Below are 55,203 nucleotides of genomic sequence, written 5' to 3'. Positions count from 1 at the left end.
GGTGATCGCCTCCATCACCTCGTGTACGAGCACGTCCAACCCCAAGTCGATGCTGGCGGCCGGACTGCTGGCACGCCGTGCGGTGGAGCGCGGTCTCACCGTGCCGGCGCACGTCAAGACGAGCCTGTCGCCCGGCTCCCGCGCGGTCACCCGCTACCTCCGGGACTCCGGACTCCTGGCGGACCTGGAAGCCCTGGGCTTCCACGTCACCGGGTACGGTTGCATGACGTGCAACGGTGGCAGCGGCCCCCTCAACCCCGGTGTCGGGGAAGCCGTCGACCGGGCCGGGCTGACGGTGGCCGCCGTCCTCAGCGGCAACCGCAACTTCGAGGCCCGCGTGCACCCCCAGGTGCGCGCCGGCTACCTGGCCTCGCCGGCCCTCGTCGTCGCCCTGGCGCTCGCCGGCAGCGTCCACGCCGACCTGGAGAACGAACCGCTCGGCACCGACCCCGACGGCAACCCGTTCCACCTGCGCGACCTGTGGCCCCACAGCAGCGAACTGCAACAGTTGGAGGACGCCTTCGTCACCCCGGAGGTGTTCGCGCGGGACGAGGAGTCCGGATCCGCCTGGGACGCGGTCCCCGTACCGGAGGGCACCGTGTTCCCCTGGGACGCGAACTCCACCTACATCAAAGCCCCCGCCTACGTGGACCCGGCCCCGGCCCTCGGTTCGCTGACCGGAGCCCGCGCCCTGCTCGCCCTCGGCGACGACGTCAGCACCGACCACATCTCCCCGGTCGGCGCCATTCCCACCGATTCGCCCGCCGGACGCCACCTCACGGAGCACGGAGTCCGCGACTTCAACTCCTACGGATCCCGCCGCGGCAACCACGAGGTGATGGCCCGGGGTGCGTTCAGCAATCCGAGGCTGCGCAACCGACTCGTCGGCGAGGGCGAAGGGGGCGGCACGACGCTGCACCTGCCGGACGGCGAGCGGTTGCCCGTGTTCGAGGCCGCGGAGCGCTACGCCGGGACCGGGACCCCGCTGATCGTCCTGGCCGGCCGCAGCTACGGAATGGGATCCTCACGCGACTGGGCCGCCAAGGGCCCCTGGCTGTTGGGCGTCCGGGCCGTGCTCGCCGAAAGCTTCGAACGCATCCACCGGGCCAACCTGTGCGCGATGGGGATCCTTCCGCTGCTACTGCCCGAGGGCCGGAGCTGGGGCGGCCTCGGTCTCACCGGACGCGAGGAGTTCGCGCTGGACCTGGACCGGATGCGGGAGACCGGCGAGGTGCGGGTCACCGCGGACACGACGACCTTCACGGTGCGCGCCGACGTGCAGTCGGCGGGGGAGTGGGAGGTCCTCCTGGCCGGCGGGACCCTGCCGTACCTGCTGCGACGGATGCGGGCCGAGGAAGGCGAGCGGTGAGCGTCCACATCCTCGACCGGATCGGCCTGCGCGACGCGTTCGACACCGACGCCCTCGCCGCGCGGACGAAGACCTTCCAACCGGTCCACGTCGGGACCCAGGACGTGCCCATCGGCACCCTGCTGGACGCCCTGGACGAGGATCCGAACCTGCTGCCCCCGCGTACCGGACACCTCGGCAACTGGCAGGACATCGTGGCGGGGCGCTCCGGCCCGATGGACTTCAACACGGCCGTCTGTGGTGCTGGGTACGGTTATCCGATGGTCTACGGATTCACCCGGACCGAGGCCGACACCCCGGGGGGCGACGACGCCTACCAGCCCGGCTCGCTCATCGACCGGGGGCGGCGGCACCTGCTGCCACTGTTCACCTGGGACGGCGCCGGCTTCGCCCGCCGGGACCGCTCCGTGCCACTTTTCTGCCCCTTGGTGCAGACGGAGGTGGACGGGCAGCTCGTGCCCCTGGCCGAAGTGCAATGGCGGCGGATGCTCGCCGCACCGGGCTACCGATTCGTCCAGTGGGCCGGCGTCATCACCAACAACGGCCCCCTCGTGACGGACATGCTCACCCTGCTCGTCGAGCAGGCCGGTTCGCAGGGACGCAACCAGGCACTCGCCGAACTGATCGGCCACGCCGTACGCCTCGACGGTCGGGTCGACCGCAGCGACTTGCGGGCCGACGGCCACGGCTTCGTACTCGGCGGGTTCCGGTACCCCTCGGCCCGCGCCCTCGCCGAAGCGACGATGCTGACGGTACGTGCCCTGGTGGAGCCGCGGGAGTTCTTCGCGCGGATGCCCGACCTGCCTCCCGTGCTGCCGGTGATGTCGCTCCAACTGACCAACGTGCTCTTCGGACTTCTGAACACACACCGCCCGGACGCCGAGGTGGGTACTTCGGAGCGCCCCTTCATCACCCATCTGCACTGGGGGGCGCGGGCCATGGCGGGCTGCCCGCCGCGCAGGAGTGGCTACCTGACCAGGCGCAGCATGGTGCGCTCGTTGCGGGCCATCACCGATCCGCTGGTACGCCACTTCGACGCGGTGAACCCGACCGCCTTCGTCCTGCTTCCCGCACAGGTCTTCATGCTGTGCCCGCCGAGTACGTCCGAGGCCGACGCCGAACGTCTCGCCGGGCTGTTCCGAGCCGTGTCGGCGGCGGGCCCCGACGACGCCCACGCGACCACGTTGGCCTGGCTCGACGAGAACCGCGACGGCCTGTCGGCATACCTGAGCAGCCGGTTCCGCAGTTGGGGAGGGGTTCCCGCCGACGGCGACGCCCGCGAACCGTCCGTGCCCGTCCAGCCCGAGGGCTTCCGTGCCCTGACCTTCCGCCAGGCATGCGGCGCGGTGGCGGCGTTCGAGGAGGTGCTGGGATGAGGCTCGCCCACCACGAGGTCGTCATCGCGCTCAAGGAGCCCTTCGTCAGCAACACCGGGTCCACCACGCGGGTGCGTCAGAGCGTCGTGACCCTGACCTGGGAGGGGCTGGTCGGCCTCGGAACCGCCCGCGGCGCGGCTCCGGCGGACCTGGACGCCTGCGCGCCCGCATTGGCCGGAGCCTCACCCTTCGCCCTTCGCGAGGTCCTGGCCCGCCTGGAGCACGTGGGCCCGGCCGCCCTGTCCGCCGTCGACATGGCGCTCCACGACCTGTTGGGCAAGGCCTGCGGGCAGCCGCTGCACCGCCTCCTCGGTCTCGACGGGCTTCCGGCGGAGCCCACCGCCCTGTCCATCGGAGCGTGCACGGACGAAGAACTCGTCCGCAGGGCCGAGCGGCTGGCGCACTGGCCGATCCTCAAACTCAAGCTCACCCCCGAGGACACGGGGCGTCGGGTGGGAGTGCTCCGTTCGGTGTACGGCGGGCGCATCCGCGTGGACGGCAACGGTTCGTGGAGTCCCGACCGGGCCCTGAGGGTCGCCGAGGAGATCCACCGGTACGACGTCGAGCTCCTGGAGCAGCCGGTCGCTCCCGGCGCGCCGGACGACCTGCGTCACGTTCACGAGCGGTCCCCGGTACCGGTGTTCGCGGACGAGGACTGCCAGGGCCCCGACGACGTCCTGAGGCTGAGCGGTCGGGTCACGGGCATCAACATCAAGCTCCTCCAGTGCGGCGGACTGGCCCGGGCCCGGGACATGATCACATTGGCCCGCGGCTGTGGGCTGAAGGTCATGCTCGGCTGCAAGGTGGAGAGCGTACTGGGTACGACCGCCATGGCGCAGTTGGCCGGTCTCGTCGATCACCTCGACCTGGACGGACCCCTCCTGCTGAGCGACGACCCGTTCACCGGGGTACGCATCGACCACGGCCGGCTCGCCCTGCCGACGGCGCCCGGCATCGGCGTCGCACCCCTTGAAGCCCCCAACCGAGAGGACCGACATGCGGCTGCGCTGCGCAGTGCTCGATGACTTCCAGGACGTCGCCACCACGATGGCCGACTGGAGCCCCGTGTTGGACCGGGTGGAAGTCACCGGTTTCCCCCGGCATTTCGACACCGAGGACGAACTGGTCGCGGCCGTCGCCGACTTCGACATCATCGTGACCCTGCGCGAACGGGTGGCGTTCCCGGCCTCCCTGCTGGCACGGCTACCGAAGCTGCAACTGCTGATCGCCTCGGGAATGCGCAACTCCGTGATCGACTACGTTGCCGCGGAGCGTCACGGCGTCACCGTGTGCGGCACGGGGAGTGCCTCCACCCCGCCGGTGGAGCTGACCTGGGCGCTGCTGCTGGGCCTCGCCCGGGGCATCGTCACCGAGAACAACGCCCTGCGCGACGGCGGTCCCTGGCAGTCCACCGTCGGCGCCGACCTGCACGGCCGCCGCCTGGGCCTGCTCGGGCTCGGAAAGATCGGCAGCAAGGTCGCACAGGTCGGCCTGGCCTTCGGCATGGAGGTCACGGCCTGGAGCCAGAACCTCACGAAGGAACGCGCCGACGAGGTCGGCGTCCGGGCGGCCGCCTCCAAGGAGGAACTCCTCTCCACCAGCGACTTCGTCTCCCTGCACCTGGTGCTCGGCGACCGCACCCGCGGCCTGCTCGGAGCCCCCGAACTGGCCCTCCTGAAGCCGACGGCCCACCTCGTGAACACCTCGCGCGCCGGCCTCGTCGACCAGGACGCCTTGCTCGACGCGCTGCACGCCGGGCGCATCGCCGGCGCCGGCATCGACGTCTTCGACATCGAACCGCTGCCCGCCGACCACCCGATGCGCACCGCCCCGCGGCTGCTGGCCACACCGCACCTGGGCTACGTGTCCCGGTCCAACTACCGCACCTACTACGGCCACGCGGTCGAGGACATCCAAGCCCACCTGGCCGGCACGCCGGTCCGTCGCCTCGGCTGACGCCATCCCCTTCCGACCAGCCCCGCCCGTTCCCTTGGAGAACCTCCGGTGAGCAGCACACCCCGCCGCATGATGAAGCTCGGTGCCTTCCTGCCCGCGCCCGGCCACCACGTCGCGGCCTGGCGCCATCCCGACGCCCGCCCCGACGGCGGTCTCGACTTCGACTACTACCGCTCGCTCGTGCGGACCGCCGAGCGCGGAAAGTTCGACATGGTGTTCCTGTCCGACGGCGCGGGTGTCCGCACCAAGTACAAGGACGCGGACGAACTCAGCCGTCAGGGCCGCATGGTCCACTTCGAACCGATGACGCTGCTCTCCGCGCTCGCCGTCCACACCACCCACATAGGTCTGACGGCGACCTCGTCGACCACGTACAACGAGCCGTTCACCGTCGCCCGACAGTTCGCCTCCCTCGACCACCTCAGCGCCGGCCGCGCGGGCTGGAACGTCGTCACCTCCGCCACCGACGCCGAAGCCAGGAACTACAACCTGGACCGGCAGCCCGAGCACGCGGCGCGCTACCACCGCGCGCGCGAGTTCATGGAGGTCGTCACGGGTCTGTGGGACAGCTGGGATGACGACGCCTTCCTCTACGACAAGGAATCCGGGCGCTTCTTCGACCCGGAGAAGCTGCACATCCTCGGCCACGAGGGCGAGCACTTCTCGGTCAAGGGCCCGCTCAACCTGGCCCGCCCGCCGCAGGGCTATCCCGTCATCGTCCAGGCGGGCTCCTCCCCGGACGGCCAGGACTTCGCCGCCCGTTGGGCCGAGGTCGTCTTCACGGTGCAGCAGACCCGCGAATCCGCGCAGTCGTACTACCGCGGTCTGAAGGACCGGGTCGCGGGCTACGGCCGGAACCCGGACGACGTGAAGGTGCTGCCCGGCGTGTTCATCGTCGTGGGCCGCACCCTCGCCGAAGCGGAAGAGAAGTACGAGACCCTGCAGTCGCTGGTCGACCCGGTGGTGGGTCTGGGCATGCTCTCGTACCAGCTCGGCATGGTCGACCTCTCGGGCTACCCGCTGGACGGGCCGCTGCCGGAACTCCCCGCGATCGAGGGAAGCACGAGCAAGCAGCAGACGATCTACGAGCAGGCCAGGCGCCAAGGCCTCAGCATCCGCGAGCTGTACCTGGCCGTGGCGGCGGGACGCGGCCACCGGTTCCTGCTGGGTACCCCCGAAACCGTCGCCGACCAGTTGGAGGACTGGTTCGTGAACGGAGCGGCCGACGGCTTCAACATCATGCCGGACTACCACCCCGGAGGGCTCGACGCGATCGTCGATCTCCTCGTGCCGGAGCTCCGCCGTCGCGGGCTGGTGCGCACCGAGTACGAGGGGACCACGCTCCGGGAGAACCTCGGACTGCCCCGGCCGTCCCTCGGCGCGGCCGCGAGGACCGGCCGGTGACCGGGACCGAGGGACCCCTCGGTGTTCCCGCGTCCCGTCACCCACTCATCCCAACGAGGACCTGAACCATGCCGAAAGTGCTACTGCTCTCCCGCCAGCCGCTCGCCACGCGTCCGTTGCAGGACTGGTTGGACCACACCAGGGACGACATCGTGCTGGTGACGATGCCCAAGGCGGTGACCGGCGCCGAGGACGTCCTGGCCGAGCACTTCCCCCAGCACCTGATCGTCGACGACTACCACTCCTGGTCCGCCGAGCAGGCGGCCGAGGAAGCCGCGCGCAAGTACGGGGTGGACCTCGTCGCGAGCAGCGCCGAGAACGACGTCCTGCGGGCCGCGCGGCTACGGGAACGCCTCGGACTGCCGGGCCAGGGCGTGGCATCGGCGACCGCCTACCGGGACAAGGTAGTGATGAAGCAGCTGGTGCGGGCGGCGGGCATCGCGGTGCCCGCGTTCGCCCCGCTCGACAGCCCCGCGGACCTGCTGGACTTCGTGGAGGCCGAGGGCTACCCGGTGGTGGTGAAGCCCCGCTTCGGGGCCGGTGCCGCCGGTGTGGCGGTCCTTCGCGGCCACCAGGACGTCACGGCGTTCCTGGCCGGGGAGAGGAACTCGGACGTCCCCTACCTGCCCGGGCAGTGGATGGCCGAGTCCTTCGTCAGCGGGGAGTTCTTCCACGTCGACGGCATCATGCGGGACGGGCGGGTCGTGCACGCCTGGCCCTCGCAGTACACCAGCGGCTGCGCCGAGCGCATCCATGACGAACTGCACCTCGGCAGCGTGATGCTGGCGGCCGACGACGACCGCACCGGTCCGCTGGTCCGCATGGCGGCCGATGTCGTGGCCGCGCTGCCGGCGGCTCCCCACGCCCTCGCCTTCCACCTGGAGGCATGGATCGACGGCGACGGCACGCTGGTGATGTGCGAGATCGCGAGCCGGGCGGGCGGCGCGTTGATCGCGCAGGCGTACGAGCGGGCCTTCGGCGTGCAGCCCGCCCGCGAGGGCCTGCGGGGGCAGTGCGGCGCGGAACTGATCCTGACGGACCAGCCCGCGACGCCGGCCGTCCTCGTCGGCTGGGCCATGCTCCCCCCGGGACACGGAGAGTTCGTTCCCCCCGCCGGGACGTGCCCGGTTCCGGGCAGCCGGTTCGAGCTCCTGATGGAGGCGGGCGCCGAGGGCAAGGGCGTGACCCATCTCCTGGACTCGGCCGCCTCCTTGTTCGTCGAAGGCCCCACCGCCGACTCCGCCCGCCGGCGCCTGATGGCGGCGATCGACTGGTGGAACGAGAACACGGCCTGGAAGTAGCCGACCCGACCCGCCCTCCCGAGAGGAACAAGGACCACCCTCATGTCTTCGTCCGAACACGTACTGATCGTCGGCGCGGGCCGCGACTTCCCCGCCCGCATCCGCGAGGCCCGGCCGGGTGCCAGGACCACGGTCATCTGTCAGCTGGACTCGATCGCCAAGATCCGCCGACCGGGGGACAACGCCCGGGTCCTGTGCCTGCGCGGTGACGCCCCCGACCAGGAATGGATCGACCTCGCCGCCGCCGCGCACGCCCGCGACCCGTTCACCCGCATCGGTACCTTCGGGGAACGAGACCAGGACCGCTACGCCGCGATCTCCGATGCCCTGGGCCTGGGCGGACACACCGTCGAAACGGTGACCCTCGTCCACGACAAACACGCGATGCGGGCGCGGCTGCGCGAGGCGGGCATCGACACCACCGCGTGCGCCCGGGCAGCCGATCCGGACGAACTGCGCGCCTTCGTGGAGGCGTACGGCACACCCTGCGTCGTCAAGCCGATCTCCAGCGCGGGCAGCGCGGGCGTCACGAAGGTGACGCACGAGGACGGGCTGGACGAGGCCTTCGAGCGGGCCCTCGGCGACCACCTCGGTCTGACCAACACGGGCGTCATGATCGAGGAGTTCCTGGAGGGACCGCAGTTCAGCGTCGAGGCGTTCTCCGAGGCGGGCGAGCACGTCCTGGTGGCCGTCACGCGGAAGTACTCGGATCCGCGGACGTTCGTCGAACTCGGCCATGTCTGCCCGGCGTCGCTGCCGCAGGACGACGTCTCGATGATCGAGGCGTACGTCTTCTCGGTGCTGGACGCACTCGCCGTGGGGTTCGGTCCGACGCACACGGAGATCGTCCTCACCCCCAAGGGGCCACGACTCATAGAGACGCACGTCCGCATGGGCGGCGACATGATCCCGACGCTGACCCTGGAAGCGACCGGGGTGGACACGGACGACTGCACGGCGCGCCAGACGCTCGGCGAGCCGGTCCTGCCCGGCATTCGCGCACGACTCGCCGAACCGGTCGCGGAGGGCCGAAGCTCCGCGATCTGGTTCGCCTCCGTGGAGGCCTGCGGGACGCTGGAGGAGATCCTCGGCCTGGAACGGGCCCGAGCGCTCCCCGGCGTGACGCAGGTGGACGGCATGGTCGCCCCCGGCGCACGGGTGGGTGCACTGGAGAGCTCCCTGTCGAGGGTGGCCTACGCGCGCGCCCTCGGGCCCAACGAGGAGGAGGCGGTGAAGGCGGCACGGGACGCGGTGAAGGGCCTGGAGTTCCGCATCCGGGCCGCGGCGCGGGACACCGACACGGTGTAGCGAGCAACGGCGGTCCGCGCGGACGCCTGTCGGGTCGACGAGTCGGGTGCACCGGCGCAGGAACCCACCGAGGTCTCCTGCGTCCGGACGCTGCCCGGCACCCGCGCGCGTCCCGCTGCCGAACGGCGTCCCGTCGGTGGGCAAGTCGATGAGGATGTGACCAATACCGAAGTCGGGACGGGGTGGGGGTCATGCCGAGAAGAGTCGGGCGCACCGGGAACGGAGCGCCGCCGCGCCATGCCTACGTATCGCGGAGCGGGCCGGCGATCCTCGTGCCGATGGCGTCGACGCTGCACCGCTGTCTTCTCGAAGCGCGGATCAGGATGGCGACCGCCCACATCCCCGGGCAGGGCGAGGCGTCGGGGTTGCGGCGGGCCACGGCCAGGGCCGTGGCCCTCGACGGCTACTTGAGCAGGAGGTCACAGTGGGTGGGAACGGCTGCCGAGCCCGGCCTCTACGTGCGGGACACCGCCCGGCTGCGCCACGCGGTGCTGCGGGACTACGTCGCTGAACTGGCCGTGTTCGCGGGTATCGCGGGAGGCGTGAAGTTGGCATTGATCGGGTCTCCCGAAGGCCTCCTCGATCCCCCGGAGGAAGCCGCGACCGGCCATGGCCTCGACTACTACCTCCTCCAGTGCCTGAGGCAGGACGCGGAGCGTGCGGTGGCAGGCCCGGCCGGGGTCCCCGGGCCGTCCTACGCGGCCGCGGTCGACAGCATCCTGAAGCCCGGAGTGCTGCCGCCGACCGGAGCCCGCATGGAATTCCTCGCCAAGCCTCTGTTCCACGGCCACGGGGTGCTTGTGGCCACCCCGATTTTCATCGCCCACACCGCCTGCCGGCCGGCACCGGGTGTCGGCGGCTGAGTTGAGAGGGGTGCCCGTCCCCTTCCCCTCCGCCGACCGGATGCGTCACGCAGACCGGACCGCTGCCGGGGTCGCGGCGCCGGTCACGCCCCGTCGCCGAGCAATTGGCGTGCAAGGGAGCTCCAGCTCGTGTGGATCGGGTGACCGCGTCGAGCAGGGCCCGGCTCGCGTCCTCATCCGGGCATGGAACGGGGGTCTTCCCCAGGTCGCCCTCGACCGCCGCCGCGCTACGGACGAAGTGCTTCCGGTACTGACTGAACAGGAGGAGAGCCCCGCCCGGTGGACATCGCCGGGCGGGGTGGGTGGTTCGTCGATGAGGGTCAGCCGAGTTTGGTGAGCTGTATGTCCAGGACGTCCAGCGCCAGCTCGGGCTTCAGGCCCACCGTGTAGGAGGTGGCCAGGGTGTTGCCCTTGCGGACGACGACCAGCCGGGTGTCGAGGTCGTCGCTGGAAAGGGTGAGGGTCACGGCGTCGTCGGCGCCCGTGACCGCGGGCCCGGGGGCAACCTTGGTGATCTTCTCCTCGGCCTGGGGCACGGCATAACCGCCGGCGCAGGCGGTGCCCGCGGCCTTCACGGAGGCGAGGGCCTCCTCGGCACCCTTGCCGTCGTAGGAGGTGAGGGTGAGGGCGGTGAGGCCCAGGCCGGCCACACCGGCGCTCTCCGGGGTGCTGACCTTGGTGCGGGCGGCACCGGTCGCGGTGCCGATGGCGCCCAGGGTCTGCGCCTGGGCGAGGACCTTGCACTCGGGCTTGTCGCTGGTGACCGTGGCGGCGGCGGCGACCTCCGCCGGGGTGACCTCCGTGAGCATGCGGTCGCGCACGTCGGCCTGGGTGACGATCAGCTTGGCGAGCTCGGCGTCGGTCTTGCCCTTGGCCGGGGTCGCGGCGACGGGGGCCGACGCCGATCCGGCGGCCTTCGGCTCGTCCTTCTTGTCGGCCGGCTTGTCCGAGCTGCACGCGACGACCAGCAGTGCCAGCGAAACGGCGGACCCCGTCATGACGGAGCGACGGACGATGGTGTTACGCACGGTGGAAACCCCCCACGGACGGCAGTGTCGCGGCAGAATCTACCGGCTGGTAGCGGCAAACGATCAAGAGCGGCGCATCAGCCCCACATCGTGATCCAGGCGAGACCCGTATGACACCCGTCCGTACCGTCTGCCGAGCCGGCTGCTTCACGCCAACCCCGGCACGCACGGGGACGTCCCGGTATCCGAGCTCGACAGCACGGGTCGGGTGCCGGTGATGGCCCGCCCGGACGGCGACGAAGCCCTGCACATCGTGTTCACCGACGGAGTGATCCGCCGGCTGCGGGGCGGCAACGCACACACCACGTCCGCCTTCTTCTCCGCTCCGACCACTGCCTTGCCCGATCGGCGGGACCCGGCCGGGAGCGCACTCGTCACGACCGAGGGCCGGCCTTCGAGGGGGCAGGGCCCCCGAAGGAGAACTTCACCGGCTGAACCAGCCACAGAGCAGCTGCTGCTCCGGTCGAGCGGAGTCCGCCCGGCCGGAATTCCTCCGGCGCGGACGGACGGACGGGGTCACGAGGGTGGGAGGTCCCGGGTGGCGGGGGCGGCGACCACGTTGATGTTGAACGTGTGGGACCGCAGCCCGCCCGCGATGCCCATGAAGAGCAGGGCGAAGTGTTCCTGCCCGCGCGCGGTCGTGATGCCGCCGATGTCCAACTGCGACGACACGGGCCAGCCGAGGTCCGTGAGCAGCCGGCCGGCAGTCCGTTTGGCCTCGGCGTCGTCGCCGGAGAGGAACACGGTGCTCGGGCCGTCGAGACCGCCCGGGGCGGTCATCACGGTGGAGTCCATGGTGCACAGCGTCTTTACGACGGGAGTCAGCGGGAACGCCTCCTGGATCTGCTCGCCCAGGCTGCTGTTCGGGTGCGACAGCTCGACGAAGTCGTCGGAGAGGCCGACCCCGACATCGATCAGCAGGGTTCCCGCCAGGGCCGGCGCCCCGATGGAGTGGAGCAGCTCCACGGAGACGCCGCCCGGTGTGGCGTTCACGAGCACCTCCGCGTGGGCGGCCGTCTCGCTCAGGCCCGCCACGCGCAGCCCGAGGTCTGTTCGTTCCTCCGGACGGCGCGAACCGAGGAGGATGTCATGTCCTGCGGCGCCCCAGCCGTGGGCCAGTGCTCGGGCGACGTTGCCGGTGCCAAGTAGTCCAATGCGCATGCTGCGACGCTAGCCGCCGCTTCGCTCGGGGGAATCGGGCTGCGGGCCCGTACGGGCCGGTACCAAAGACGTAGGTCCACCGGCCTCCCGGAAGGTCGTTGCGGAGGCCTCAGACCCGAAGCCGTTGGACGACGCCGATGCCGCTTCCTTCCCGGGACTCCCACGTCCAGGTCTCCTCCAGGCACAGCTGAGGCTGGACGCGGCTTCCGCCCCGGACGGTCCGGACGGCGGCGAGGTCATCAGGTAGGCCCCTCGGAGGAGGTCAACATCGCCGTCGGTGCGGCCGAACTGCGCGCAACCCAGGGCTTCGAAAGCGGCCATGGACGGGCGAGTGGGTCCTCAGGTCTCGGAGTCCGCCTGCCCGCTGACGATCAACGCGACCATCACGTGGTGCGAACTGATCCTCCACACCATGGCCGACCGGAGTGTGCCCTGCACAACAGCGGGCCCGTGGCCGGTACGGCGGTGCCGGGTACCCGAACCCCGGCTCCGTAGGGCGGAGAAGACGGCGAACGACTCGGTCGCGGAGGCGCCGGGCGTACCGTCGTAACGTCCTGCTGAGGGCCTCCGAAGGGAACCATCGCAGGAGGGCCGCGGCGAGGCGCACGGCCATCTTGTGGCTTCGGTCCTCCGGCCGCGGTCACAGGGCTGCGGCATCCGTCCGAAACTCCCCGGCCCGTCCTGCGGCGCTCTATCGTTGCCCGTAGCCCTCGCCGCCAGGAAGAGCAGCAGATGAGTGCCCAGCCCGACCACGGACCTACCACCCCGTACGCACCCGCGCCCGGTGCTGCGGCTGAACTCCGTGCCCAGCTCCGGACGGACCACCGTGCCGAGCAGTGGGTGCCGGCCTTCGAGCGGGACTGGACGGAGGCGCTGGAGGACGCCCGCCGCGCGTTCAGTCCGACCCTGCTGCATGAGGTGGTGCGCAACTGGCAGCTGCGATTGGCCGAGGCTCCGACCGTCGACGCGTGCATGGACTCCGGACAGCACGAGGCCGACTTCGTAGACCTGGACGACGTCCGCGGCGGTCGCCTGTGACCGACGAACAGCCGTGGGCGGTCCGCCTGTCCCCGCGGGCCGCGAAGACCCTTGCGGAGCTCTCCGAGCCGGCCCGGGAGATGGTCCGCGACATCCTCGACATCGCGGTGCGCTCCCCGTGGGGATGGCCGCAATGGAACGCCGGCGACCCGGAAGGCCAGGACGTCCGCGCCGCGTCCGTCGGCCACCTGTCCGTCGTCTACGTAGCCAACCGCCTCACCCGGCGGCTCTCCGTCCTGGGCATCATCTGGCTCGACCAGGGTATGTGAAAGTGGATCTTGTTCCTTCATGATCACGTCTCGTGGGACGTGGAGATCTGACGAACGGCCAGTGGGCCCGGCTTGAGCCGTTGCTGCCGCAGGGCATCAAGCCGGGCCGGCCGCAGGTGTGAACGCGCCGGCAGCTGATGGACGGCATACGGTGGCGGACCCGGACCGGTGCTCCGTGGCGGGACGTGCCCGAAAGATGCGGGCCCTGGGACCGGGTTTACGACCTGCTCCGACGCTGGCAGCGGGATGGAACCCGGACCGGGATCCTCACCCGGCTCCAGGCCGAGGCGGACGCGAAAGGCCTGATCACCTGGGACGTGAACGTCGACTCCACCGTCTGCCGGGCCCACCGGCACGCCGCCGGGGCGGCGAAAGGGGGATCTCCAGAAGGAGCCGCCCGGCGGAGTCTTCGTTGAGCCCTCCGACCACGACATCGGACGTTCCCGCGGCGGGCTGACCACCAAGATTCACCTGGCCGTCGAGCAGGGACAGAAGCCCTTGTCCCTGGTGATCACGGCCGGGCAACGGGGCGATTCCCAGCAGTTCGAGCCGGTCATGGAAGCGATCCGGGTGCCCCGGCTCGGCTTGGGCAGGCCACGCAAGCGCCCGGATCGAGTGCGGGCCGACAAGGCGTACGACTCCCGCAGAAACCGCTCCTACCTGTGCAGACGCGGGATCAAGGCCACGATCCCGGTTCCGGCGGACCGGGTCCGCAACCGGCAGGGACGTGGCTCGCACGGAGGTAGGCCGCCGAAGTTCGACCGAGACGACTACAAGCGGCGGCACGCGGTCGAGTGCGGGATCAACCGCCTCAAGCGCCACCGAGCCGTCGCCACCAGGTACGACAAACTCGCCGTCCGCTACGAAGCGACTGTCCTGGTCGCAGCCGTCAACGAGTGGCTCTGACAGTGCCGACCGGAAGTAGATCACCCATTCCTTCCCCGCCTGCCGTCGGCCAGGATGACCGGGTGATACACCAAGTTGTTCTCGCTGGCGACCACGTCCGCCTTTCGGGGTCTGGCCCCCTTCCTGCAGACTTCGCCCCCAAAGGCATCATCCCCGCGGCGGTCATACGGGACGCCGACCCGGATTCCTCCCCACCGGAGATCCGGACCGTCTCGGGAGAGACCGTCTTCGTCTCGGCCAAACGGCGTACCGAACTGGAACGCTTCTGCATCGACAACCGGATTCCCCGACGGTCCAGGCCCGACGTGTGGGGCGACCTTCTCGAGCCCTTCCTCGACACCGAGTTCACCAACGAGCGCCAAGTCGCCACTCAGGGCCGCCTGGACCAGGCCGGCCTGGGACCCGACGAAGTGGCCGGCATCCGGTACAAGGTCGCCCCACTGATGCGCGCCTACAACACTTTCTACGAGGACATGCACCACCTCGGCCTGGCGGACCTCCTGGACGCTGCGACCGCGGACTGGATTCCTCAGCACCAGCAGATCAAGCAGAGCGAGATTGCCGCCTTCTGCGCTTGGGCGATGAAGATTGCGGACCTCGGCCACTTTCACAACAAGCCCTAAGGGCTGTCCCGTAAAGGCTCGTTGAGTCACGTAGCCGAGGCTCCGGATATCGACGGGACTCCGGACGGGCAGCTGTGGCAGCCTGCGGACATGTCAGAGTTGCGAGAACACGCGGGCCGTCGCTACGCCATCCAGTCCCTCTACGCCGGGCCCGACGACGCCTGGACCATAGAGCTGAGCGAGGCCGTACCCGCGCCGGCCGCGTGGGCCGGGATCCCGAACACCATGAGTCACCGACCCGGGGCGGCCTTCCTTGCGGCGTTCGTCCCCGACGAGGATCCGACACTGGAGCCGACCGTCCACATCCACAGCCATGACGAGCACGTCATCCCCTACGAGATCATGCGCTGGTTCATGGAGCAGGTCACCGAGCAGGTAGAACGCTGCCGGGCTGCCTACGCGCAGCAGAAGCTTGAAGCAGTGGAATGATCTTGGCATGGCTGGTGTGATCACGGCGTCAGAGCCTTCCTGGATAGCCCCGTTCACCGGGCTGCGCGTGCGGGACTTCCGAAAGCTGGTGACGGCCATGCGCCGCGAGGGCGCCGACACGGTGCGGCCAGGCCGGCCGTGGAGCCTGCCGCTGGAGGACCGGGTGCTTCTGGTCGCTGCCTACTGGCGAACCAACCTGACGCTACGGCAGCTCGCCCCGCTGTTCGGTGTGTCCAAGTCGGCGGCCGACCGGATCATCGACCACATCGGCCCGCTGCTCGCGCTCAGGCCCCGCCGTCGGTTCCGCAAGGACGCTGTGCTGATCGTGGACGGCACTCTGGTTCCCACCCGCGACCACACCATCGCCGCGCGGTCCAACAACTACAGGTACTCCACCAACCACCAGGTCGTCATCGATGCCCACACCCGCCTGGTCGTCGCGGTCGGCAAACCCGTCCCGGGCAACCGCAACGACTGCAAAGCATGGGCCGAGTCGGGCGCCGCAGCCGCCGTCGGGAAGACCACCACGATCGCTGACGGCGGCTACCCGGGCACCGGCCTGGTGATGCCGCACCGTCGACCCAAGGGCGGCGACCTCACCGAGTGGCAGGCCGAGCGCAACCGCGAGCACAAGCGGGTCCGCACCCGCGTCGAGCATGTCTTCGCCAGGATGAAGACCTGGAAGATCCTTCGCGACTGCCGCCTCAAGGGCGACGGCGTCCACCACGCCATTTCGGCATCGCCCGCCTGCACAACCTCTTCCAGGCCGTGTAGCCGAGCGCAACCGGCGATCATCCGACCCTGCCCCCAACGATCAAAGATCGATTACGGGACAGCCCTGAGGGCCCGTCTCTTGGATCCGTCCATGAGATCGTCGTGCCCATGATCGAGTCTTGGGTGATCAATGACGACAGCCTTGTCCCTGTGTCGTCGGCGGTGGTGCTGGAGGCTCTTCGGTCGAGGATCGACAGCGGGCAGCTTGAGACGTGGCTGACCAGTTCGTCTGGACGGTCGCCGGCCTTCGTGGCGAATACTGAGCGAGCGATGGTGATGCTGCTCGAAGACGAGGGTGATTCCGGCGAGCACGCCGTGGCCCCCGGAGCTGAGGGGTCGAGCGACGGGTTCGTCCTCTCCAGCGGGCAGAGCGACGAGTATCCGGATGAGGACACCGTCCCCATCCGTGAGGCATTCAGGCTCGTGGAGCACATCATTGGCACGGGCTCTTGGCCTGCGGACGCGCGTTGGGTGGTCGATCGCTGAACGGGCTATTGCCGTGCCCGGATGAGGATCGCGCCGAGGTGGAGTGCGGCCTGGCAGGCAATGGCGAGCTTGTCCGTTCGCATGGCCAGGCCGCGCCATTGCTTGAGCCGGTTGATGCCGCATTCGACCGCGTGCCGGGCCTTGTAGTCCTCGCGGTGGAAGGCGGGAGGCCGTCCGCCGGTCATTCCCCGGTGATTACGGTGACCGGCCTGATCGGCGGGTTCCAGGATCATGCGGCGGATTGCGCGCCGACGTAGATACGCACGGTTCGCCCGTGATGCGTAGGCCTTGTCGCCCCGCAGCCTCAACGGGCGGACCCGGGGTCGGCCCAGCCCGAGACGGGGAGCTCGGATGGCTTCCAGACGCCCGCAGACGGCAGCCAGGAAGTCTTCGTGCACTTCTCCGCGCTCCGGAGCAATGGCTCCACGACCCTCGCTGAAGGACAGAACGTCGAGTGCGAGATCCACGACGGCCAGAAGGGCTCGGCCGCAGCCAACGTCATGGCCGTACGGGCTCGCCGGGCACGCTGAGTTCCTCAACAGTCCCGAGACGGGCTGTCGGGTGATGACGGCAACCTGGCAGGCGCGGACGATCCCCGACGGGGAGACGCCTGAGAATGACGCCGGGGATCGGCCAACCATCCGACCCGAACTCAGCCGCTGGGCAAACCCTCCTGCTCGGCGTCCACACCCGCGGACAGCTGACCACTCCCACCGATATCTCCCAGCTCCTCGACCTCATGGTCGGATCCGCTGCCTTGTACGGCCCTGTCCGGCGATGCCGACACCGACCGTCGTGAGCTGCACCAGACGGCGATGGACGCCACGGCTGCCGTCGAATGGGGCGGGAGTTACCTGTGGGATGAACTTGTGGCGATTCGCTACGGGTGCCGCCAGCCGGCCGTAGCGCTCGGCGTACCGATTCAGGTGAAATGACTGGTGTTCCGTATCCGCTCGCCAGCCTTGCACCGTCCCGGGAAGAACCGTGTATCAGCCCCTCCGTCCCGCTCACTCCTTACGAGCGGAAGCCGCATTCCGCACCCGACTTGCCGTCACCGGCGCCCAACTCCTCGAACCCGCCTGGCTCGGAAACAGCACCCCACACAGAGTCCGCTGTCCCGCCGGCCACCTCTGCGCACCGCGCCCATCCAACCTTCAGCAGGGCCAGGGCCTGTGCCGAACCTGCGCACGCAAGGACCCCGCCGCCGCTTCCCACGCCTTTCTGGAACGGCTGACAGCCGACGGCGCCACTCTCCTCGAAACCCATTGGCTCGGCGTCCACACCCCCCACCTCATCCGATGCGTCGCAGGACACATCACCCGCCGGCGGCCATCCACACTGCGTCGCAGCGGCTGGGTGTGCCGGCTCTGTCGCCGGCTTCCTGCCCGTTCCAGTCCCTGACGCGGGTGTTCGGTCGCGCTGCTGCAACCAAACACCTTCCTCCCACAGTCTCGGCAGCCGGGATGCTTGGTCGCAGTACTTCAACCAACGGGCATGGATACGTATGCACCCTCTGACGTATCGCATCGAGATGTAGCAGCGCAGGGCTGACGTACCGCCAGGCCAGCACACGCTTGACCAGCAAGAATGCGGCGAGCCCCTTCCTGAACAGTAGGTATCCGCGCCCGAAGCCTCCGGCCCGGTCCCACCATGGCGGCCACAGCCCCGCTCCGAAACGGCTTCGGTCGATCGACGGAAGGGGCGAAGTTCACGCGGTGGCCTCCACGATCAGTGTCCCGATCGTTTCCTTCTCGGGCGGACACGGCAGCCGCCGCCCGCCGGCCGAGGCGAAGCCGGTGGCCAACGACACAGTGCGCAAGGACGCTCGTGCCGCCATCCCGGAGGCGATGCTGCACGGCCGGTGGCAAGTCCGGACCAGCGATCTCGACCGCTACCGGCCTTACCTGGAGCAACGGATCGCCGAGGGCTGCACGAACCGGTCGATCCTCCACCGCGAGCTGCAAGAACGTGGGGCCCGCTGCGCCTACAGCACCCTGCGCGCCCACGTCCATCCGCTGCGACCCGGACGCCGGCCGGCGGTCAACCGCCGCCGACGGCCCGGCCGCCTTCGCCTCGCGAAGCCACCCGCTGGATCATGAGCCATCCGGACCACCGACGCGACGACGACCAACTGTGGCTCACGACGCTGCTGGCCCGTTCGCCCGAACTCGCGGCCATTACCACCCACGTCCGGACGTTCGCGACCGTCATGACGAACCGTGAAGGAGAACGGCTGCGCGGGTGGATCGCTGATGTCTGTGCCGATCAGCAGTGCGGGTTGGCCCCCTTCGCCGCCGGGCTGATCACCGACCTCGACGTCGTCGTCTTCGGCATGAGCATCGAATGTCCTCCGGTCCCGTCGAAGGCCGCGTCGACGACTTGAAAGCCCTCAAGCGCAGCACGTTCGGCAGACCGAAACTGCCGCTGCTGCGCAAGCGGCTTCTCCTGATCGCGGTCAGCCGCCAGCCCTAACCTCTGCCGCGGCGGGCCTGGCGGTCCAGGAACTCGACCAGTCGCGTCTCCGAACGGAGGATCCGTTCTCGCTGCTCAGGAGGAAGAGATGTGAGAAGGTCGACCAGGACTTGCTTGCGCGGGATGTACACCATGCTGCCGGAGTAGATCCGGCAAGCGGAACACCAGGCGAGTCCGATGCACCGCTCGAACATCGAGGACTCGGGCGGATAGAAGCGATACTGGTACGAGCGGACGGGCCTTCCACAGACGGCGCAGACCCGTCGATTGCCGTCGGGAATAGTGTCCCAGCTCCCGACCTTTCGCCAATGCTGTCGCCCGGCCGGTGCTCTTCAAGTCGTCATGCCGAGCATTCTCGCGCACAGAGCCCCGCCCGGCACAGCCGTCCGATCAAGACTCCGGCCGACCACAGACCGTAGCCAACTCTCGGTCACCTTCACGGAATCCGCGCCTGAACCGGAAGAAGGGGTCAAGGCCATTCTCGTTCCCGACCGGCGGCTGCGCAGAACCGAGACCGCGTAGTGCCCTCGGTCAAGGCATCTCGAGTTCGGGCAAGGAGAAGAAGCCGGCGATCGCCTGTACCGTTCGTTCCTCGTTGTCATCCCTGTCAAGATCTGACATCGGACCGATCAGATTCGCAGCCATGAGGACGGGCTGCAGCAGATCAGGCTCCTCGCCCACTGGGTTGGATGGATTCTCGAAGTTGAATCCGGTGATCAGGTTTCCGTCGCGGTAGTACTCGAACAGGGGACCGTGGGCCTTCACCCAGCATGGCTCGGTCACGAAGACGGCGAGTTCGCCGCCGCCCTTGCACAGCCGCCCGTAGTGGGCGAGGTCGTGGTCGCCGCTGTCCCAACTGTTCATGTCGTGCATCAACATCCCCCAGCCGGGGGTCGTGCCGTAGGCGAGTGGCATTCGCCGCTGAACGAGGAGGCCGCGCACGAGCGCATCCAGAGGCAACCCTCGGAAGAAGATGACGTTGGTCTCCTCGTGGTGCGGGAGCGCGCCGCGTATCCAATGCATCATGCCGGCCACCGTAGAGGAACCCACTGACGCAGCCCTGCGGCCGACGCTCGCCGTCGACATAGCGATCAGCTGGGCAAGTCGGCCACGGCGGCAGCCCACAGGTCGTCAGCCTGGACGGCCGAGAGGGCCCTGTGGAGCCGGAGCCTTTGAACTCACACGTTCGAGGGGGCGGGCCGGCGGTATTCGATCGGGGAACTGCGTGGGGGCGGGTCTCGCTGTGGTGGCGCGTCGCGGCGGTCAATCGAGCAGCTGGAGGCGGGACATGGGGGATGGGCGGCTTGGGATTGATCCTGCGGACCCTCTCCGGTGAGCTATATTGAACGCGTTCATACTGAACTTGTTCAATTGGATCACCCGCACGAGCGGGGAGCATCGTGCGAGGAGTCGCGCCACCATGGCCGAAATGAAGATCACGACCACCGCACCAGTGACCGCGAGTCGCCAGAAGGGGGTCCGGCGCAGATCGAGGACGATTTGGACCCTCGCCACCGTTGCGGTCGTGGGTGTCGTCGGCGCCGGAGGGTGGTGCGTCCACAACGTCGCCCAAGTCCTCGACGGGACCCAGCCCGTTTCATGTGACCATGCCATGAGGTTCGCCGCCGCCCAGCCGCTACCGGACTCCGCGCGGAAAGCCGAATGCGTGCACGGCCAGTGGCTCGGCATCCAGTACAGGGCCGAATTCCACATCCCCCGACCGGACTTCGAAGCCTGGCTCCGGGCCTCCTACCCCACGGCGAAGCCGCTGCGGACCTGTACTCCTGAGGGCGAGCTGTGCGTGGACGTCCAGATGCCGGAGGACACCACGCCGCCGGATTCCAAGGGCATCGTCAGACGGCGCATCGCGGACGACACCTCGATCGACGCCTGGCCCCTGGCCGACGGAACCCTCCGCGTGAAACTGAGCGCCTACACGGTCTGACGAGCGGTCCTGAACTGTGTTTCCGCGGGAACCGGCGCCGCCGGCCGCCGGTTGGCCGCCGTGTGGACATCGCATGCCCTCGGTGCCGCCGTACGGGACGGCAACGGTCCGCTTCCCGTACGGGGGAACCGGATTGAAGCAACTGCTACCTGCGGCAGTCCGGCGGGCCTGACGATGCGGTCTGTTCCAGCCGCAAAGGTCGGGCGGTCAGGCCCGCCCTCGATGACTTCCGCGAAGCCTTGAGCTACCTGGGGGAGGTCAACTGACCCGAGCTGGCCACCGTCCGCCCCAGAATTCGTACACACAAGCAACTCGCCCCAGACTGAGCAAGTATGGCCATTCCCCAACTTCCGATCGCCCCGCGTGAAGTCCTGGGTACCCGGAACACTGTTCGTACCTGCGAGCGGTGGTGGCCATCGCGCAGGGTCGTGACTTGTCTTGACGGACTCGGCAGCAGCTACGGAACGTTCCTGGTGGAATACGTGCGGACCTCCTTCGCGTCGGGGTTGATGTCGCTCACGTCGATCCAGGACGTCAAGGCGTAGGCCATCGCCTCATCGCCCTGCGCGGGCGCGTTGACCGGGGGTGAGGACGTGGCACGTGTCGCCGGCGACACCGGGCGTGCGGAACTCTCGGCATTCCAGCAAGGCCATACGGACCCGGCTGAATTCCGTGGCGGCGGCCGGTTCGGAGTGGGCGGTGAGCACGCTCGTTCCGCTCCACTGGAGGCTTTCCTGGCTGCGGAAGCTCTGGGCCATGGTCGCTGTTCGCGGCGCGTCGCGGTAGGGGGTTACAGTCGGCTCGCAGGCGGGGTCACTGGTCGGCTGGGGCGTCGCCTGCGGGTCCTGTTCGTGCACCTTCTTCCCGCTCGACCCGGCCGGAGTGATCTCACCCTCCGGCAGAGCAACCGCGAGGAGCGCCGCGGCATCGAGGGCACGGAGGACGAGGTGTTCGCCGCAGGGGATGTTCCAGCAGCACGCTGTTCCGAACCCGCGCCACCCGCAGGGTCCGCGGCGGAACATCCCGCAGTCAGTGTGCCGCCGGCAGCAGCGCTGCGGCCGTCACGTCCCCTTGGCCATTGGGTCCACCACCTTCGACGTTCACGCGTACTCCACGGGTGGATCGGCTTCGTTCTGGCTGTGACCAGGGCGGCACTTCGTTGGGCGTGCTAGCGCCGCGGGGCTCTGGTGCGTTCCTTGATGGCGACCGCGAAGGCCATCACGATGATGATCACGACTGCGCAGAGCAACATGCCGCCGATTCCGACGGCGAACAACCGAACCACCGACCAGACCAGCTCTTCCTTCGTGATCGTCACAAGGCTCCCATCCGAGCGCGACTGTCACGCGGCCTATGGATTCTGCCGCGCTGGGCACCATGTTTGACGAGTCGTTACCGAACCGCTTCCAAGCACCGACCCGCCCCCCCCGCAGCACCTCGGATCGCTGTGATGCCACCGGCACAGGGCGCCCCGGACCTCTTCGAGCCGGTCTCGTGGCCCGGTCCATCTGAAAGGCCTCGTCGATCACAAGGCGGACCCGGACGCCCGTCGCCACCCGCCACGAGAAACGTGCCCACACCCACCTCGAAACCCTTACCCCCGCAGACCCATCATCTGGCTTCGCACATGTTCCAAGGATCGGTGCCCAGTACCCTCCCACCATGACTGCGACCTTCGATGACGTTGTCCGCGCCCGCCTGCAGGCCCCCAACGTCTGGTACGTCGGAACCGTGTTCGCCGATGGAGCACCGCAGGTCAGCCCGATGTGGGTGGATCTGGAGGGGGAGGGGGAACTGACGTTCAACACCTCGGTCGGTCGGGTGAAGGAGGAGAACCTGCGCCGCGACCCCCGTGTCTATCTCTCGCACGCGGACGCCACCGACCCCTTCGACCGAGTCCAGATCAGTGGCGTGGCGACCCGGTTCATCGAGGGCGAGGAAGCCCACGACCGGATGGACCAGCTGGCCCGCAAGTACCTTGGCAGCGACTACGAGTGGACCATGCCGGGGGAACAGCGAGTCGCTGTGATCGTGCGCCCACTCAAGGTGCGACACATCGTCGGGGTGGAGCGCTTCAGGCCGGGAGGTCCCATCCCCGGCCCCTGACCGGCAGGCACACCCCGTCGCGGCAGTCCTCCTCAGCCGTATCCCGCTGATCAAGTGGTTCGCTGCGGGTCTGGCGCGCGACGAATGGTCCCGGTACGGCAGAGGAGACGATCATTCGGTCATGAGACCCGAAGTGCAGACGTTCGTCGCTGATGGACCGCTACCCGACTGGGATGCGAGCGAGGAAGAGATCGACCGGCGCGACCACCAGCTGTCGGCGATCTCGCGCCCTGTCACGTCCGAAGAGGCGGCTGCCCTGGCCACCTGCTTCGGCCCCGACGACTGCTACGGCGTCGCCTGGACACTCGTGCACCTGATCGAGACTGCTCCCGGCCCGGTGCCACAGTGGGAGGATCCGGGTCCCGAAGCCGGTGACTGGGCCGAGGTTCTGAGGGCGCGATGGGGTGGCGGCTCGACGGTTTAACTGGATGAGGCGGACCCGCGATGGCCGGGGTGATGAGGACTGGGTTCGAGGCATGGGCGGTGGTCGACCGCTGAAGGCCCGGTTGGAATAGCCGGTACGCGTGGGTGGCCTCTGCCGGCCAGGGCTACGGCTGACGGCGTAGGCGGTGTTGGCGTGTGATGTGGCCTGGATCATCGAGACCGGCACCGACTCCTACCGTCTCGCCAGCACCCGCGCTCGCGCCGCGGAAGCGGCCCAGGCCGGCTGACCCCTGCCGCTACCTGCTGTGACGGGCCGCCGCCCGGAGGGCGGCGGCCCGTCACAGCAGGTGCCCCAGTAGGCTGCGCTGGTCATGGACATGCACGCCGCACCCGAGCAGACCCTGCACGACGCGATCTCTTGTGGCCCGCCGGTCCGGCAACTCTTCCGGGACGTCATTGCCGATCGCCTGCTGGACCGCTTGCCGCTCCAAGCGGCGATGTTGTTCGGCTCAGCGATCGACCCGACCTGGGACGACCGGTCCTTCCTCGCCGAGTTCTACAACGAGATCCTCCACCAGGACACCTGCCAGCCCTACACCGCTGACGGCCTGGCCCTGCTTGCGGCCCTGGCCGTCGACGACCGGACCCCCGCCCGACACCGGTTCGAAGCCGTCGACCTGCTGTTCAGCGCCGCCACTGTCGCCGAGCGCCACCTCGCCGAGGCCTGGCCGGCCACCCCGCGACATGCCGATCCCCACAGCGAGGCCCGAGCCGGCAACGCGGTCCTGTTGCACACCCCTGATCTACTCGCCCGCTGGTCGGCCGAATGCCCCGCAGTTCGGTTGGCTCTCGCCGGTCTCGCCGTGGTCTTTCCGACCGTCCGCACCCTGCCCGCGCTGACAGCGCGCCTGCACACCGTCATGAACCAGTACCCCAAGGGCACCGACATCGGCGACTACGTGCGGTTCGTCCTTGTGCTGGCTGCCCAGGACGACAGTCGGACTCTCGAGGTGACCGAGAAACTCACCGACGCCTACTGGAGGGGCACAGCACGCGGAGTGCCGACACGGGCACGAGCTCTCCACCTCCTCGGCCAGATGCTGACCAGGGTCGGAGCTGGACTCACCCGGCCACGCGCGGGGCAATGACGCGTCACAGGCGCCGCTTTTTCTCATGAACATCTAAGACCGCGTTTGAGATCTGCTCTGACGTGCGGCTGAGGTGCCCCCGAAGTGGCCGGTGTGGTTGAGGGGAGCTCGGAGGTGGCAGGTGCGGTACCGGTGAAGCAGTTCCTCATCAGCGAGGAAGGCAAACGGCGGCCTACGAAGCAGCCGTTGCAGAGTCAGCTAATGTCCGAGCATGGCAGAGAAGGACATACTCGGGACAGCGCCAGACGACCCGGTGGCAGCCAAGTGGCAGGTCGTGCGGGACATGGGCGCGAACCTCATCGACACAGCCCTGGTGGAGGCGGCATATGCAAACCCTGCCCTCCGGGCTCTGTTTCCGCTGGTCAGTCATGGATCGCTGCAGTTCAGCCGGTGCACCCGCTTCCCTTGGTCGCAAGACCTGCCCTCGATCTTCCCCCATGGCGAACGGCACTTCCGTGTTCGTCGGCTGCATGAGCCGCGCGGTTCGGGGCGGGAGCAGATCGGTGGCGCCGTTATTGCTGATGAGGCCGTGGAACTCGTAGCCTCGCACCTCCCCCCTGACTGTGGTCCTGCCCTTGATGGCACGCCCGACGACCTCGAATCGCTCAGCCGAGTCGAATAGCTTGTCCGGTTTCGGTGCGTACGAGCGGGTGCGGGCCCGGCCGCGTCGCCGGTCGGGCGCGGGTGAGCCGGCGGACCATGATGCCGATCATCGCCCAGCGGATCACGGTCTCGGACCGGGCCGGAATGGTCTCGTAGTCCCGGGCGAGGCGCCGGTGGGCGGTGAGCCAAGAGAAGGTGCGCTCGATCGCCCACCGCTTGGGTTGGACCTGGAAGCCGCGTTGGCCCGGGCTTTTACGGACGATGTCCAGCTCGCGGCCGAGGATCTGAGCGGTCCAATCGACCAGGCGTCCGGCGAAGTCCTGGTCCGCCCAGATCTTCTTCACACCCGGGTGGTCGAGGCGGGTCCACAGCAGCGGACGCCTGGCGCCGTCGCGGTCCTGGATGTTCGCGGCGACGACGTGGACGGCCAGGAGCAGGCCGAGGGTGTCGGTGACGATGAACCGCTTGCGGCCCTTGACCTTCTTGCCTGCATCGAAGCCTCTGGCAGCGGCGGGGACGGTGTCGGCAGTGCGCACGGACTGAGAGTCGATTGGTCCGGCACTCGGTTCAAGGTTGCGTCCGTCGGCCACGCGGACCCGGTCACGCAGTGCGTCGTGGACACGCTCGACGGTGCTGTCATCGTGCCACCAGGTGAAGTACCAGTAGACCGTGGGCCAGGGGGGAAGTCTTTCGGCAGCTGCCGCCAAGCGCACCCTGTCCGCACCACGTAGAAGATCGCGTCCACGATCCGACGCCGCGGATGCTTCTCCCGCCGCCCGCCCTTCGGCCCCACCCGCGCCGGCGGCAGCAACGGCTCCACAAGCGTCCGCTGCTCGTCCGTTGGATCCGACGGATACCCGCCCCCAGAACCGCTCGCGAAGAGTCCAACGAGCACGTCAGCCCACGGCTACGGCAGATCTCAAACGCGGTCTAAGGGCCTCAAGATCCGCAACTGCTGCCCAAACCGGCGGACAAACGCTGCCCCTGGAATTGAACAAAGCCGATCGGGACGGGTGCCGCTGAGGATCGCGTGGGCCAGGAGGCGAATCCGGGTCATGGCTGCCTGCAGGTGCTCGGCGGTCGCCGCGAGCAGGGTGATCGCTTCGCGGACGTAGGCCGGGCGGTGGCCACCATCGATCTGGAAGCCGACTGCCGGCAGGGTGAACGTGTCGCCCTTGCGAAGGTGGGCCTGCGCCAGGAGCGCTTGACGGTCGGCTTTGAGGCGGCGCCATCGTGATCGGCGTTGCCGGCGATGGGTGCGCATCAGGTCGGCGAGACTGTTCAGCGAACGGGTGCTCAGCGGGATCGCGGCAGGGTGGGACAGCAATCAGGCTCCCGGGAGTTCCCGGGCATCTTTCTCGGTCGATTGCTTGTCCTACCGGGAGCCCCACCCGACCCCGCGCCCTACCCGATACGCGCCCTCAGCTGACCAAAGCCAGTTGGAAAACGCTCAATGGACCGTTTTTGAGACCGGCGCAGGCTCGGTAGGGCTTGAGGTCGCAGCCTCGTGAGCGGCCGGTCGTTCAGCGGGGCAGGATGCGCAGTACTGCCTGGTGATCGCCGCCGAGCCGCAAGCCTTGCTGTACTGCGGCGCTCAGATCGAGTTCGCCGAGCAGGGTCGCGGCCAGCAGGTGCGGCGGTCCGGTCAGGGACGCGGTGGGGTGGTCGACCCTGCCGGCGTGGGTGTGCACCGAGCCGTCCTTGACTTCGATGACCAGATCTTCGTTGCCGTCGGCGTGCAGTTGCAGGGCGATTGCCGGCTGGTCGGGGTGGTGGTCGGTGAGTGCCCGGGCGGGCACGTCCAGCCAGTGGGTGCGGAAGGTGTCGCTGCCGGCCGGTTCACGCAACAGCGGAATTCCCCATCGGCTCAGTTCCTGCAGCACCGGCTCCAGCGTGCGGCCACGCTCGGTGAGGGAGAACAGGGTGGTGGCCACCGGCGGCGGGGCGGCCTCGCGGTGGATCAGGCCGGCTTCCTCGAGTTCGCGGAGCCGGTCGACCAGCAGGTTGCTGGCGATTCCGGGCAGCCCGTTGCGCAGGTCGGTGTGCCGGCAAGGACCCAGGGCGAGCAGTTCGCGGATGATCAGCAGGGTCCATCGGTCGCCGATGGTGTCCAGTGCTTTCGCGATGCCGCAGTACTGCCCGTAAGTGCGCATGCCACCACCCTACATCGCGACGTTGAGATTCAAAACTTCCTTGTTGACTTTCTCAACAAGGTCGGTCTAGCGTCGCTGCCCATGACCACCACCCTTTCCGTGCGTCGGCTGGCCTGGGCCGGCGTCGAGATCCGTCTCGGCGACACCCGCCTGCTGATCGACCCGCTCGAGAACGTCGCTCCGCTGGCGCCGGTGATGGGGCCGCCGCACCGGCCGGTCGACCCGGTCGACACCCCGCCCGGCACCCACGCCCTCATCACCCACCTGCACCCCGACCACTACGACCACGACCTGATCGCCCGGATCGCGACCACCGGCACGATCGGCTGCCACACCCCGAGCGCGGCCGCGCTGCGCGAGGCGGGCATCACCCCCGTTGCCCAGGACCTGGGCCGGTCACGGCGCATCGGAGAGCTGACCGTCACCCCGGTGACCTCGCTGGACTGGCGCGGCAACGACTGTGACCAGGTCGCCTGGGTCGTCGAAGGCGCCGGCCGGCGGGTCATCCACTGCGGCGACACCCAGTGGCACGGCAGCTGGTGGCAGATCGCCCGCGACCACGGCCCGTTCGACGTCGCGTTCGTCCCGGTCAACGGCGTCATCGCCCACTTCGAGGGTTACGCGGCCAACGTCCCGGCGACCATGACCCCCGAGCAGGGCGTCGAGGCCGCCGTCGCACTCGGCGCCGGCACCGTCTGCGCCATGCACTACGGCCTGTTCCACAACCCGCCGTTCTACACCGAACAACCCGACATCGAGCAGCGCTTCCAGCACGCCGCCGACGAGCGCGGCATCACCGCGGCCATCGTCGCCGACGGCCGGCCCGTTCTGTGACCATCAGAAACAAGGAGCAACACATGAAGATCGTCCTGTTCGGTGCCGGCGGCAACATCGGCCGGCCCGCCACCGAGGAATTGCTGCGGCGCGGACACACCGTCACCGCGGTCACCCGATCCGGCCACGTCGACGGCCTCGAGCACAAGGCCCTGACCGTGACCACCGGTGACGTCACCGACCCGGCGGCGGTCGCCGGCCTCGCCGCCTCCCACGACGCCGTACTGTCGGCCGTCGGCCCCCGGATCGGCCAGGAGAACGACCGCGCCACGATCGTCGGTGCCGCCCGTGCCCTGATCGACGGACTCCGCCGAGCCGGCGTCACCCGCCTGGTTACCATCGGGGGTGCCGGTAGCCTGCGCACGCCGACAGGCGCCCGGGTCATGGACGACCCGGAGTTCCCCGCGCTGTGGAAGGCCAACGCCGAGGCCCAGTCCGAAGCGCTCGACCTCTACCGCGGCGTGCACGACCTCGACTGGACGTACGTGTCGCCCGCCGCGGTCATCGGAGCGGGCGAGCGGACCGGGGCCTACCGCAGCGCCGGGGACAGCCTGCTCACCGACGACGACGGCAACAGCCGCATTTCGTACGCCGACTACGCGATCGCCCTGGCCGACACGATCGAGGGCGGCACCGCGATCCGCCGCCGCATCACCGTGGCGTACTGACCATGAGCAACGACGCCGCCGGCCGGCACACCCGATTCATCGTCCTGCTCGCAGCGCTCGTGGCCCTGGGACCACTGTCCATCGACGGCTACCTGCCCGCACTGCCGGACCTCGCCGGCGACCTGCGCGCCGGCGCCGCGGCCACCCAGCTCACCATCACCGCCTGTCTGGCCGGGCTGGCCATCGGACAGTTGATCGCCGGGCCGCTGAGCGACACCTACGGCCGGCGGCGTCCGTTGCTGGCGGGCCTCGCCCTCTACACGATCGCCGGCGCGCTCTGCGCGGTGGCACCAGACCTGCGGACCTTCGTCGGCCTACGCCTGGTCCAGGGCATCGGCGGGGCGTTCGGCATCGTCATCGCCAACGCCATGGTCCGCGACCGCACCTCCGGAACCCGCACCGCACGTCTCTTCGCCACACTGACCTTGATCACCGGCCTGGCGCCGGTGTTCGCGCCGGTCCTCGGCGGCCAGCTACTGCGCGTCACGACCTGGCCTGGAATCTTCGTGGCCCTGGCCGTACTCGGCGCCGTGATGCTGGCGGCCTCCGCCGCAGGAGTGCCGGAGAGCCGGCCCTCCGCGTCACGCCGGCCACTGCCGGCCGTCGTCGGGCAGCTGCTCAGCGACCGGGTCTTCATCGGGTACGTCCTGGCCAACGGCCTGGTCTTCGCGGCGATGTTCGCCTACATCTCCGGCTCGCCGTTCGTCCTGCAGGAAATCCACGGCCTGTCACCGCAGCAGTACAGCGCCGTGTTCGCCGTCAACGCCGCCGGACTCATCGCGGCCGCCCGGATCAGCGGCCGGCTGGTGGCCCGGGCCGGCGCCCGCGCGCTGCTGTTCGCCGGTCTGCTGGGCGCGACAGCCGGTGGCACCACGGTCCTGGGCGCGGTGCTGACACGGGCACCCCTGCCCGTGCTCCTGATCGGCCTGTTCGTCCTGGTCTCCAGCGTGGGCCTGGTCATGCCGAACGCCACGGCCCAGGCCATGGCCGACCACGGCGGACACGCCGGGTCGGCCGCCGCTCTGCTCGGCTTCAGCCAGTTCATGTTCGGCGCGGCACTTGCTCCGCTGGCCGGCGCGGGTGGCGCCACCGACGCCTTGCCGATGGGAATCATCGTCGCCGTGCTGCCGGCGCTCGCTCTGCTCACACTCGGCGTCCTCACCCGGTCGATGCCCGGTGATCGCACTCGTAGGCAGGCTCGCCGAGGACCTGCCGGGGACCGGCGACCGCGCCGGCACATCGATCGCGGACGAGCCGGCATCCAGTGAGCCGTTCCATCCTTCGTGGTTGGAGCGGGACCGGCTCCTGGACATCGCGGCCGGATGCGGCGGCACGGACGTGGAGTTCACTCCCGACCGTAGCCACGCAATGGGCGCCGAAGGCGCCCGGCGGGCGGACGGGCCTTCGCCCGTGGCGTGCGAGGCCGGATGCCCTGCCGTACCCATACCCTGCTTCCGCGCACGCCCGCCACACCCGTCCGCCACACACGGCGGACACCACGACGAAGGAGCCCTGATGCCCGTTCCACCCTTCCGACGCGTGATCAGCGCCGCCGCGGCGGCCTGTCTGTCGGTCCTGCTGGCGACTCCGCTGGCACAAGCCGCCGGTCCCGCCCCGGAGGACGGAGGCGAGACGTTGATCCTGTCGAACGAGGAGTACGCCCAACGCTTCGGGCACCGGTGCGCACGGCCGGCGGGCGTCTCAGGGCCCACCGATCAGCTCGCACCTGGCGACGGCCGGCTCTCGGCGCGCGAGGCCTGGCGGCAGTCGTAAAGCGCGCGGGCCCGAACCGGGCACCCCGGGGCGGCCCGCCGATCCTTCTCGCAAGCGGTCCGCGGCGCCGACAGCCTTGACGTTGAACGCCTGGCGCAGTGCCGCGGCACGGATCGAGGGGGCGCGGGATGGTGAAGAGGGCGGCGATACCGAGGGCTCGGACGAGGATCGCCCGCAGGCGGCGGCCGGCCGCGGGTTACGTCAGGTGCGGGCCAGAGCTCGTACCAGTTCGTCGCGGGTCATGTGTGAGCGGCCGGGTAGGTGGGCGGCGGCCGCCTCCTTGTAGAGGGCGGCCTTTGGACAGGCCGTCGAGGTCCTCCTTCTTGGGTGCGGGGCGGATCCGCTTCTTCGCCGCAGCCGGCTTCTTCGGGGAGGTGGTTCTGCCGGAGGCGGTGGCTTTTCCGCCGGTGGCTTTCGGGCTCGCCGCTCGTTCTGCGCTGGCGCTCAGGGCTTCCGCGAGGTCGACGACGCCGGTCGGCTCGGTGGCGGGTTCGACCTTCTCCACGCTCGCGCCCGCCTGTTTGGCGTCGATGGGGGCGGCGACCTTCTCCTGGAAGGTGTCGTGGAACTGTTCGGGGTTCCAGGTCATGCTGAGGGCGGTGATGAGTTGCTCGGCCATCCGTAGTCCTTGGCGGAGGCCTTGGTACGGCCGGGCAGGGCGTCGATCTCCTTCTTCGGGTCCCGGATCTCGTCGGCCCAGTGCAGGGTGTGCAGGGTCAGGAGGCCGTTCTCGGCTTTGAGGGCGACGAGGTATTCGTGCCGGCGCATCACGAACGTGGCGTTCCCGGCCTTCCCGGCCTTCGTCAGTGCCTGCTCAAGAAGGCTGTAGACCTTGTCGAAGCCCTTCCCGCGAGGGCCGAGGCAATAGGTTGTTCCTTCGGATCGACCAAAACGTACTCGCCGCCGGTGTCGTAGCCCTTCACGATGTCCGACAGGTCCACTTCGTCGCCGGTTCGTTCGTTGATCCGTTTGTTGCGGATGCGGTCGGAGGTGCCGCGCTGGAGCTGATGGAAGTGGATGGTGTGGCTGTCGGTGGCTGTGCAGAGGCCGACCGGCGGGCTGACCTTCTCTGAGCCATCCCGATGTGTGGTGGACGCGGAGCGACATCGTTTCGCGGGTCGGCAATCTGTTGTGCGGCGGCGCTCGGGGATGTCGTATCGTGGACAGGTCCCTGCGTCGAGGTGTCGGTGGCAGTGACCGGAGTTCTTGTTCCTTCTGTGTGTCGATCTTGAGGTGACGTCCTATTAACCAGGCCGTGTAGTCGTCCGTGTTCCCCGCGTGCTGATGTGTCGCACGTGTCCGGGGGCGGACGTCGCGCCGGCCTGAGTTGCGTCACCCATCCCCGCAGTTTTCCGTCCCGGGTGCAGCTCTGCCGTCTGCCCCGGGCTTTGGTGTTTTCCGACCCCGGTGCGGCTGGCGGCAGGGCTCCCCGATTCCTTTGGATCAGGAGTTCCCGCCTTGTCTTCCTCCGCGCTCGACAACGAGCCAGAGCACACCACCACCCGGACCCCGGCCCACCCCTCACCTGGCCCGTCGAAGATGGCCATGGGGGCCTGGATCGCCCTCCTGGTGCTGCTGACCGCCGAGCTGATGAACATGCTCGACCAGTCGGTCGTCCTGACCGCCCTGCCCGCGATCCAGGAGTCCACCGGCGCCGGACCGGTCGCGTTGCAGTGGCTGACCACCGCCTATTCCCTCCCTGTCGCCGTCGGGCTGATCACCGGCGGACGGCTCGGTGACATCCACGGCCGGCGCAGGATCCTGCTGATCGGCACCGTCGTGTTCACAGCCGCCTCGCTGCTGTGCGGTCTGGCGACCGGCCCGGGCGTGCTGATCGGCGCCCGCCTGCTCCAGGGCATCGGTGTGGCGGTGATGATCCCGCAGGTCCTGGCGACCATGCACGTCACCTTCGAAGGCCGAAACCGCAGCAAGGCGTTCGGCCTGTACGGGGCCGTCCTGGCCATCGCCAACGTCCTGGGCCCGGTCCTGGGCGGCGTGCTCACCCAGGCCGACCTGTTCGGGCTGTCCTGGCGGCCGATCTTCCTGGTCAATGTGCCCGTCGGGCTGGCCGTACTCCTCCTGGGACGCAAGTTCGTCCCCGAGTCGACCGTCCGCAAGGCCGACCGGCTCGACCTGGTCGGCACGCTGCTGTCCGGCCTGGCCATCGTCCTGATCCTCTTCCCGCTCACCGAGGGCCACGCCCACCGATGGCCGCTGTGGTGCTTCGCCATGCTCGCCACCGGCGTCCTTCTCCTCGGTGTCTTCCTGCGTCATCAGCGGCGCAGGCAGGGCAATGCCCCGCTGGTGACCCTGTCCCTCTTCCGCATCAGGCAGTTCTCCGGGGGCATGGCCACGGACCTGCTGCACGGCCTGCTGTGCGGCCTGTTCTTCATGACCTGGACGCTGTACCTGCAGCGCGGACTCGGCATGAGCCCGCTCGAGGCGGCCATTGCCTTCGTGCTGCTTTCCGTGGGAGAACTGGGCGGCGCGACCATCGCGGCGAAGACCGCGGGACGTTTCGCCCGTCGTCTGCCGCAGGCCGGAGCACTCATCGCGACCGCCGCGATGATCGCCTACGGACTCCAGATCGCGAGCCGCCAGGGCGACCTGACCTTGTTGGCGATGACCGCTCCGGTGGTACTGATCGGCTTTGGCCTGGGCATGGTGTCCGGCCCGCTCGCCGACCTGTCGCTGGCCAGGGTCCCGCACGAGGACGCAGGCTCGGCCTCGGGCCTGTTCAACACCGCCATCCACCTGGGCATCGCACTGGGGACCGCGCTCACCGCCGTCGTGTTCTTCGCCATCACCGGCGGCTCCCACGACGGCCCGGTCAACCGCGACGCGTTCGTCACTGTCCTGTGGTGGGTCAGCGCCCTCCTTGCCCTGATGTGGGCCCTGATGTTCAGCCTGCCCAAGCAGGCCGACAGCCAGACCGACTGAGCCACACCCGGGGGCGGTGGTACCCGGCACCGGGTACCACCGCCCCCGGCCGACCAGTCGGTCGTCCTGATCGCCCTGCCCGCGATCCTGTCATCGACTGGCGCCGGACGGGCCGCGGCGTAGTGGCTGACCGCCGGGTTCTCGCTGACCGTCGCGTCGGACTGATCACTGGCGGACGGCTCGGCGACATACACGGCCGACGCACGCTCCTCCTCCCAGTTCCGGATCACCCCAGGGGCGCAGGGCGTGGCACCGGCGGGCCGAGCAGCACGGGCCCGCCGGCCGTCGCCCCGTCGATCTGCCTGATCTTGGCTTCAGCCCCGGCGAGGCTGACGCGGAGGCCCTCGATCTCGCCGAGCCAGCCTCCGTGCTCGGCTTCGCTGATTCGGTCGAGGAGGTTGTCCCGGAGCCCGCCTGACGCCCGACCGTCTCTCGCGCTGACATTGACCGCCTGAGCACGGTGGTCGGCCGCACGGCCCGACTACCGCACTCAGGCGCAATGACCTCGACACCGCCCGGGCCGTCGAACGCGTGGCCCGATCAGCCTCTACGTCGAGGTGCAGCGTCTGTCCGCCGAGGAGCCGACCCGTCCCGCGCCGCCCGGGAGGGCGTGGGACGGTGTTGGTGACCCGGGCCGTCAGTGCTTCTTGCTGTTTCCCTGGTCGGCGATGAGGATCGGGAGGCACTTCGCGGACGTATTGGTGCCGGCGAACACCACGGCCTTGATTCCCTCACCCAGGTCTGCTGCCCCCCGCACCTCCCAGTCGCCCTTGGTCGCAATCTTCATGTCCACGTCGCCCTTGCGGTCACTCTTGCCCTCGGTCCAGCCGGCCTCGACCAGGCCGGCGATCGTGTCCGCGAACGCCTTCTTCGGATCGGCGGACTTACCGGGGTCGTTCACCGCCCAGTCGACTTTGCACTCCTTGGCCTCGGGTCCCGTCGTGTCGATCGACGGGTCCTTGGTGAACCCGGCCGCGGTCGCGGCCGCGTCCATCTCCGCTGCGACCGTGGCCGCTTCCACCTTCACACCGCCCTCACCGGCGCACCCCGCCACAAGCAGTACAACACCGGCGGCCACTGCCACCCACCTGACCTTGCGCATCGTCCCCCACCCAAAACGCCTCACACGAAGGCCTCTTGCCTCCATCGAAGAGGTGCCCAGTCTTGCACCGTGCGGACGCCAGTCGGGCCGCAGGTCGATCAGCCCGGCCACGGACAGCCGCCCCGACCGAACCCCAGCGGTGAAAACTGACTTCCAGGCACCTGTAAATGAGGTCTTGGTCGGCCGCAAGCACGAGGGCGACGAGAACAGCCACCTGTACTACAGGACGGCGAAGGCAAATCAGGGCGGGTATCCGACGAGAGAGCCACACTCTTCGGTGCTCCCTGTCGGGGTTGCTCGATTGCGGGGATCAAACCACGGCTAGCCACGTGCAAAGCCGCCCGTCACGGCGGCCGTCCACCCCCTGGCTCAGGGGGGCTTGTGCGAAGGATCACCGCAAATGATCACGGATAAGAAGAACCCCTACTCGATGACGCAATATCTGTTGGGCAAGGTCACAGCGCGCCTGACCCAGGAGCGGGTGTTGAAGTACTCCGCCGCGCCGGCCTGCGGGGCCTACTGCAAGAGCGCGTCGTCGGCGCAACATGAGGCGCACTTCTCCGAGTTCGGCGGCTACACGGAACGGGAACTGGCCCGGGGGCTGTCCCACACCCTGGGCCAAGTTCCGACCGTTGCTCCGGAGCGGCCCCGAACGGAACGGACATGGTCGCCATGCGTGTCGTATACGACAGGACCTACGTGGATCTCCAATGGCGCAGGAACTCCAAGACCGGCGAATGGCTGATGTACGACGTCATGCAAGAGGGCGTCAGCCACATCACGGCCAGCCAGAACGAGTGGGCCGACATCCTGCGTAAAGGAGGAGTGGGCGAACTGACGCAGAACCTCCTCGTGGCCGCCAAGCAGCCCCTGTAGGCGCCAGCCCCTACAGTCTCTTTTCGCCTGTTGAGTGTAGTTTCTACCGTGCGTTCAGCGGGTCGTGTGGCCGGTGATGGTGTGAGTGAGCGTTTTCAGCTTCGCCACTCCGGGGTGACGCCGTGGCCCTCGCTCGAGTCCTGGAAACTCTCCGGCTGGGCCCGCCGGGCACAGTGGCTTGTCTGTGATAAGTCGCGGGCGGTACTTCGCCGAGGGGCCGCCCCTGCGCTTCGGGGCGGAAGGCGATCGTGGGGAGGAATGGAACACACTCTAGAAGTGCCATCTCTGCAAGGTTCTCCGGCCGGTACTTCTCAACCTCCGCAGTGGCGTAGTCGGACGGAGACATTTCTGTAGAAGGACACAGGTCGGAGGGCGATGAGCGCGGCTGGGAGTTGGTCGCGTGTGATGGGTCTTCTTCGGGAGCATGCGCCGGCCGATCACGCGGATCTGCCTGGGCCCGCTACGGTGCAGATGCTCGCGGCAGCCGAAGAGCGGATGGGGATCTCCCTGCATGGGGACCTGCGGACGTGGCTGCTGCGGAACAATCTGGATCTGCCGGAGGAAGATTTCGACGACGAAGTGATGTGCTTTGGCTTCGATGGGTTCCCCGACGAGGGAAGGTCTTTCTGGGTATCCGGGCGATGGAGAGGCTTTACGCGAACCGTTCCACGTCCTGCGGATTCGACCCTCCGGACCAGCCGGACCACCCGTTCTGGCGTAACGAGTGGATCCCGTTCCTGTCGGACCAGGACGGCTGGAGGGGAAGGTTCATCGATGTGCGGGACGGGCGCGTCGGCAGCTGGTTCGTGGGTGAGATCACGGGCACTGGCAAGTACGAGTCGACGGACCAGTATTTCGACTCCGTTGGATGACGGCCATTGCCAAGCCGCCCTCACACGGCATGCCCCGGACCGGCGGGTCGTCGGCGCGGAGCGGACGGTGACGACCAAGCGGGCCGGACCCGTGGTGGATGGGCTGGAGCGGGGTGCCCATTGCCGACTCGGTCCTTCAGGAGGCGGGGGACGGGTGGAGGCGGGCGGTGAAGACGATGATGTCGTCGTCGGGTTCGGCCGCGAACGTGTCGACGAGTTGCGTGCAGAGGGCCTCGGGTTCGTGCGGTCCCGCCGCGGCGCTGGCGGCGAGCAGGTCGAGGCGCTCGAAGAGGTCGCTGCGACGGGTTTCGACGAGTCCGTCCGTGACCAGCACGAGCCGGCTGCCGGGTTCGATGGGATGGCCGGTGGCAGGTGGGTGGGGCAGCCCGATGCCCAGGATCGGGCCGTGTTCGCGCAGGAAACGGGGCGCGCCGACGGGCGGCAGGAGCAGGGGCGGGAGGTGGCCGGCATTGGCGACGTGCATCCGCGCGTTGCCCGGCTCGATCAGCACGATGCACACGCTGGTGGTCCAGCCGGGCTGGTGCAGGCCCAGTAGGTGGTCGAGGTGTTCCAGCAGGACGTGCGGGGGGTGCCCCTGGGCCGCGTAGGCGCGCAGGGCGTGCCGGAGCTGGCCCATGACGAGAGCGGCCTGAAGCGAGTGGCCGACGACGTCGCCGACGGCGAGGAGCAGTCCGTGAGGCGTGTTGACGGCCTCGTAGAAGTCGCCGCCGATCTCGGCCGTGGTGACTGCGGGCAGGTACCGCACGGCGAGTTCGACACCGGGGGATTCGGGCAGGGCCGCGGGCAGGAAGGTGCGCTGGAGGGCCAGGGCGAGTTCGTGCTCCTGGCTGAAGCGTTCGACGACGTCCTTGTGTTCCACCGTCAGCTCTGCGTAGAGGGCCATGACCCCCGCGTTGGTCTCCGTGAGTTCCTCATTGAGACGTTCGAGCTCGTCACGCTGGGCGTGGGACTCCTCCAGCGCGGCGATCAGGTCGCGGGATTGGGCCCGCAGGTCGTCGATCGCGCTTGCGGGAGCCTCGGCCTCGACGAGTGCCCGTACCCGGGCCGCGGCATGTTCGCCGACCGAGAGGTGGGGGAGCGGGCAGGTGATGTCGATGCGTCCGCCGCGAACGCCGGCCGCCTCCGCCGCGGACCCGACGGCAGCGGGAGCGCACTCGGTTTGCGGCAGGAGGCGGGTGACGGCGGCCAACGACTCGCTGCTGGGGACTCGGTCGTCATGCCACCGCAGGGAGGCCTTGAGCGCCGGCGGTTCGCGCAGGACGTCGAAGGACGCGGTCATGGGGGCGGAGGAGCGCAGAAGATCGCGGCCCAGTTCGCTCAGCGCGGTGGCGAGGCGCACCTGATCCCGGTTGTCGAGGCCGGCGGCCTCGGCAACGGTTTTGGCGCGCCGACGCAGGGCGAAGACGTCCTGTTCGGTGGCGACCGCGGTCACCAGGGTGGGGACCCGTCCAGGAGCGCGGGCGGCGGGCACGTTCACCAGCCCCCCTTGGCGATCACCACGCTGGCGTCGTCGCGGCGGGTCCCGGCCAGGCGCAGGAGTCCCGCCGCGATCAGGGCCGGGGGATGATGCAGCGAGGACGCCAGATCGCCGGGCCTCCAACGCTCGCTGAGTCCGTCGGAGTGCATCACCAGCGCCCCGCCCGCCGGTACCTGATGTTCGTAGGTGCGCAGGCGCCGCATCTGATGGCCGACGATCCCGGGGTGGGAGAGAAGGTTGGAGCGGCTGTCGACACTGATCACAGCCGCCGTGATGTTCCCGATCCCGCAGAACAGCACCCGCCCGCCGGTCTCCAGCCGCGCGATGGCGACTGCGGCGCCGCGGGTACCGCGCAGCGCGCGGTGTACCTCCTCCATCACCTGCGCGGGAGTGTGACCGGAACCCGTGCGGAAGGCATGGACGGCGGCTTGTGAGGCGTTGGCTGCCATCGGTCCGTGGCCGAGTCCGTCGCACGACATCACCAGCACGCCCCGCTCCGACACGGAGACATCCTGGACGAGTTCCGAACGCCCGGTGGTCCCGGGCCGTAGGTGGCGATCCGGCCGTACGGGCCTCACGTGCGAAGGACCGCCGGACCGCGCCGCGGTCATCGCCGACCAGTCCAGAACCGCGGGAGACCTGTCACCGGAGCCGGAGCCGGAACCTGCTTCTGCGCGTTCGCCGGGCACCTGCCCGCCGGTCCGTTCGTCGCCGCGCGCGATCCAGGCGTCGCCACAGACCTCCTCGCCGCTGATGGGCCGACTGATCCCCGCGACGACGGCCTCACCGGCCACCGAGGGCGGCTGGGGGTGCGGCCAGAACCGGGCCAGTTGGACGGTCCCGGTGCCGGGCAGGGAATGGACGTCGAACCGGTCGGCCAACCGTGTCACCGCGCCCAGTCCCAGCCCCAGTGTCCCGACCGTGGACACCCCGTCGCGCAGGGCCGAAGGTACGTCGGCCATGCCGGGGCCGCCGTCGATGACGATCACCTCGACACCGGCGACGCTCCGGTTGCGCAGAACCCGCAGCAGTATGGAGCCGTCAACGGCATGTTTGGCGAGGTTGGTGGCCAGTTCGGTCACGGCCAGCACGAGCTGCGCGGTGCGGTGCTCCCCCAGGCCGATGCGGCGACCCAGGGCGGCGGCCGCGCCGCGGGCGGCTTCGGGCCGGTCTCGGAACCAGGCCGTGTCCTCGCAGTCCAGCAGTGGTGCGTCTCCCATGCCGATCATCTCGCCCACTTGGTGATGGAGACAGTGGTGCCCTGCCCGGGGGCGGTGTCCAGGACGAACTCGTCGACCAGCCGCTTGGAGCCGGACAGTCCGAGCCCCATGCCGTTGCCCGAGGTCCAGCCGTCGGTGAGGGCCAGGCCCACGTCGGGGATTCCGGGTCCGTGGTCGGTGAAGACCAGGCGCACCCCGCGTCGGCCGTATTCGCTTACCAGTGCGGCGGTCATGGTCCCGCCGCCTCCGTAGATCAGGGTGTTGCGGGCCAGTTCACTGGCGGCGGTGATCAGCTTGGTCTGCTCGACCAGGGAGAGCCGGCACTCCTGGGCCAAGGCGCGGACCAGTTGCCGGGCCTGGACCACGCCGGCGTTGGCGCTGATCTCCAGTACGGTCGGGCCTTGGCCGGCCGGGCCGTTCACCGGCCTGCCGCAGGATCCGGCCCGGCACCCTGATCGCCGAATTCTGTGACGGAGGAGTAGGAGCCCTCACCCAACTGCTGCCTGCGGGCCCGTTCAAGGACCTGCAGGCCCTTGTCGAGTGTCAGGGCGGTCCGAACCCCACCGAGCGAGAGCCCGAGCTCGACCAGGGTGATGGCGACGGCCGGCCGCATGCCGACCACGACCGTCTGCGCGTCCAGCAGGCGCGAGATCGAAGCGATGGTGGACAGCATCCGCCCGACGAACGAGTCGACGATCTCGACGGCGGTGATGTCGATGACCACCCCGTGCGCGCCCGAGTCGACGACCGCGGCCGCGAGATCATCCTGGAGGACCATCACCGCCTGGTCGTCCAAATCCGTTTGGATCGAAACCAACAGAACCTGACCGATCCGCAGGACCGGCACGCGCTCACTCACCGGCTGCCACCCTGCGAAGCGGGCCGGGAGAAGGAGACGCCGGAGCGACGCAGCGCGTGGCGCAGCGCGTCGGCCAGGGTGGCCTTGGTGACGATGTCACCGAAGTCGATGCCCAGGGCCACGATGGTCTGGGCGATCTGAGGACGGATCCCCGATATCGTGCACTCCGCACCCATCAGACGGGCCGCGACAACCGTCTTCAAAAGGTGTTGTGCCACCTCGGTGTCCACCGCCGGAACACCCGTGATGTCGATGATGGCCTGCTCGGAGCCCGTGTCGATCAGCGCCTGGAGCATCTTCTCCATGACGACCATGGTGCGAGCGGAGTCCAGGGTCCCGACCAGCGGGACGCCGATGATCCCGTCCCACAGCTTCACCACCGGCGTGGACAGCTCCATGAGCTGCTCGGCCTGTGCGGAGATCAACTCCTCGCGGGTACGGGTGTACACCTCGATGGTGAACAGTCCCAGAGCGTCCAGCAGGGTCGTGAAGTGCAGGTAGGCCTGAACGTCGTGGTCCTTGCCGACGAGCGCCGACTCCAGGACCTCCTTGAGCGCGAACACGCCCACCGCGGTCTCGGTCGGGCTGAAGCCCTGCCGGGCCCGGTTCCGTGACAGTTCGGTCAGCAGGGCGCGAACCTCGCCGAACGCCTCCCCGCGCGCGTCCAGGCTGCCCTCGCCCAGCGCGGCCACCAGCGCCGTGTACAGCTCCTGCAGCTCACGCTGTACCTCGCTCCGGCTCACGCGTCCGCCCAGCGAACCGGTGACCTTGTCGGCCCATTCGGCCCCCAGGTCCTCACCTCGTGCCGACAACAGGCCGATCAGGCGGTCCGTAACGTTCCCATCAGCCACAATGCACATCCCTTTATATGAGTCACCGAACCCTAGGCCATAATTCTCCGTGCCGGGTACCGCTCTGCCTTCCTGCCCATGAGCACTGTCGGAAGCGGGCTTTCCCATCGTCCTGTGCGGGCGCGTGGACGGACGCCCTTCCCGCTCCCGAGCGACCGGCACGGTCCTGCCCGCCCCCTTTTTCTCGGCCCGGCACAGAGGTGACGGGCCGCGCAGGCGAATACGGAAGCCGGCAACGGTCCCTGGCACCGGGAGCGGGGCGACGGTGATCCGCGCCTCAACGGCCCTTCTTGCGGGGCTGGTTACAGACCTGCCGGAGCTCCGCACTCCAGGTTCCACCCGCTCGCCCTGCCGAAATTCGTCGTTGCCCTCCTACCGGGCGCCGGCGTGCGTCGTCAATGAGGCGCCGCTGTGGGCGAGGCAGCAGTGGGAAGGGCGAAGTTCTTGGGCGTGAGGCAATTCTGCCGGGGCATGCGGAGCTCAACGCGGTTGCGTCACACGGAAACTTTCAGGTGGGAGCAATCGTCGAGAATCTGTTTTTGAAGGAGTTCTTCGTATGTCCGAGAACGCGTGGGGCTACCGTGAGACGTCCGGCGGCCTGCCCGGCGCGGATCTGACGGGCTACACGATGGACAAGCGCTCCGACGAGGTCGGTTCCGCGTACATCGACACCCACGACCGGAAGATTTACCTCGACCGGACAAGGGAGCAGATGGAGAACGCTCCTGAGTTCGACAAGGACTGGCACCTCGGCAACGAGGACTATCACCGCCAGGTGGGCGGCTACCACGACGGACCGCACCACCTCTGACCCACCGGGTCCGACGGTCCCCGCCCAGGGCCATATCGAAGTACCCGATGCCTCGCCGCAGCATCCGCGTTCCCCGGGCAGCCCCGCACGCCTGCCGGGCGGCTTCGGTCGGGGACTTGGCAACCGCCTCGCCGAACACACGGAGATCCATCGGTCCCCATGGCAAGACCATCACGGCGCATCTTTTGCTCCGACCTTCCTCGCCAGGCGGCCGGCAGCAGGACCGAGCGCGCTCCCGTCCCCCCGTGTCGACGGCCGGAGGTCAACCGGCCGGGTCCCGGCCGCTCTCTCCCGATGGAGGCGCAAGGACTCCGGAACGGGTCACGGGCTCCTTGACGCACCGGCGGAACCGGGAAGCGCAGCCGGATCCGGTTCTGTCGACCGTATCGGGCGGGTCCTTCAGCCGTCTGTCAGCGGGATGGAGGCGGAGATCTGTTTCCCGGCGGGCTCACGTCGGATCGCGAGGGAGTGGGTGACGGCCATGACGATCGCGAGTCCTTGTTGCCCGATGCGCAGGGGGTCGGGGGGCAGGATCGCGGGCGGGTTCGGGTTGCTGTCCCACACCATGACTTCCATGCGACCGTCCCGGACCTCCAGCGTCAGTCGGCTCGGTCCGGGGGCGTACTTGCGGGCGTTGGTGACGAGTTCGCTGACCACGAGTTCCACGACGTCCAGGGCGCGGTCACTCACGGGGACACGGTGTACGTCCTGGACCTCGGCGAGGAACCGACGGGTGAGGTGGCGGGCCTCGGCGATCGGCTCGCCGCCCGCGTACGTGGCGGAGCACGATATGGGGTTGTGGCGCCTCGTCACGGGCTGTTCGGCCTCCTCTGTCCTCTTCAGCGGCCACGCTGCGGGCGCGACACCGAAGGACTCTATCCGCCCGAATGCTGTTCGATCGGCCGGAGCGGCATCCGACCCCGCGCGGCCGCCGGCCCTGACGCGGCAGGTCAACGCGGAAGGGCCGCGTCCGACCCGATCACGGTCGGGAGGGGCCTGAATCTCGAACCATGGACAACGGGTGTTGTCCGCCGGGGTATTGTCGGCAGGCGACGGTTCGCGGCACTCAGCCGGGTAGAGACGCTGGGGAGCGCGGATGGAACAGTGGGTACGGGTCCTGCCCGACGAGGACGACGTCCGCGTCATCATGTGCGCGGGCGACTTCGATCAGGACACCCTGCAACCCCTCGACCGGGCGTGCGCGAACGCTGCCGACGACCCCGGCGTACGACGCATCGTCCTCGACGTCACCCGGATCACCTTCGCCGACTCCTCCATGCTCAACCTCCTGATCCGCATGCTGCGCACCGGCCGCCTGGTCGTGGCCGGACCCGTGCCTCCGCGATTGGAGCGGCTCCTGGAACTCACCCAGGTCCGTGACCTCCTCCCGACAGCCGAGGGCATCGCGGCGGCACGTGCCCTGTAGCAGGGCTCCCGTGCTCTGCGGCGGCCTTGGTCGTGGGGCGTCCGGCGTGGTTGTGCAGCACTGGCGACGCGCTCGGAGACCGCACCCCGGCGGACCTCATGGACCACCTGAACACCGCGATGCTCCGCCAGGGCGCCGCCCACCGCCTGACGGCCGGCCACGCCCGAATCCGCTTCACGCCCGCCGGCGTGGCCGGGCCCTCGCCCTGGCCGGTCACCCGGCTGCCCTCCTCCGCGACGACAACGGCACCGTCCGTGAAATCGGTACGCCCGGTCAACTCCTCGGTGTCTTCGGCTCCTGTCCCCTGACCGACGTCCGCTCTGGCCGGTAAGCGGTGCCACGAGGCCCTCAACCCCCTCCATTCCCTGATCCATTTCGCCCCCGAGGCTGAAGACGAGTTCATCGCCGCCGGACTGGACAGGAGACGAATGGGCTATTTCGCCGGGCGCTCCGCGGCCATGGGAACGGTGGGTGCGGGCGCCGTGGCTGCCACGTTCCACAACTTCAGCCCGACTCTCGTGGCCGCGCACACCCCACCCGGCCTGCCCACTCCCGGCCCCGGCGCACCTCGCCCTGTGGCAGGCCGTCCAGTACGCGGCCGTCCCGCCGGGCGGAAGTGTCGCGGTCCTTGGCGTGGGGTCGATCGGAGACATGAGCACGCGCAACGCAGCCCACCACGGCGCCGGGACGGTGATCGGGATCGACCTCGTACCCGGAGCGCCTGGAACGCGCCCGGCGACGCGGCATTCACACGCTCGACCTCCGCGAGTGCGGAGACGACCTGACCGACGTGGGGAGTCCACGGCGGCGCAGCCGACCCCATGCCCCTGCTGACAATGTTCGACAAGCAACTCCTGCTCCGCATGGGCCAGGCCAACGTCCACCGCTGGGTCGACGCCATCCTCCCGCTACTCACCGACGAGGACGCACTCGGCGTCGACGACTTCGCCACACACCGGATGCCCCTGGAGCAGGCACCGGACGCGTACGAGATGTTCCAGAAGAAGCTTGACGCCGCCGTGAAGGTCTTCTTCAACTCGCGACCGGGCTTTGGCGGTGCGCTCGGCGAATCGGGTGTCGCCGTCAGCGGCGGAACTCAGGGCCCGCGCCACCTCGGGATCCGCTCGCGGTACACGCGTCCGAGCATGCTTCCCCAGCCACCTTCGACCGTCGGTTCCGTCGGTGGTCAAGGTCCATGGCGACACGACCGCAGTGGTGTCCCCGCGGGACCCAAACGAACGCGCCGGTGCGCGGGGCCCCGGCGTGGGTGGGTGCGGTCAACGGTGTGCGCCGGCCGTGGTCGGAGTGTCCTAGGGAGTGTCGCCGTCGGTGTTCCGAGTGGGGGGTGTGGCGGCCAGGACGGCGTCCAGGAGGTGGGGGAATCGGGTGTCGAGGTCTTCGCGGCGGAGTTCGACGGCCTTGTAGCGGCCTGCTTTGTGTTCGCGCGTGATGCCGGATTCGCGCAGGACCCGCCAGTGGAAGGTTGCGGTGGCCTTGGTGACGTCGAGGGGGAGGCTGCCGCAGGTCCGTTCTCCCTCGGAGGCGGCGAGTTCGCGGACGATGTGCAGGCGGACGGGGTTGCCGAGGGCGGAGAGGACGTCCTCGATGAGGAGCTGTTCGCGGTTCGGATGGTAGGTGGCCATGCTCCGACTGTACGACGAGTCACGTACTGAGTCGATTGTCCCTTTCTGTAGTACGACTGTATGGTGATTCTCGTACTCTCGTACTTGGGGGTCCACCCCACCCTTCCTCTTCGCCCAGGAGATCCGTCGTGAGCACCACCCCCACCACGCACACCGAGCCCACAACGCCTGCAGCCGACGCTCCTGTGGCGATCGTGACCGCCGCCGCTTCGGGGATCGGTCGCGGCATGGCGGGCGAGCTCGCGAAGGCCGGCTACCGGCTGGCCCTGCTGGACATCGACGAGTCGATCCACGCCCTCGCCGACGAACTCGGCGCGACCGCCGTGCCGGGCTCCCTCACCGACCCGGCGGACCTGAGGCGCCTGGTGGACACCACGGCGGAGCGGTACGGCCGCATCGACGCGGTCGTCAACGGCGCCGGGCACGCGAAGAACACCGCGCTCCTGGAGGTCACCGACGAGGAATGGCACGACGGCCTCGACATGCTCCTGCTCTCGGTCGTGCGGATGGCGCGCCTGGTGACCCCGCACTTCGAACGGGCCGGGAAGGGTGTGTTCGTGAACCTGTCCTCGTACACGGCGTTCGAGCCGATGGGCGTGATCCCGGTGAACTCGGCGATGCGCACCGCGCTGACCAGCTTCACCAAGCTCTACGCCGACGAGTACGCCGCGAAGGGCATCCGGATGAACTCCCTGATGCCGGGCTACGTCGACAGTTGGCCCGAGGACCCGGCCTTCCTCGCGAGGATCCCCGCCGGTCGGTACGCCACCACCGAGGAGATCGGCAGGCTCGCCCGCTTCCTGGTCTCGGACGACGCCGCGTACATCAACGGCGAATCGATCCGCATCGACGGTGGCGCCGCCCGCTCCCTCTGACCCCACACCACGTCGGACACACCGGCAGCCGCCCACCGCCGCCCTCCCTCCCTCCCTCCCTCCCCCTCCCGTCCTGGCCCGGACGCGCCTGCCGGGGACACGCGCGGCCCGACCAGGGACACGGGGCTGAGGCACCGACATCCGCCAGAGTGTGTCCGTAATGCCCGAATCGGCGCTCACGGTTCGCCCGGCGGCAGGCTCTCGTCCTGCTGTCGGGCAGCCGTCCGGCCCTGCTGAACGGATCCGACGCATGAGTGCACCGCCCTTCGAGGACACGACCGACTTCGAGAACGCCGAACGCGGCTTCGTCGGCGCCCTGAAGCCCGCCGTGGTCAAGAACGCCGACGGTCGCGTGGTCTACGACAACGACGCGTACGCCTTCCTGGAGGGCGGCTGCCCCGACACCGCCAACCCGAGCCTGTGGCGCCAAGCCCAGCTGTGCGCCAAGCAGGGCCTGTTCCAGGTCACCGACCGCGTCTACCAGGTCCGCGGTCTGGACCTGTCGAACATGACCCTCGTGGAGGGCGACCAGGGCGTCATCGTCATCGACCCGCTCATCTCCGCCGAGACCGCGGCCGTGGCCCTGGCCCTCTACCGGCAGCACCGCGGGGATCGCCCCGTCACCGCCCTGATCTACACGCACTCCCACGGCGACCACTTCGGCGGCGCCCGCGGCGTCCTGCCCCCCGGCACCGAAGACGGCATCCCCGTCCTGGCCCCCGCCGGATTCCTCGAACACGCCGTCAGCGAGAACGTCTACGCCGGCAACGCCATGACCCGCCGCGCGATCTTCATGTACGGCGACCGGCTGCCGAAAGCACCCGACGGCCAGATCAGTGCCGGCCTGGGCATGACCACCTCCACCGGCACCATCACCCTCATCCCGCCCACCCTCGACATCACCCACACCGGTCAGGAAGAAGCCGTCGACGGCGTCCGCATCGTCTTCCAGCTCACTCCTGGCACCGAAGCCCCCGCCGAGATGAACTTCCTCTTCCCCGACCTGCGCGCACTGTGCCTGGCGGAGAACGCCACCCACAACATGCACAACATCCTGACCCTGCGCGGCGCCGTCGTCCGCGACGCCCGCATCTGGTCCCGCTACCTCGACGAAACAGTCGACTTCTTCGCAGGCGGTTACGAAGTCGCCTTCGCCTCCCACCACTGGCCCACCTGGGGCCACGAGAACATCGTCGCCTTCCTCACCGCCCAGCGAGATCTCTACGCCTACCTGCACGACCAGACCCTGCGCCTGCTCAACCAAGGCCTCACCGGACCCGAGATCGCCGAAGAGTTCCGCCTGCCGCCCGCGCTGGAAAACGCCTGGCACGCCCGCGGCTACTACGGCTCCGTATCCCACAACGTCAAAGCCATCTATCAGCGCTACCTCGGCTGGTTCGACGGCAACCCCGCCCACCTGTGGGAACACCCACCCGTCGAACAGGCCAAGCGCTACGTCGATATCGCCGGCGGCCCCGAACAAGCCCTGACCAAGGCCACGGCGTACGCCGAGGCAGGCGACCTCCGCTTCGCGGCCACGCTCCTCAACCACCTCGTCTTCGCCAACCCCGCCGACCCCGGAGCCAGGACGGCCCTGGCCGCCGTCTACGACAGGCTCGGCCACGGCGCCGAAAACGGACCTTGGCGCAACTTCTACCTCACCGCCGCCCTCGAACTACGCCAAGGCGAAAGTCCGGCCCTACTGGATCCCACCAACCCCCAGATGGCCGTCGCCCTGACGACGGACATGGTCCTGGACTCCCTCGCGATCCGCATCGACGGACCGCGCGCCTGGCACGAAGACCTCACCATCGACCTGGCGCTGACCGATGAACGGCGTCGCCACCGCGTGACCCTCCACAACGGCGCCCTCACCCACCGCTCCGCCCCCCTCGACCACACGGTCGGGACGCCGGCCGACCTCACCCTCACCCTGACCCGGCCGCAGCTTTTCAAAGCCCTCGAGGGTCAGGGACTCGACGGCGTCACCACCGACGGGGACCCCGCCCACTGGACCCGTCTCTTCTCCTTCGTCACGGAACCCGACAACGCATTCCCCATCGTCACCCCCTGATCGGATCCGTCCAGCCGGGCCCCTGAACGCGATGCCTGGAGCGTGCCCTGCTCCAGGCACGGCGAAGCGGATCCCGACCCGGCCCGGTGGCTGCCGCCGTCGGGGTCCGAGGAGGTGCTGTGCCGGTACGGCGCGGAGTGGAGCGCGGCGAAGCTGCGCCGGGGTCCGGCGGTGGAGAGTCCAACGGGATCGGCTGCTGGACATCGCGGCGGACCGTGGCGGCACGGACGTGGGTTCCACCCGCCGCGTAGCCCCGTGCGCGCCAGGTCCACTCCTGCGGCCCGGGTTTGTTCAGGTGGGGTTGCGCGCCAGGTGGATGGCATCGGGCACTCCGCGGGAGACGGGAATCTCCTCGGTGTGGACCTCTTCGAATCCGGCCCGGCGGAGGGCTTGTTCGAAGGCGGGTGAGGGCTGGGCGGACCAGATCGCGAGGATCCCGCCGGGGCTGAGGCGTGTGCGGCAGGCGGCGAGTCCGGCGGGGGAGTACAGGCTGTGATTGTCGTCGGTGACGGTCCAGTGGGGGCCGTTGTCGATGTCGAGGCACAGGGCGTCGTACCGGGTGGTCGTGGTGTACAGGTGGTCGTTGAGGTCGGTGTGCAGGACGCGGACGCGCCGATCGGCGAGAGCGGCGCCGGTGAAGGCCTGCAAAGGTCCTGTTCGATGCCAGTCGATGACGGCGTCCTCGCGCTCCGCGACGACGATCCGGGACCAGCGCGGCTGTGCGGCGGCGTGGGCGAGGGAGAACCCCACACCGAGGCCGCCGATCAGGACCGAGGGCGCCGTGGCAGTCGTCTGCCGCAGCGCTGCATCGATGAGGAGGCGTTCGGAGCGTCCGTCGGAAGTGTCCATCAGGAAACAGCCGTTGGCGATGATCTCGTAGGTTTTGCCCCGGCGACGCAGGACCACTTCGCCGTGCGGACCGATACGTCGGTCGAGTGTCACGGCGCCGGTCGGCTCGGCATCGAGTAATGACATGAGGGACCCTTCTGGACGCTGATGCTGGACGATCACCTGGAGCCCTAACGGCGTTCCTGGCAGCAAGGTTCCCCGTCCCGCTCCATCCGGCGGGTCTCTGCCCCTGTCCCTGGCGATGCGGCAAGCGGCGTGGAAAATGCTGCCCCCGCTCCACGTCGGCCGCCGCGTCCGCCCAGAAGCCCCCTTTGTCGACCGTGTCCTGCCAGGTCGCGGGTTCGGTGGGCGCGTCCCCGGGTTCCGCGTGACTGCCGGGGACGGCAATCGGGAGGACGGCCCGCCTCGTGGACCACTTCCACGACCGATGTTGAACGTGTTCAGAAAATCTGGCAGCATGGCGCGCGGAAAGGCCTGCCGGGCCAGGGGGACGTGAATCCGTTCGCCCTCGGCACGAGTTGGCCGTGAGACCCGGAGGTCGGTAGAACGTGCCCATCGCCTTGCTCGTCTTCTTGCTCCTGGGCCTGATCGTGACCATCGCGCCGGGTCTGCTCGTCGGGTACTTCTTCGTCGCGGTGAGCGGCAGGCTGTCGCTCACCGCGAGGGTCTCGTCGCTGGTGGCCTTGGCATCGGCGACGGCGGCACTGTGGCTGAGGTTGGGTGAACCCGCCAACATCCTGTTGCCACTGGCCATGTTGGTGTCGTTCCTCGTGACCCTCGCCTCGGGGGCCATGTTCCTCGGGCTCGAAGCCCGCAAGCGGCGCGCACCCCGCCACCCCGCTCCGGCCTGGCAGAACTGGTAACCGCCACCCCCTATCGCCTGCCACCTGGGCCACGAGGGCCTCGCGCACACCATCCGGGAACGGTTCGCCGCAGGCCGCAGGGGCGAGGCTGTGACGGCGGTCCCCGACACGCTGATCGACGAAGTGGCCCTGACCTACCCGCTGCTGATCGCTGGACTGCCGGACGCAGACCGTCGTCCACGTCGTCGACACCGTCATGCCCGCCCACCTGTCCACCGGCACTCCGAGTGCGCTCGGGCCCGCCGCACCCTCTTATCGCGTCGCCCTGATCGTCATGCGCGGCTGGCCGACCGCCGTCCAGGTCCAGGCCGCCCCGCCACGGCGCGAGGCGACCGGGCGAGGTGGCCGGGAGGGGGGCGGATCGGGCCGGCCGTCCCGGTCGGTGCGAGGTGCGACCGTCAGGGCGCTGTACGCCACGGCCGCGCCGGGACCTGGCATTGCGCGCCGTCGCCGACGAGCTGATCGGGCAGGGTACGGCCACCTGCGGGTGATGGTGTTCGTGGTGCCCTTCGCCGCCGCCTCGTTCACGCTCCAGGGCGCGCCTGCGCGGGGATCGGGGCGATCCGGGTGCCCATGTACACGCCCTTGCTCGTCAACGTGGTCACCCTGCCCAGCGGCCTGCTCCTGATCTTCCGGGCCGGCCCTCGGCGTCACCGGTGTGTCCCTGGCCGCGACGGCCGTCGGAGCCGGCTCGGAGCAGGGGTCGGCGTGGTCGTCGTGGCGCTGAACAAGGCTGCCGGGTAGGCGTGGCTGCACGCAGCTGCGCCTGCCAAGCAGCTCCTCGACGCAGTGGCGGAGGTTCCCCGGAGCCGTCTCAGGACGGCGGCCCGGCCGCCGGGCCGACCTCTTGGCCGCGCCGAGGCCCGGCCGGAGGCTTCCGTCAGGTCACCGCGCCGGCAGCCGCGGCGTGCGCGGCGGCACCGTGCGCCGGCTGCCGGTCTTCCTCTGCCGCTTCGGCAAGAAGGACCGGCTCCTATTCGAAGTCCGGGCATGGAGCCAATCGGACCTCTGGGCCAGGTTCCGGCACGCCGCTGACCAGGCCGCATCGCCCGCCGAGAAACGGGACCTGTTCGTCCGCTTCTCCTACCCCGCCATCAGGGCGACGAACGCTACGCGCTGTGGACGCAGGTTCTGGCCCAGCGCCACGACGAAGCGGGCAGGCAAACCCTCACCGCGCTGTCGGACGGCTGGGACGAGCGACTTGAAACCATCCTTCGTGAAGGTCGAGACCAGGGACACTTCGCCGACGTGGACATCACCGAGGTCACGATCCGAGCGGCGGCCATGCTGAGTGGAATCTCCGAAGACGTGATGTTCGGACGGTCCCGCCGGCAACACACATCCGCACGCATGTTCGCTCTGTCTGCGCTCGCACGCGAACTGCGTCCCACCGGTCAGGCGTGACGATACGCGGAGCCGCCGATCTCGACGAGCGTCGTTCGGATCCGCTCGGGACGCTCTTCGGACCCGGCTCCGACACCGCCACCGAGGTCGCACTACTGATGCTCACCGGCACCGGCACCGGCGCGACATCGGGCCTGCCCTGATACGAGACCTCTGCCTGCCGGTCATTCTCGCGGCGTACATTCCGCTGGTCGCCACCACACCCACGGCTTGTTCGCGAACCTCGCCCACGGGCGCGCTTTCTCCGATCCGGTCACCCCGATTGCGCGACGATCTTTCCCCTGAAGACGTCCGCCCATTTCGGCGAGGGCCACAGCGCGGCCGACGACGATTGCCGCACTGTAAGCACTGTAAGCACTGAAAGCACTGAAAGCACTGACCGCACTGACCGCGTGGATCGGCCCCGGACCGGGGTGAGCAAGGCCCTGACCGGCGAACTGACCGCGGTATCGACCTCGACGACCACGGCCGGATCCGATGCCATGGGCGACCCCGCCCCCCGGTGGCGGCCGGTCCCACTGTGGTGGATCAATTCCAGGCGGGGAGGGGGAGGGGCTTGCCGGTTTCGAGGTAGGTCTTGAGGTTGGACAGCACGGTGGACCAGCCGCCGGCGGCCTGGCGGCGTTCGCTTTCGTCTCGCAGGTTCTCGTGGGTGACGGTGAGTCGCACGGTGCCGCCGAGCGGCTTGAGGTCGAAGGTGACGGTGGACGGCCCGTCGGGGCGTTCCTCGCCGGGTACGGCCCAGGTCAGGACGAGGCGTTCGGCAGGTACGGCCTCGACGACGGTCCCCGCCACATCGGCGGTGCTGGAGCCGTCGATGCGCCGGTGCTCCCAGATGGAGCCGGTTTGCCAGTCGGACACGTTGGAGTGGCCCCAGTAGGTGGCGGTCATCTCGGGATCGGTGAGGGCCTCCCAGACCGTTTCGGGGGTGGCCTCGATGTAGGTGGTGTAGATGAAGTCGGGCTTGGAGGTCATGGCCTGTTCTGCCTTCCGTTTCAGGTCGCTCAGGGTGCGCAGGCGGGGGCGTTCGAACTTGTCGATCCACCGCTCCTGGATTTCGTGGAGCGGTACGGGGTTGAGGTAGTGGAGTTTTTCCCGGCCTCTGCGGACGGTGCTGACGAGGTTCGCGGCTTCGAGGAGGCTCAAGTGCTGGGTGGCCGACTGGCGGGCCATGCCCAGGCCTTCGCACAGTTCTCCGAGGCTCTGGCCGTTCTTCTCGTGCAGCCGGTCCAGGAGTCGCCGGCGGGTCGTATCGGACAGGGCCTTGAAGACCCGGTCCATCTCATCGCTCACACCATCAATCATGCAGGCATTTACCTGCATGTCAAACGAGGCCTCCGACCGCGACGTGGAAGGGTTCGTTCCGCGAGGTGACCGCGTGGTCCGCCTCGCGCAGATGCTGTGCCACCTCTCGGACGCGACACTTCACCGGCGGGTGTCCGCCACGACAGGCAAGGCGGAGTCGTTCAACCAGTTCTTCCAGTGGGCCGCGGCAGAGGTTCGGCGAGGCCCTCTCCATGCGGCACGGCCCTATCGTCCAGATGTCAGATGACAGCCGCAGGCGGCGCAATGGTCGCGCGCCGACCGGACCCACGCCCGGCCCCGGCCGCCAGGGACGAGAACCGCACCTCTGAAGGTTGCGCGCCTCACGACCCCGGCATCACAGGAACAGCGACAGAGCCCGATCATTCGTGCGTGGCTGGGCACACTGTGGATATGCCGACACTGGTCGCCCGCCGTGTAGGGGCAACTGTGGAGTTCTCTGCGGTGTTGGTGCGACGGTAGAAATCTGACGGACAGATCTGATTTGTGAAGGTTCCAAGGGGAGCGCTCATGAGCACAGCGAAGGACCTGTTCATCATCGCCATGGAGGAACGGCCTGGATCCGGCGTCGGGCAAGGCGACCTGTCGCTGGCTCTCGCGGGCGCTGAGCTACTCGATCTCCTCGCCGTGCAGGCCGCTTCGTTGGACGGTGACCTCATCGTGCCGGGCGGGCAGGATGCGCCGCACGACGAACTGGTGGCTGAGGCCTTGTCGGCGCTCATCCGTCAGGTGCCCTACGAGAGGGTCGAAGAGTGGTTGTGGCGACGCGGTCGGGAGTTGTCCGCGGCCTACCAGGCGGCCCTGGAAGAGGCCGGGCAGCTGACGCGGGGACGACGCGCCCTGCTGCCCTTCGGAAATGATCGCCTGGAGGTCGCGGAGTCACCCACTCGACGCCGGGCCCGAAGCCGCTGGGAGGGCGGTGAACCCAACCTCATTGCCCTCGCCGCGGCCGTGGGCATTTCGGCAAGCCGCTCCGAGGACGGGAGTGATCACGTCAACGAGTCGGTGTTCCTGGAGGGTGAAGAGAACGAAGCGGTCATGACCGTGTTGGCGAGCGTCAACGACGCGGTGATGGAGCTGGAGGCCGTGAGACAGCGCCGTTCCATCGAGAACGCGGCGTTCGCCAATGTCTGGCGCGTGCCGTAGGGCATGGTCCACCTGCTTCGAGAGCGGCACTTCCGGACCGAGCCCGGCCGGGCGCGCAGCCGGTGGAGTCTTGAGGCGGCGCTTGAGGTTCGACTCCGCGTTCTGCACCGGGCGGCTCTGCACCGGGCGAAGATCCGGCTCGCTGATGAGGTGTGCTCGTAGTCGGCGACTGCCCGGTGACAGCAACCGAGCCGAGATCGCCCGCGCCCGTTCATTGGGCAAGGGCGGTTCACGCACCCGGAAGTCGACCCCTGACGCCTGTCCACCCGCGCAGCGATGACTTCCGGAGTGCGGAGTTGAGCCGGTTCAGAAGAGGCCCCCGCGTTCCCCTGCTCTGCGGCCCCGCTCGTCGAGTGGTGTGTCGGGTGCGGTCCCGTAGCTGTAGGCGCTGCGGACGTGCCCGTCTCGGGCGTGGACGATCACCTGCGCGGACATGTGCTCCCTGGCATGGCGACGCGCGGCCGCGATGGCGTCCTGTTGGGTTCGGTGCGGTTCGTGCAGCTTCCGCCGGCCTTCCCTGCCCTCGACCTGCCACTTGACACCCGCGGCGGCCGCCCGCTCACCGGAGGGTGAGACGTGGTACACGGTCTGTTTCGCTGACATGTCGTTCTCCTCGCGCCGCCCGGTACGAGCTCCGAAGACCGACCCGGGCGCAACCGGTCCAGGGGGCATTGGCGACGAAGGGTCGATCCTGGCTCTTCACTATTCAGTGTCCTACGGGGCGCATGCGTTCGGGGCCGTGACGGAGGAGACGGTTGCCCTGTGCGTGGTGCCGGCGAAGAGGTTGGGTCGGCGATGCCGCGGCTTGCTTCGGCGGGGTGGCTGGGTTTGGCTCCGGCGGTGATGCGGTATTGGGTGCGGCGGCCCTCGAGTACCCGAGTGAGGTATCCCTCCTGTTCCAGGTCGGAGAGATCGACTGGATGGTCCGTTCGGTGAGCAAGACAACCCTCGGCGAGTTCCCGCACGCGGACGGCGGGGTCTTTCGATAGGGCGAGGAGGATGTGGGGGAGGTGGTCATGTCCAGGCCGGCACTGATCTGGCCGTTGGGTGCTTTCGGCAGCCGGTCGCCGTACATGAAGATCGCGCGGCGGGTCATGGCGTTGCCGGCGTAGACGTTCTCGCTTGGTCGGCCGTCTGCCGGGGCGACGCGCCTTCCCGTCAACACGAATGAGAAACAGGTGATTTTGCGGCGCATGGCTGGAACGGGTGGGGGCATTCGTTGTTCTGGAGGTAATAACTATGGTTCCCCTGCTTCTTGTTCTTCTGCTCGCTCTTATTCTGTTCGGTGCGGGTTTCGCGGTGAAGATTCTTTGGTGGGTCGCGATCGCGGTCCTGGTTCTGTGGCTGGTCGGCTTCGTTGCCCGTCCGAAGGGCGGTAGTGGCCGCTGGTACCGCTGGTAGCCGACCGGCGGAAGCCCCGGAGCTGACATGCATGGCGGTGGCCTGGTCCCCCCTCCGACGAGGGGGCCCAGGCCACCGCCATGTCCGCGTGGGGCGGTAATGGTTTTGCGGTAACGGGTGAAACGGGATGGTCGGGGCATCAGCGGCATCAACCGGGACGGTCGCCGTGACGCAGCAGGGGACCTGCTCACCTCCAAAGATCGGCGGCCGTCCCGGCCATGAATTCCGAACCCGTGCGTGTGGGGTGCGAATTCGAGGGCATGCGGATCTCAGGTGGAACGGTCGATGCATCGTTCGCCACAGAATTCGAACGGAATACATCGGGGCTGACGGAACGTGAATACTTTGTCAGTTCTCGGTAGACGGAGGAGTTGTTTTCGCGTGACTGAGAACGTGTGGAGCTACCAGCAGACCGCGGGCCACCTGGCCGGTACCGACCTGATCGGGTTCAAGGTCGAGGCGACCGATGGGAGCATCGGCAAGGTCGACAAGCACTCCGACGAGGTCGGTGACGCCTACCTGGTCGTGGACACCGGGGTGTGGATCTTCGGCAAGGAGGTCCTCCTCCCGGCGAGCACCGTGGTGCGGATCGACACGGCCGAGGAGAAGGTCTACGTCGACCGGACGAAGGAACAGATCAAGGACGCCCCGGAGTTCCACCGGGACAAGCACATCGGCGACGCCGGCTACCGCGAGGAGCTGGGCACCTACTACGGCACCGGCGCCCCCTTCGGCGGCCGCCCCGCCTGACCCCCCTCTTCACGACGGCGCGGCCCGACACCCCGGACAGGGG

Annotated in this window: 54 protein-coding genes and 10 pseudogenes (1 of these 64 only partly in view); 43 read left to right on the top strand and 21 right to left on the bottom strand. The window is 69.0% G+C overall.

Translation table 11 applies throughout. The annotated features are described in order from the left end of the window. The 8 genes from acnA to ACFVS6_RS23390 all read left to right on the top strand — a co-directional run. Positions 1-1,369: the 3' portion of an aconitate hydratase AcnA gene (gene acnA / locus ACFVS6_RS23425; protein WP_389706513.1), read on the top strand. Its footprint begins 1,196 nt before the window's first position; the window shows 1,369 of its 2,565 coding nt (coding positions 1,197-2,565); its start codon lies beyond the left edge, outside the window; its stop codon occupies positions 1,367-1,369. Beyond that, entirely contained in the window at positions 1,366-2,745 is a 1,380-nt protein-coding gene (locus ACFVS6_RS23420; RefSeq protein WP_389706511.1) for a DUF6025 family protein, read from the top strand. Before acnA ends, ACFVS6_RS23420 begins: the two co-directional genes overlap by 4 nt. Beyond that, positions 2,742-3,770, top strand: coding sequence for a mandelate racemase/muconate lactonizing enzyme family protein (locus tag ACFVS6_RS23415; RefSeq protein ID WP_389706509.1), 1,029 nt, complete (start codon positions 2,742-2,744; stop codon positions 3,768-3,770). The genes ACFVS6_RS23420 and ACFVS6_RS23415 overlap by 4 nt, the downstream gene beginning before the upstream one ends. Then, positions 3,742-4,701 (top strand): D-2-hydroxyacid dehydrogenase family protein, encoded by a 960-nt coding sequence (locus tag ACFVS6_RS23410; protein ID WP_389706507.1) that lies wholly within the window; start codon positions 3,742-3,744, stop codon positions 4,699-4,701. The genes ACFVS6_RS23415 and ACFVS6_RS23410 overlap by 29 nt, the downstream gene beginning before the upstream one ends. A gap of 48 nt (positions 4,702-4,749) precedes the next feature. Continuing rightward, a complete protein-coding gene (locus ACFVS6_RS23405) occupies positions 4,750-6,105 on the top strand; it encodes an LLM class flavin-dependent oxidoreductase (RefSeq protein ID WP_389706505.1) in 1,356 nt (451 codons plus the stop codon). A gap of 68 nt (positions 6,106-6,173) precedes the next feature. Further along, entirely contained in the window at positions 6,174-7,406 is a 1,233-nt protein-coding gene (locus ACFVS6_RS23400) for an acetyl-CoA carboxylase biotin carboxylase subunit family protein (RefSeq protein WP_389706504.1), read from the top strand. Positions 7,407-7,448: 42 nt separating this feature from the next. Next, positions 7,449-8,714, top strand: a complete 1,266-nt coding sequence (locus ACFVS6_RS23395) for an ATP-grasp domain-containing protein (protein ID WP_389706502.1) — start codon at positions 7,449-7,451, stop codon at positions 8,712-8,714. A 278-nt stretch (positions 8,715-8,992) separates the two neighbouring features. Further along, the gene (locus ACFVS6_RS23390; RefSeq protein WP_389706500.1) at positions 8,993-9,577 is read left to right on the top strand and encodes a DUF7019 family protein; all 585 of its coding nucleotides are present in this window, start codon (positions 8,993-8,995) and stop codon (positions 9,575-9,577) included. A 320-nt stretch (positions 9,578-9,897) separates the two neighbouring features. Here ACFVS6_RS23390 and ACFVS6_RS23385 read toward each other — a convergent pair whose 3' ends face one another. Beyond that, positions 9,898-10,605, bottom strand: a complete 708-nt coding sequence (locus ACFVS6_RS23385) for a hypothetical protein (RefSeq protein ID WP_389706498.1) — start codon at positions 10,603-10,605, stop codon at positions 9,898-9,900. A 516-nt stretch (positions 10,606-11,121) separates the two neighbouring features. Further along, entirely contained in the window at positions 11,122-11,766 is a 645-nt protein-coding gene (locus tag ACFVS6_RS23380) for an NADPH-dependent F420 reductase (protein WP_389706497.1), read from the bottom strand. A 732-nt stretch (positions 11,767-12,498) separates the two neighbouring features. Here ACFVS6_RS23380 and ACFVS6_RS23375 point away from each other — a divergent pair. From ACFVS6_RS23375 to ACFVS6_RS23345, 7 genes and pseudogenes are all read left to right on the top strand, one after another. Then, positions 12,499-12,804 carry a DUF6247 family protein gene (locus tag ACFVS6_RS23375; RefSeq protein ID WP_389706495.1) on the top strand — a complete coding sequence of 102 codons (306 nt, stop codon included), beginning with the start codon at positions 12,499-12,501 and terminating at the stop codon, positions 12,802-12,804. Next, positions 12,801-13,073, top strand: a complete 273-nt coding sequence (locus ACFVS6_RS23370; protein WP_389706493.1) for a hypothetical protein — start codon at positions 12,801-12,803, stop codon at positions 13,071-13,073. The genes ACFVS6_RS23375 and ACFVS6_RS23370 overlap by 4 nt, the downstream gene beginning before the upstream one ends. A gap of 32 nt (positions 13,074-13,105) precedes the next feature. Further along, a pseudogene (locus ACFVS6_RS23365) lies at positions 13,106-13,979 on the top strand (IS5 family transposase). 62 nt (positions 13,980-14,041) lie between these two features. Further along, entirely contained in the window at positions 14,042-14,602 is a 561-nt protein-coding gene (locus tag ACFVS6_RS23360) for a hypothetical protein (protein WP_389706492.1), read from the top strand. Between the two features lie 90 nt (positions 14,603-14,692). Continuing rightward, positions 14,693-15,031 (top strand): hypothetical protein, encoded by a 339-nt coding sequence (locus tag ACFVS6_RS23355; RefSeq protein WP_389706490.1) that lies wholly within the window; start codon positions 14,693-14,695, stop codon positions 15,029-15,031. A gap of 7 nt (positions 15,032-15,038) precedes the next feature. Next, positions 15,039-15,805, top strand: a pseudogene (locus ACFVS6_RS23350) (transposase). 108 nt (positions 15,806-15,913) lie between these two features. Further along, positions 15,914-16,291 (top strand): hypothetical protein, encoded by a 378-nt coding sequence (locus tag ACFVS6_RS23345; RefSeq protein ID WP_389706488.1) that lies wholly within the window; start codon positions 15,914-15,916, stop codon positions 16,289-16,291. Between the two features lie 5 nt (positions 16,292-16,296). On the opposite strand, the pseudogene ACFVS6_RS23340 reads toward ACFVS6_RS23345, so the two are convergent. Next, positions 16,297-16,644, bottom strand: a pseudogene (locus ACFVS6_RS23340) (transposase); the annotation flags it as partial. A gap of 39 nt (positions 16,645-16,683) precedes the next feature. Between ACFVS6_RS23340 and ACFVS6_RS23335 the strand changes: the two are divergent. From ACFVS6_RS23335 to ACFVS6_RS23325, 3 genes are all read left to right on the top strand, one after another. Next, entirely contained in the window at positions 16,684-16,821 is a 138-nt protein-coding gene (locus tag ACFVS6_RS23335) for a cold shock domain-containing protein (RefSeq protein ID WP_389706487.1), read from the top strand. Positions 16,822-18,006: 1,185 nt separating this feature from the next. After that, the gene (locus ACFVS6_RS23330; protein WP_389706486.1) at positions 18,007-18,390 is read left to right on the top strand and encodes a hypothetical protein; all 384 of its coding nucleotides are present in this window, start codon (positions 18,007-18,009) and stop codon (positions 18,388-18,390) included. Then, positions 18,387-18,674, top strand: a complete 288-nt coding sequence (locus ACFVS6_RS23325) for a hypothetical protein (RefSeq protein ID WP_389706484.1) — start codon at positions 18,387-18,389, stop codon at positions 18,672-18,674. The genes ACFVS6_RS23330 and ACFVS6_RS23325 overlap by 4 nt, the downstream gene beginning before the upstream one ends. A 620-nt stretch (positions 18,675-19,294) precedes the next feature. Here ACFVS6_RS23325 and ACFVS6_RS23320 read toward each other — a convergent pair. Beyond that, positions 19,295-19,789 (bottom strand): hypothetical protein, encoded by a 495-nt coding sequence (locus ACFVS6_RS23320; protein WP_389706482.1) that lies wholly within the window; start codon positions 19,787-19,789, stop codon positions 19,295-19,297. A 394-nt stretch (positions 19,790-20,183) separates the two neighbouring features. Between ACFVS6_RS23320 and ACFVS6_RS23315 the strand changes: the two genes are divergently transcribed. After that, entirely contained in the window at positions 20,184-20,708 is a 525-nt protein-coding gene (locus ACFVS6_RS23315; RefSeq protein WP_389706481.1) for a hypothetical protein, read from the top strand. 1,168 nt (positions 20,709-21,876) lie between these two features. Here ACFVS6_RS23315 and ACFVS6_RS23310 read toward each other — a convergent pair. Continuing rightward, a complete protein-coding gene (locus ACFVS6_RS23310; RefSeq protein WP_389706480.1) occupies positions 21,877-22,026 on the bottom strand; it encodes a hypothetical protein in 150 nt (49 codons plus the stop codon). 344 nt (positions 22,027-22,370) lie between these two features. Between ACFVS6_RS23310 and ACFVS6_RS23305 the strand changes: the two genes are divergently transcribed. The 5 genes and pseudogenes from ACFVS6_RS23305 (at position 22,371) to ACFVS6_RS23285 (ending at position 24,968) form a co-directional block, all read left to right on the top strand. After that, positions 22,371-22,814: a TIGR03618 family F420-dependent PPOX class oxidoreductase gene (locus ACFVS6_RS23305; RefSeq protein WP_389706479.1), complete on the top strand. Its 444-nt coding sequence runs from the start codon at positions 22,371-22,373 to the stop codon at positions 22,812-22,814. A gap of 121 nt (positions 22,815-22,935) precedes the next feature. Then, positions 22,936-23,238: a hypothetical protein gene (locus ACFVS6_RS23300; protein ID WP_389706477.1), complete on the top strand. Its 303-nt coding sequence runs from the start codon at positions 22,936-22,938 to the stop codon at positions 23,236-23,238. A 169-nt stretch (positions 23,239-23,407) separates the two neighbouring features. Continuing rightward, positions 23,408-23,485, top strand: a pseudogene (locus ACFVS6_RS23295) (ATPase); the annotation flags it as partial. An 84-nt stretch (positions 23,486-23,569) separates the two neighbouring features. Next, entirely contained in the window at positions 23,570-24,346 is a 777-nt protein-coding gene (locus ACFVS6_RS23290) for a hypothetical protein (RefSeq protein ID WP_389706476.1), read from the top strand. A gap of 211 nt (positions 24,347-24,557) precedes the next feature. Beyond that, a complete protein-coding gene (locus tag ACFVS6_RS23285; RefSeq protein ID WP_389706474.1) occupies positions 24,558-24,968 on the top strand; it encodes a DUF6193 family natural product biosynthesis protein in 411 nt (136 codons plus the stop codon). Here ACFVS6_RS23285 and ACFVS6_RS23280 read toward each other — a convergent pair. From ACFVS6_RS23280 to ACFVS6_RS23270, 3 genes and pseudogenes are all read right to left on the bottom strand, one after another. Then, positions 24,952-25,844, bottom strand: a pseudogene (locus tag ACFVS6_RS23280) (IS5 family transposase). The gene ACFVS6_RS23285 and the pseudogene ACFVS6_RS23280 sit on opposite strands and share 17 nt — an antisense overlap. Positions 25,845-25,961: 117 nt before the next feature. After that, positions 25,962-26,276: pseudogene (locus ACFVS6_RS23275) on the bottom strand (IS5/IS1182 family transposase); the annotation flags it as partial. A gap of 196 nt (positions 26,277-26,472) precedes the next feature. Next, positions 26,473-27,102, bottom strand: coding sequence for a winged helix-turn-helix transcriptional regulator (locus ACFVS6_RS23270; RefSeq protein ID WP_389706472.1), 630 nt, complete (start codon positions 27,100-27,102; stop codon positions 26,473-26,475). Between the two features lie 81 nt (positions 27,103-27,183). Here ACFVS6_RS23270 and ACFVS6_RS23265 point away from each other — a divergent pair, with 81 nt between their 5' ends. The 4 genes from ACFVS6_RS23265 to ACFVS6_RS23250 all read left to right on the top strand — a co-directional run bounded on the left by ACFVS6_RS23265 (position 27,184) and on the right by ACFVS6_RS23250 (position 30,377). Further along, positions 27,184-27,936 (top strand): MBL fold metallo-hydrolase, encoded by a 753-nt coding sequence (locus ACFVS6_RS23265; RefSeq protein ID WP_389706470.1) that lies wholly within the window; start codon positions 27,184-27,186, stop codon positions 27,934-27,936. A 23-nt stretch (positions 27,937-27,959) separates the two neighbouring features. After that, a complete protein-coding gene (locus tag ACFVS6_RS23260; RefSeq protein ID WP_389706468.1) occupies positions 27,960-28,604 on the top strand; it encodes an NAD(P)-dependent oxidoreductase in 645 nt (214 codons plus the stop codon). A gap of 2 nt (positions 28,605-28,606) precedes the next feature. After that, the gene (locus tag ACFVS6_RS23255; protein WP_389706466.1) at positions 28,607-29,872 is read left to right on the top strand and encodes a multidrug effflux MFS transporter; all 1,266 of its coding nucleotides are present in this window, start codon (positions 28,607-28,609) and stop codon (positions 29,870-29,872) included. Between the two features lie 247 nt (positions 29,873-30,119). After that, positions 30,120-30,377: a hypothetical protein gene (locus tag ACFVS6_RS23250; protein WP_389706465.1), complete on the top strand. Its 258-nt coding sequence runs from the start codon at positions 30,120-30,122 to the stop codon at positions 30,375-30,377. Between the two features lie 196 nt (positions 30,378-30,573). On the opposite strand, the gene ACFVS6_RS23245 is transcribed toward ACFVS6_RS23250, so the two are convergent. Continuing rightward, positions 30,574-30,996 (bottom strand): hypothetical protein, encoded by a 423-nt coding sequence (locus tag ACFVS6_RS23245; RefSeq protein ID WP_389706463.1) that lies wholly within the window; start codon positions 30,994-30,996, stop codon positions 30,574-30,576. Continuing rightward, positions 30,963-31,396 (bottom strand): annotated as a pseudogene (locus tag ACFVS6_RS23240) (Ku protein). The gene ACFVS6_RS23245 and the pseudogene ACFVS6_RS23240 overlap by 34 nt, the downstream one beginning before the upstream one ends. 439 nt (positions 31,397-31,835) lie before the next feature. On the opposite strand from ACFVS6_RS23240, the gene ACFVS6_RS23235 reads away from it, so the two are divergent. After that, positions 31,836-33,317: an MFS transporter gene (locus ACFVS6_RS23235; RefSeq protein ID WP_389706461.1), complete on the top strand. Its 1,482-nt coding sequence runs from the start codon at positions 31,836-31,838 to the stop codon at positions 33,315-33,317. Between the two features lie 637 nt (positions 33,318-33,954). Here ACFVS6_RS23235 and ACFVS6_RS23230 read toward each other — a convergent pair. Then, positions 33,955-34,344 carry a hypothetical protein gene (locus tag ACFVS6_RS23230; RefSeq protein WP_389706459.1) on the bottom strand — a complete coding sequence of 130 codons (390 nt, stop codon included), beginning with the start codon at positions 34,342-34,344 and terminating at the stop codon, positions 33,955-33,957. Between the two features lie 747 nt (positions 34,345-35,091). Here ACFVS6_RS23230 and ACFVS6_RS23225 point away from each other — a divergent pair. After that, entirely contained in the window at positions 35,092-35,295 is a 204-nt protein-coding gene (locus ACFVS6_RS23225; RefSeq protein ID WP_389706457.1) for an ABC transporter substrate-binding protein, read from the top strand. Positions 35,296-36,303: 1,008 nt separating this feature from the next. Here ACFVS6_RS23225 and ACFVS6_RS23220 read toward each other — a convergent pair. The 5 genes and pseudogenes from ACFVS6_RS23220 to ACFVS6_RS23200 form a co-directional block, all read right to left on the bottom strand. Beyond that, positions 36,304-37,665 carry a PP2C family protein-serine/threonine phosphatase gene (locus ACFVS6_RS23220; protein WP_389706456.1) on the bottom strand — a complete coding sequence of 454 codons (1,362 nt, stop codon included), beginning with the start codon at positions 37,663-37,665 and terminating at the stop codon, positions 36,304-36,306. Next, positions 37,662-38,885: an ATP-binding protein gene (locus ACFVS6_RS23215; RefSeq protein WP_389706455.1), complete on the bottom strand. Its 1,224-nt coding sequence runs from the start codon at positions 38,883-38,885 to the stop codon at positions 37,662-37,664. Before ACFVS6_RS23215 ends, ACFVS6_RS23220 begins: the two co-directional genes overlap by 4 nt. 5 nt (positions 38,886-38,890) lie before the next feature. Next, on the bottom strand, positions 38,891-39,307 hold the full coding sequence (locus ACFVS6_RS23210) for an anti-sigma regulatory factor (protein WP_389706453.1): 417 nt from the start codon (positions 39,305-39,307) through the stop codon (positions 38,891-38,893). A gap of 86 nt (positions 39,308-39,393) precedes the next feature. Then, a pseudogene (locus ACFVS6_RS23205) lies at positions 39,394-39,744 on the bottom strand (STAS domain-containing protein); the annotation flags it as partial. Beyond that, positions 39,741-40,604 carry an STAS domain-containing protein gene (locus tag ACFVS6_RS23200; protein WP_389706451.1) on the bottom strand — a complete coding sequence of 288 codons (864 nt, stop codon included), beginning with the start codon at positions 40,602-40,604 and terminating at the stop codon, positions 39,741-39,743. The gene ACFVS6_RS23200 and the pseudogene ACFVS6_RS23205, both read right to left, overlap by 4 nt. 547 nt (positions 40,605-41,151) lie before the next feature. On the opposite strand from ACFVS6_RS23200, the gene ACFVS6_RS23195 reads away from it, so the two are divergent. Then, entirely contained in the window at positions 41,152-41,406 is a 255-nt protein-coding gene (locus ACFVS6_RS23195; protein ID WP_389706449.1) for a hypothetical protein, read from the top strand. Positions 41,407-41,805: 399 nt separating this feature from the next. On the opposite strand, the gene ACFVS6_RS23190 is transcribed toward ACFVS6_RS23195, so the two are convergent. Next, positions 41,806-42,219, bottom strand: a complete 414-nt coding sequence (locus ACFVS6_RS23190) for an ATP-binding protein (RefSeq protein ID WP_389706448.1) — start codon at positions 42,217-42,219, stop codon at positions 41,806-41,808. Between the two features lie 283 nt (positions 42,220-42,502). Between ACFVS6_RS23190 and ACFVS6_RS23185 the strand changes: the two genes are divergently transcribed. The 3 genes and pseudogenes from ACFVS6_RS23185 to ACFVS6_RS23175 form a co-directional block, all read left to right on the top strand. Continuing rightward, the gene (locus ACFVS6_RS23185; protein WP_389706447.1) at positions 42,503-42,832 is read left to right on the top strand and encodes an STAS domain-containing protein; all 330 of its coding nucleotides are present in this window, start codon (positions 42,503-42,505) and stop codon (positions 42,830-42,832) included. A 320-nt stretch (positions 42,833-43,152) separates the two neighbouring features. Next, a pseudogene (locus tag ACFVS6_RS23180) lies at positions 43,153-43,356 on the top strand (hypothetical protein); the annotation flags it as partial. Between the two features lie 52 nt (positions 43,357-43,408). Continuing rightward, positions 43,409-43,860, top strand: a pseudogene (locus ACFVS6_RS23175) (glutathione-dependent formaldehyde dehydrogenase); the annotation flags it as partial. 282 nt (positions 43,861-44,142) lie between these two features. On the opposite strand, the gene ACFVS6_RS23170 reads toward ACFVS6_RS23175, so the two are convergent. Next, the gene (locus ACFVS6_RS23170; RefSeq protein WP_389706445.1) at positions 44,143-44,475 is read right to left on the bottom strand and encodes an ArsR/SmtB family transcription factor; all 333 of its coding nucleotides are present in this window, start codon (positions 44,473-44,475) and stop codon (positions 44,143-44,145) included. A 128-nt stretch (positions 44,476-44,603) separates the two neighbouring features. Here ACFVS6_RS23170 and ACFVS6_RS23165 point away from each other — a divergent pair, with 128 nt between their 5' ends. Together ACFVS6_RS23165 and ACFVS6_RS23160 are read left to right on the top strand one after the other, a co-directional pair. Continuing rightward, positions 44,604-45,350, top strand: a complete 747-nt coding sequence (locus tag ACFVS6_RS23165) for an SDR family oxidoreductase (protein ID WP_389706443.1) — start codon at positions 44,604-44,606, stop codon at positions 45,348-45,350. Between the two features lie 250 nt (positions 45,351-45,600). Next, on the top strand, positions 45,601-47,424 hold the full coding sequence (locus ACFVS6_RS23160) for an alkyl/aryl-sulfatase (RefSeq protein WP_389706442.1): 1,824 nt from the start codon (positions 45,601-45,603) through the stop codon (positions 47,422-47,424). Between the two features lie 291 nt (positions 47,425-47,715). Here ACFVS6_RS23160 and ACFVS6_RS23155 read toward each other — a convergent pair whose 3' ends face one another. Then, positions 47,716-48,399, bottom strand: a complete 684-nt coding sequence (locus tag ACFVS6_RS23155; RefSeq protein WP_389706441.1) for a spermidine synthase — start codon at positions 48,397-48,399, stop codon at positions 47,716-47,718. 422 nt (positions 48,400-48,821) lie between these two features. Between ACFVS6_RS23155 and ACFVS6_RS23150 the strand changes: the two genes are divergently transcribed. From ACFVS6_RS23150 to ACFVS6_RS23135, 4 genes are all read left to right on the top strand, one after another. After that, on the top strand, positions 48,822-49,136 hold the full coding sequence (locus ACFVS6_RS23150; RefSeq protein ID WP_389706439.1) for a hypothetical protein: 315 nt from the start codon (positions 48,822-48,824) through the stop codon (positions 49,134-49,136). A gap of 573 nt (positions 49,137-49,709) precedes the next feature. Next, positions 49,710-49,880, top strand: a complete 171-nt coding sequence (locus tag ACFVS6_RS23145) for a hypothetical protein (RefSeq protein ID WP_389706438.1) — start codon at positions 49,710-49,712, stop codon at positions 49,878-49,880. Positions 49,881-50,180: 300 nt separating this feature from the next. Then, the gene (locus ACFVS6_RS23140; protein WP_389706635.1) at positions 50,181-50,540 is read left to right on the top strand and encodes a TetR family transcriptional regulator C-terminal domain-containing protein; all 360 of its coding nucleotides are present in this window, start codon (positions 50,181-50,183) and stop codon (positions 50,538-50,540) included. Further along, positions 50,537-50,683, top strand: coding sequence for a hypothetical protein (locus tag ACFVS6_RS23135; protein WP_389706437.1), 147 nt, complete (start codon positions 50,537-50,539; stop codon positions 50,681-50,683). The genes ACFVS6_RS23140 and ACFVS6_RS23135 overlap by 4 nt, the downstream gene beginning before the upstream one ends. A gap of 385 nt (positions 50,684-51,068) precedes the next feature. Here the strand turns inward: ACFVS6_RS23135 and ACFVS6_RS23130 are convergent, their stop codons facing one another. Continuing rightward, positions 51,069-51,821, bottom strand: a complete 753-nt coding sequence (locus tag ACFVS6_RS23130) for an ArsR/SmtB family transcription factor (RefSeq protein ID WP_389706633.1) — start codon at positions 51,819-51,821, stop codon at positions 51,069-51,071. Positions 51,822-52,373: 552 nt separating this feature from the next. Between ACFVS6_RS23130 and ACFVS6_RS23125 the strand changes: the two genes are divergently transcribed. Beyond that, positions 52,374-53,009, top strand: coding sequence for a GPP34 family phosphoprotein (locus tag ACFVS6_RS23125; protein WP_389706435.1), 636 nt, complete (start codon positions 52,374-52,376; stop codon positions 53,007-53,009). 306 nt (positions 53,010-53,315) lie between these two features. Here ACFVS6_RS23125 and ACFVS6_RS23120 read toward each other — a convergent pair whose 3' ends face one another. Then, a complete protein-coding gene (locus tag ACFVS6_RS23120; RefSeq protein ID WP_389706433.1) occupies positions 53,316-53,612 on the bottom strand; it encodes a DUF2188 domain-containing protein in 297 nt (98 codons plus the stop codon). Positions 53,613-54,248: 636 nt separating this feature from the next. Between ACFVS6_RS23120 and ACFVS6_RS23115 the strand changes: the two genes are divergently transcribed. Continuing rightward, entirely contained in the window at positions 54,249-54,410 is a 162-nt protein-coding gene (locus ACFVS6_RS23115; protein ID WP_053676175.1) for a hypothetical protein, read from the top strand. Between the two features lie 381 nt (positions 54,411-54,791). Further along, positions 54,792-55,160 (top strand): PRC-barrel domain-containing protein, encoded by a 369-nt coding sequence (locus ACFVS6_RS23110; RefSeq protein ID WP_389706431.1) that lies wholly within the window; start codon positions 54,792-54,794, stop codon positions 55,158-55,160. Positions 55,161-55,203 lie beyond the last annotated feature (43 nt).

It is taken from the genome of Streptomyces sp. NPDC057939 (genome assembly GCF_042887545.1).
In the GTDB taxonomy this organism is placed as follows: domain Bacteria; phylum Actinomycetota; class Actinomycetes; order Streptomycetales; family Streptomycetaceae; genus Streptomyces.
The sequence above is the reverse complement of the archived record's forward strand: the minus strand, read 5'-3'. Positions and strand labels throughout refer to the sequence as shown.

Excerpts from the sequence above, each read along its gene's own strand:
- ACFVS6_RS23245 (WP_389706463.1), bottom strand. The coding sequence starts at position 30,996 with ATGGCCGAGCAACTCATCACCGCCCTCAGCATGACCTGGAACCCCGAA.
- ACFVS6_RS23355 (WP_389706490.1), top strand. The coding sequence starts at position 14,693 with ATGTCAGAGTTGCGAGAACACGCGGGCCGTCGCTACGCCATCCAGTCC.
- ACFVS6_RS23155 (WP_389706441.1), bottom strand. The coding sequence starts at position 48,399 with ATGTCATTACTCGATGCCGAGCCGACCGGCGCCGTGACACTCGACCGA.
- ACFVS6_RS23290 (WP_389706476.1), top strand. The coding sequence starts at position 23,570 with ATGGACATGCACGCCGCACCCGAGCAGACCCTGCACGACGCGATCTCT.
- ACFVS6_RS23285 (WP_389706474.1), top strand. The coding sequence starts at position 24,558 with ATGGCAGAGAAGGACATACTCGGGACAGCGCCAGACGACCCGGTGGCA.
- ACFVS6_RS23160 (WP_389706442.1), top strand. The coding sequence starts at position 45,601 with ATGAGTGCACCGCCCTTCGAGGACACGACCGACTTCGAGAACGCCGAA.
- ACFVS6_RS23130 (WP_389706633.1), bottom strand. The coding sequence starts at position 51,821 with ATGGACCGGGTCTTCAAGGCCCTGTCCGATACGACCCGCCGGCGACTC.
- ACFVS6_RS23195 (WP_389706449.1), top strand. The coding sequence starts at position 41,152 with ATGTCCGAGAACGCGTGGGGCTACCGTGAGACGTCCGGCGGCCTGCCC.
- ACFVS6_RS23200 (WP_389706451.1), bottom strand. The coding sequence starts at position 40,604 with ATGTGCATTGTGGCTGATGGGAACGTTACGGACCGCCTGATCGGCCTG.
- ACFVS6_RS23270 (WP_389706472.1), bottom strand. The coding sequence starts at position 27,102 with ATGCGCACTTACGGGCAGTACTGCGGCATCGCGAAAGCACTGGACACC.
- ACFVS6_RS23375 (WP_389706495.1), top strand. The coding sequence starts at position 12,499 with ATGAGTGCCCAGCCCGACCACGGACCTACCACCCCGTACGCACCCGCG.
- ACFVS6_RS23380 (WP_389706497.1), bottom strand. The coding sequence starts at position 11,766 with ATGCGCATTGGACTACTTGGCACCGGCAACGTCGCCCGAGCACTGGCC.
- ACFVS6_RS23345 (WP_389706488.1), top strand. The coding sequence starts at position 15,914 with ATGATCGAGTCTTGGGTGATCAATGACGACAGCCTTGTCCCTGTGTCG.
- ACFVS6_RS23115 (WP_053676175.1), top strand. The coding sequence starts at position 54,249 with ATGGTTCCCCTGCTTCTTGTTCTTCTGCTCGCTCTTATTCTGTTCGGT.
- ACFVS6_RS23215 (WP_389706455.1), bottom strand. The coding sequence starts at position 38,885 with ATGGGAGACGCACCACTGCTGGACTGCGAGGACACGGCCTGGTTCCGA.
- ACFVS6_RS23395 (WP_389706502.1), top strand. The coding sequence starts at position 7,449 with ATGTCTTCGTCCGAACACGTACTGATCGTCGGCGCGGGCCGCGACTTC.
- ACFVS6_RS23255 (WP_389706466.1), top strand. The coding sequence starts at position 28,607 with ATGAGCAACGACGCCGCCGGCCGGCACACCCGATTCATCGTCCTGCTC.
- ACFVS6_RS23315 (WP_389706481.1), top strand. The coding sequence starts at position 20,184 with ATGGCCGAAATGAAGATCACGACCACCGCACCAGTGACCGCGAGTCGC.
- ACFVS6_RS23410 (WP_389706507.1), top strand. The coding sequence starts at position 3,742 with ATGCGGCTGCGCTGCGCAGTGCTCGATGACTTCCAGGACGTCGCCACC.
- ACFVS6_RS23400 (WP_389706504.1), top strand. The coding sequence starts at position 6,174 with ATGCCGAAAGTGCTACTGCTCTCCCGCCAGCCGCTCGCCACGCGTCCG.
- ACFVS6_RS23300 (WP_389706477.1), top strand. The coding sequence starts at position 22,936 with ATGAGACCCGAAGTGCAGACGTTCGTCGCTGATGGACCGCTACCCGAC.
- ACFVS6_RS23325 (WP_389706484.1), top strand. The coding sequence starts at position 18,387 with ATGAGCCATCCGGACCACCGACGCGACGACGACCAACTGTGGCTCACG.
- ACFVS6_RS23185 (WP_389706447.1), top strand. The coding sequence starts at position 42,503 with ATGGAACAGTGGGTACGGGTCCTGCCCGACGAGGACGACGTCCGCGTC.
- ACFVS6_RS23260 (WP_389706468.1), top strand. The coding sequence starts at position 27,960 with ATGAAGATCGTCCTGTTCGGTGCCGGCGGCAACATCGGCCGGCCCGCC.
- ACFVS6_RS23390 (WP_389706500.1), top strand. The coding sequence starts at position 8,993 with ATGGCGTCGACGCTGCACCGCTGTCTTCTCGAAGCGCGGATCAGGATG.
- ACFVS6_RS23305 (WP_389706479.1), top strand. The coding sequence starts at position 22,371 with ATGACTGCGACCTTCGATGACGTTGTCCGCGCCCGCCTGCAGGCCCCC.
- ACFVS6_RS23320 (WP_389706482.1), bottom strand. The coding sequence starts at position 19,789 with ATGATGCATTGGATACGCGGCGCGCTCCCGCACCACGAGGAGACCAAC.
- ACFVS6_RS23145 (WP_389706438.1), top strand. The coding sequence starts at position 49,710 with ATGTACACGCCCTTGCTCGTCAACGTGGTCACCCTGCCCAGCGGCCTG.
- ACFVS6_RS23170 (WP_389706445.1), bottom strand. The coding sequence starts at position 44,475 with ATGGCCACCTACCATCCGAACCGCGAACAGCTCCTCATCGAGGACGTC.
- ACFVS6_RS23120 (WP_389706433.1), bottom strand. The coding sequence starts at position 53,612 with ATGTCAGCGAAACAGACCGTGTACCACGTCTCACCCTCCGGTGAGCGG.
- ACFVS6_RS23125 (WP_389706435.1), top strand. The coding sequence starts at position 52,374 with ATGAGCACAGCGAAGGACCTGTTCATCATCGCCATGGAGGAACGGCCT.
- ACFVS6_RS23250 (WP_389706465.1), top strand. The coding sequence starts at position 30,120 with ATGCCCGTTCCACCCTTCCGACGCGTGATCAGCGCCGCCGCGGCGGCC.
- ACFVS6_RS23415 (WP_389706509.1), top strand. The coding sequence starts at position 2,742 with ATGAGGCTCGCCCACCACGAGGTCGTCATCGCGCTCAAGGAGCCCTTC.
- ACFVS6_RS23265 (WP_389706470.1), top strand. The coding sequence starts at position 27,184 with ATGACCACCACCCTTTCCGTGCGTCGGCTGGCCTGGGCCGGCGTCGAG.
- ACFVS6_RS23225 (WP_389706457.1), top strand. The coding sequence starts at position 35,092 with ATGCGTGTCGTATACGACAGGACCTACGTGGATCTCCAATGGCGCAGG.